Below are 57671 nucleotides of genomic sequence, written 5' to 3'. Positions count from 1 at the left end.
TTTCACGCACAACAGGCTGAAGCGCTTGAGCGTGCCCAAGGGATCGGTGCCGCACCCCGCGAGAAACGCATCGAAGTGCTCCGGCGGCATCGCGCTGGGCCAGGCGTCACGCGACACAAAACAGGTGTTGCTGGCAAACGTCAGCAAACCACAGCAACGATCACCGCGGCGCGCAGCCAGTTCCGCTGCCAGCATGCCACCGAGCGACCAGCCGCCGAGCCAGGCGTTATCCGGCAGCGTGGCGTCCAGCTCATCGAGCAGCTCACTCAGCTCGATGTTTCCGAAAGCCGACACGTCGAACTCGGGCAACGGCTCTACTTCAACCCGCAAATGTTCGTCCAGACCGCGTAAAGCAGCCGCCAACGGTTCCAGCGGCGAGATCCCGAGACCCCAGCCCGATAGCAAAACAAGACGATCACGCATGGCCTGCTTCCACCGATTCGCATGTGTCGAGCAGCGGGTAACACTGCGCCAATGCACTTAACAATAGCTGCACTTGCGCTTGGCTGTGGGCGGCGGACAAGGTCACGCGCAAACGCGCACTGCCGGCGGGCACGGTAGGCGGGCGAATCGCGGTCACCAACAGGCCGCGCTCACGCAGCATCTGCGACAGGCGCAAGGCGCGGCCACTGTCGCCAATCAGGATCGGCTGAATCGGGGTGAAGCTGTCCATCAGTTGCAGGCCGATCTGCTCGGCACCGCTACGGAACTGCTGAATCAAACGCGCCAGATGCTCCCGACGCCAATGTTCGGTGCGCAACAGCTCAAGGCTTTTCAGCGTGGCGCAGGCCAGCGCAGGCGGTTGGCTGGTGGTGTAAATGTAGGGCCGGGCGAACTGGATCAGGGTTTCGATCAAATCGTCACTGCCCGCGACAAATGCCCCGGCCGTGCCGAACGCTTTGCCGAGCGTGCCGACCAATACCGGCACGTCCTCCAGGCTCAAGCCGAAGTGTTCGACGATCCCCGCCCCGGTGGCGCCCAACGGGCCAAACCCATGGGCGTCGTCCACCATCAACCAGGCGCCTTTGGCCTTCGCCGCTTGCGCCAGCGCTGGCAAGTCGGCCAGGTCGCCGTCCATGCTGAACACACCATCGGTGACCACCAGCGTATTGCCGCTGGCTTTCTCCAGGCGCGCGGCAAGGCTGCTCGCGTCGTTGTGCAGGTAACGTGAGAATCGCGCACCGCTGAGTAAACCGGCATCGAGCAAGGAAGCGTGATTAAGGCGATCTTCCAACACCGTATCGCCCTGCCCGATCAGCGCTGTCACGGCACCCAGATTGGCCATGTAGCCATTGGAAAACAGCAAGGCCCGAGGACGACCGGTCAGGTCGGCAAGGGCTTCTTCGAGTTCGTGATGCGGGCTGCTGTGGCCAATCACCAAATGCGAAGCACCACCGCCCACGCCCCAGCGTTCAGCACCTGCTCGCCAGGCGGCGACCACTTCAGGGTGATTGGCCAGGCCCAGATAATCGTTGCTGCAAAAGGCCAACAAAGGCTGACCGTCGACCACCACTTCAGGGCCTTGCGGGCTTTGTAACAGCGGGCGATGGCGATACAGCTGTTCAGCGCGACGAGCAGCCAGACGCGTGCGGAGATCGAAAGACATGCAGGCTCCGACGTTTAATGAGGAGAGTCAGGCCGAGCCAGTGAAACCGGCTCGGCGACGTTGATCAGACCGACGCGGCGTCGTAGAACAGCTCGCTGCTCTTTTGCTCGACCAGCGCTTGCTCGATGGCCGCCTGATGCACTTCGTCCGCGTGCCCTTCGCGCGCTTCAGGAAGGATGCCCAGACGCGAGAACAGCTGCATGTCCTTGTCCGCCTGAGGGTTGGCGGTGGTCAGCAATTTGTCGCCGTAGAAAATCGAGTTGGCCCCCGCGAAGAAGGCCAGGGCCTGCATCTGCTCGTTCATCGCTTCGCGGCCAGCGGACAGGCGCACGTGGGACTGAGGCATGAGGATGCGCGCCACGGCCAGCATCCGGATGAAATCGAACGGGTCGATGTCATCGGCGTTTTCCAGCGGCGTGCCAGCCACTTTGACCAGCATGTTGATGGGCACCGATTCTGGATGCTCAGGCAGGTTAGCCAGCTGAATCAGCAGCCCGGCACGGTCGTCCAGGGTCTCGCCCATGCCGAGAATGCCACCGGAGCAGATTTTCATCCCGGACTCACGCACATAGGCCAGCGTCTCCAGACGCTCGCCGTAGGTACGGGTGGTGATGATGCTGCCGTAGAACTCCGGCGAGGTGTCCAGGTTGTGGTTGTAGTAATCCAGACCTGCGGTGGCCAGCGCTTGGGTTTGATCCTGATCGAGACGCCCCAGGGTCATGCAGGTTTCCAGGCCCATGGCTTTCACGCCTTTGACCATCTCCAGCACGTACGGCATGTCTTTAGCCGATGGATGCTTCCAGGCCGCGCCCATGCAGAAGCGCGTCGAGCCGATGGCTTTGGCGCGTGCGGCCTCTTCCAGGACTTTCTGCACTTCCATCAATTTTTCTTTTTCCAGCCCGGTGTTGTAGTGGCCGGACTGCGGACAGTATTTGCAATCTTCCGGGCAGGCGCCCGTCTTGATCGAGAGCAGGGTCGAGACCTGCACGCGGTTGGCATCGAAATGAGCGCGGTGCACGGTCTGCGCCTGAAACAACAGGTCATTGAAAGGCTGTACGAACAGCGCTTTGACCTCGGCTAAAGTCCAGTCGTGACGCAGAGTGGCGGTGATGCTGGCGCTCATTGGGCGGCTCCTCGTTTGTTCTTTGGCTATTGCCTGTGCGGCGGGTCAAAACCGAAAGCCCACAGGCGCAACACGGATGTTCGGCATATTTAAGGAAGAGCCATGCGCTGTCAACCACCGAGCACGTTTCAGGTTTACATCTGGTTAAAAAGTAAACAATCGTGTTTGCTGTGCGACGAAACCACGGACGCAACTTTTCCCATCTGCACCGGCTGTGAAACCGATTTACCCTGGCTCGGCGATCAATGCGAGCGCTGCGCCCTGCCCATGCCAATGGCTGGCCTGACCTGCGGCCAATGCCTGAGACACCCGCCAGCCTTCAGTGAAGTGGTGGTGCCCTGGCGTTACGACTTCCCCATCGACAGTCTGGTTACACGGTTCAAGCATCAGGGTAAATGGCCCATGGGCCGCTTGCTCGCTGAATTGCTTGGGCAATCGCTGCACTATCGCTTCGCTGAAGGCCTGCCACGCCCGGATTGCCTGCTGCCAGTGCCATTGGCCCGCAAGCGCCTGCGCCAGCGTGGCTACAATCAGGCTGCCATGCTGGCCCGCTGGCTCGGCACGCACGTAAACATTCCGACGGACGAGCGCCTGTTGCTCCGGGTACTGGAGACGCCGGCTCAGCAAGGACTCGACGCCAAAGCGCGCAAACAAAATTTGCGCAAGGCGTTTACATTGGCTGACGGCGCCCAGACAAAGGACCGTCATTTCGCGGTGGTCGATGACGTACTGACCACCGGCGCTACCGCCCATGCGCTTGCCCGGCTATTGATGGATGCCGGTGCGTGCAGGGTCGATGTCTATTGCCTGGCGCGTACGCCCAAGCCTGAGGATTGAGTGGACCGCGCGCCTATCAAACGCTCTATAGGCGATTGAAAAAAAGAATAAATTTAATTAAATTTTCAGCCAAACGTTGATCCCTGTAGGAGCTGACTTGTCTGCGATCGACCGGGAACCGGTCGCTTTCTTGAGACCGCTGAAGGTCGTGCCGGTCGCCCGCGACCCCGGCCTTATCGCAGCCTTCGGCAGCGCCTACAGGACCCAGTTTGCTCAGCGATAGCGCAGCGTCGAAAACAGGGCGGTGTCTCCTACGTGGGACGACGCCATGAATTGCCTTACACTCCAAACCTCACACTAAAGTCCGCCACCATGTCCCTACCCCTCCTCCTGACCCAGCACATGGTCCGCCGCCCGCAGCGTATTGCCCTGCTGCAGCACATCGCCGAACAAGGTTCGATCACTCGCGCTGCGAAAAGCGCCGGCATGAGTTACAAGGCCGCGTGGGATGCCATTGACGAGCTGAACAACCTGGCGAAAGAGCCCTTGGTTGTGCGCAGCGTTGGCGGGCGTGGCGGTGGAGGCGCGCAGTTGTCGGCAGAGGGCCAGCGCGTGCTGCGGCTTTATCAGCGCTTGCAGGCGTTGCAAGCGCAAGTACTCGACACCACCGAACATAACGGTGATCTGGACCTGCTCAGCCGTTTGATGCTGCGCACCAGCGCCCGCAATCAGTTGCATGGCCGTGTCGAAACCATAACCCGCCAAGGGCACAACGATCTCATCCGCCTGCAACTGGCTGGCGGCTTGTTCATCGATGCACAAATCACCCATGACAGCAGCCTCCGTCTGGAGCTGGAAATCGGCACTGACGTAGTGGCGCTGATCAAGGCCGGCTGGTTGGAGCTGCTGGGTGACGGACAGCCCGTAACATCAGGGCACAATCGCCTGCGCGGTCAGATAGAGGCCATTCTCGACGCAAAAGACAGCCCCAGCGAAGTACGCATTACCCTGGCCAGCGGCCAGACACTTTGTGCTCAGGCAGAACCCGCGCAGCTATTGGCGTTGCAACTGCAAACCGGAAGTCCGGTACAGGTGCAATTCGCACCCTCCTACGTGTTGCTGGGCACACCTTTGTAGTCAGGGGTTGAGGTGGTAGGGCTGACCGTGACGCAATGTGCATCAGCGTGTATTGAGCATTGCTCATGACTACATGTTTGGACATACATTCAAAAATAGAATAACAACCTGTTATTTATGACAGTAGACACTCATGTTATTCCCAGCCAATCTAGAACACAGGAACGCCGAGAAATAAATCGTGCATTTCCGACAGCTTTCAGTATTTAAAAAATTCCAAATTTTTTGTGCGATACGTTATAAAAAGCCCATGCATCGATTTGAATGGGTGCGCTCATGGCTTGCTAACTGCACGTTATTACTTCTGGAAGTGTCAACGTGACTGCTGAAATAAAGGAGCTTTCTTTTCTCGCAGAGCTCGACGTGATCGGCGAAATTAAAGATCACAAGCTGTCTTTTTCATCCGAAAAAAAGTGGCTAACCAGGACCGTCTTGGTCGCGACTTTAATAATTCGTTTTTGTATGAGGCCGAGCCACTCGTTTACTTGTGCGTCAATACTTTCGAGGAGCGTTCGCTGCATGCATTTCGTGAAAATCAACTCATGCTAATTTCGTTGAGTGTTGAAATCAAGCCCGCTATATTTGATAGGAGCGCACACATGAACGATCAAAAGAAAACTTCTCAGCAGCCCACCAAGTTGCTAATGGATATTGGGCATTCCGATTGGCAATGCGGTACACAAGTGGAGCCTATAAGCGACGACCGCCAACCCTTGAACATCGTTGCTGACGTCAGAATTGATTCCGTCTCAAATCAATCCATCGCAGCGGCTCCCGTAATCGAGAGTCTCTCGTTGAGGATGGACAATAGCATTATTGAAGTCAGAGGCAGTACTTCAGCAAAAATGGGAAATGTTGAAGCATTTTCGATGGGAACCTGGAAAGGAATTGCCGAAGTAAAGTCTGACGGTACTTTTTCCAACCCTAACGTACCTGCCGATTACCTGCTAACCGGGGACTCCATCAAGGTACGCGTGACAAACTCCGATACTACTTCATACCCCGTCGTAGCAACCGATTACTTCGTACATCCCCGTTCGATTTGGATCCTCCCCACAAAAACCAAGGCAGCAGACCAAACATACTATCAATGGTGGATCCAGTGGGCAGACTATCAACCCACCGGGTACATGCTACCCGCTGGCGAAACCGCTTCTATTTGGCTGGATGGCAATGATGAGGAGGTCTGGGCTCTCGTCGGTATTCAGGGGATTGCGAAAAAATCGGATCGCACATCGCAGACCGAAAATATGCGCGAAACCCGGTTGAAAATTGGGGAAAATATACTGCCTATAGACCCTTTGGGAGGGGTAATCCATATTCGCAATAACGGCAATAGTGGATGCCGCGTAATTCTCGATTCTAAAATTAGACCGATCCCATACTACGTACTTATGCAAACGCCCCCACTTGACTTTCGTCGGATGCTCGAAAAAAGTGATAGGTTGTCAGAAGTCCAACTCGTCGGGGATCGGGTCGTTATATCCGCCTATGCTGACACCTATGAAATTTTTGCACATGTAGACGTAGGGGAAATTGTCAGGTCTCATGAAGAAGTTTTGAGAATCGAAGCACAAGCCGCTGACCTAGATGGTTCTACGGAGCTGCATACCCGAAGCAACATGTGGATTCACGCGGTAGAGTCTACTTCGAGCTTTTACCCCCACGCAAGCACTGGCTATATCGGACTACCCCATTCTAAAGACGTAAATAGCGAATACATGAACGCGCTATTAGGTGGCCTCGCCCATAAGCTCTGGGTGACACTGCATGAGTACGGCCATCATTTTCAAAACCGGGCTAATAGCAATACTGTGTTCGGTGAAAACTCGGTCAATATCTACGCCTTAGCCGTTAGTCGTGTGCACGAGAATAATTACGCTGATGAGTTCCCCAAAAGGTGGCCACCATTAAGAGCTTGGCTCTCCAAGCCGGCCGCAGAAAAAAACTATATGGAATCTCCTGATACACAAGCCATCTTCGAACAGCTTAGGAAAGGATTTGGCGAGAACTACCTCCCTCGCTGGGATCGTTATGTCCGGGAAAATCCATCTCCGAACAATGACCTCATTAACTTCACTGCCTCCCTGTCCAGAGTCGCGAATGCCAACTTGGCGGTTTTTTTTGCTGAGTGGGGTGTCATCAAAACTAACGATCAAACCTGGAACGCATTACATGCTTTGAATCTCCCTAGTCCTCCGGAAGGCCTGACGAATCAAATTCCCTACACGTGAGACTTTCCAGGATAACGACACAAAAAAAATACCCAAAGGGGAGCTCCGATCAACTTGCCGTCACCGAGCGGCACGTTGAAAAAACCGCTGAATTCAAGGCCTGAATTCAACACATAAGTGCAACGTTCACCCTTGCATAGACTTCGTACGGTGTCTTCCAGCCCAAGCGTTTGCAAGGACGTAAATTGATCGGTCGCGGTAGGAATGGCAGTCACCTGCCCCCCCCCCCCCCGCCCAGATCCGTACGTGCAGAATTACCGCATACGGCTTCTGCCTTGGGTTTTGACGCCGAAGCGGGTTATGGGATAAGAATGCAAGTTAGGCTCTAGTGGATAGGGTATGAATAGCCGTACAAGCGCAGTCATGCGCTCCCAATTCAGGCGGTGTCGCTGACTCCGCCGTTTAAAGGCATGCCTCCACGCTCCGATAATTTCCCGACGAAAAGCATCCAGTCGCCGTGTATTACCAGGCACGTGGTAGTAATTGCAATAGCCTCTGAACAACCGGCTCAACCACTGCCCGATCACTGGGACTGGCTCGTGCCTGCACTTATGTATTGCGCCCGAACCTCCTTGAGCGTTGCTCTCATACGCTTGCCGATGGTCACGCGCCCAACCACGAACATACCGTTCTTGGTTTGATCACAGAAATGCGTGAACCCGAGAAAGTCCAACGTTTCGGGCTTTCCTTATCCACGCTTATCGCGATTTTCGACCGCGAACCAGCCAAACCGCAGCAAACGTGTTTTCTCTGGGTGTAGAGTCAGGTTGAACTGAGCCGGTCGAACTTCCAACGCATGGTGAAAACTTCGTGCATCTTCATCTTTTTCAAACCCTAGCACGCTATCGTCTGCGTACCACACGGCAATCATCTCACCTTGTGCCGTACGCCCACGCCATTCCCAGCCCCAAAGATCCATCACCTAGTGCAGGTAGATATTCGGTGAAATGGGCGCACCTTGTGCTGTGCCCTGCTTCGCAGGAGTTCGCTTTCCGTTTTCAAGAACAGGTTATTCGCTGCATCCAAACCCGTTTACGTTAGTTTGGCAGTAATCCGGCCGCTATGACGTTCGCCTGGGACCTGTTCCTGATCGCCGGCAACCCGAGCGTCCACGCCAGTACACCGAAAGGCGGCTCAAGTAACATCACCCCGGCAAACATGTTCAACAGCCCGGATGGGCTGGGGTTCGATGACGCCGGGCGGTTGTGGATTCTGACCGATGGCGATGTGAGCAACACCGGCGACTTTGCCGGCATGGGCAACAACCAGATGCTGTGCGCCGACCCGGACAGCGGTGAGGTCCGCCGTTTCATGGTCGGCCCGGTGGGCTGCGAAGTCACCGGCATCAGCTTCGCCCCGGACCAGCGAGCCTTGTTCGTCGGCATCCAGCACCCCGGTGAAAACGGCGGCTCGACCTTCCCGGAACACCTGCCCAACGGCAAACCGCGCTCTTCGGTGATGGTCATTACACGGGACGACGGCGGGATCGTCGGTGCCTGAATCGCGGACAAGCCCGCGCCTGCGCAATCGCGACCGCCGCAAACCATCCGCGTTGCGCTACCATGACTGGCCCGACGCGGCAGCCTGCTGCGCGCAGGAGTAAGCATGGCCCACCCGTTCGCAACACTCACGCCTGATCTGGTACTCGATGCTGTCGAAAGCATTGGTTTTCTCAGCGACGCCCGCATTCTGGCGCTGAACAGTTATGAGAACCGCGTCTATCAAGTCGGCATCGAAGACGGCCAGCCGCTGATCGCCAAGTTCTATCGACCACACCGCTGGACCAACGAAGCCATCCTCGAAGAACACAGCTTTACCTTCGAACTGGCTGCGGTGGATATCCCCGTAGTGGCGCCGATGGTGCACAACGGCGAAACCCTGCACGAACATGCCGGCTTCCGCTTCACCCTGTTTCCGCGCCGTGGCGGACGGGCGCCGGAGCCGGGCAACCTGGATCAACTGTATCGCCTGGGCCAACTGCTCGGTCGTATCCATGCCGTGGGTGCAACCAAACCCTTCGAGCACCGCGAAGCCTTGGGCGTGAAGAATTTCGGCCACGATTCACTGACGTACCTGCTCGAAAACAACTGCGTCCCGCGCAGCCTGCTGCCGGCTTATGAGTCCGTCGCTCGCGACCTGCTCAAGCGCGTCGAAGACGTGTACGCCGCCACGCCGCACACCAACATCCGCATGCACGGCGATTGCCACCCCGGCAACATGATGTGCCGCGACGAGATGTTCCACATCGTCGACCTCGATGACTGCCGCATGGGTCCGGCGGCGCAGGACATCTGGATGATGCTGGCCGGTGATCGCCAGGAGCGCCTGAGCCAACTCTCGGAGCTGATGGACGGCTACGGCGAGTTCCATGATTTCAACCCCCGCGAACTGGCGTTGATCGAGCCGTTGCGTGCGCTGCGTCTGATGCACTACAGCGCATGGCTGGCGCGGCGCTGGGACGACCCTGCCTTCCCGCACAGCTTCCCGTGGTTTGGCACCGAACGTTATTGGGGTGATCAGATCCTTGCTCTGCGCGAACAAATGTCGGCGCTGAATGAAGAGCCGTTGAAGTTGTTCTGACTCGCAGGACCTTTAACCTGAAGAGCCGGCGCCGCACCCTCCGAACGGCGCCCGGTGCCGGCAGACACCCTGATAATTAGCTGCCTAAGGAATATGCATGCAAGCTGCCAACCCGCGTCGCGGGTATATCCTGGGCCTTATCGCCTACATCACCTGGGGACTGTTCCCGCTTTATTTCAAAGCCATCGCGGCCGTCCCTTCTATTGAAATCATTGTCCATCGCGTGCTCTGGTCCGCGCTGTGCGGCTCGCTGTTGCTGCTGGTATGGAAGCACCCGGGGTGGTGGCGTGAGTTGCGCGACAACCCTCGCCGCCTGGCGATCCTGGCGCTCAGCGGCTCCCTGATTGCGGCCAACTGGCTGACGTATGTGTGGGCGGTGAATAACGGGCGCATGGTTGAAGCCAGCCTCGGTTATTACATCAATCCGCTGGTGAACGTGTTGCTGGGCATGTTGCTGTTGGGCGAGCGTCTGCGGCCCCTGCAATGGCTGGCCGTCGGCCTGGCCGCCGTCGGGGTCGCGCAGCAGGTCTGGCAGGTCGGCAGTCTGCCGTGGGTATCGTTGGTGCTGGCATTGACCTTCGGTTTCTACGGACTGATCCGCAAAAAGGCGCCCGTAGCGGCATTGCCGGGCCTGGTGGTGGAAACCTGGTTATTGGTCCCTCTGGCGATTGGCTGGTTGTTGCTCAATCCAATGGCGGTCAGCGCTCAGGCCAGTTTCTGGACGACCTCTCAGGCGTGGTGGCTCGCGGCCGCAGGCCCGATCACGGTCATGCCACTGATCTGCTTCAACGCAGCGGCGCGCCATTTGCCGTACACCACGCTGGGCTTTCTGCAATACATCGCGCCCACCCTGGTCCTGTCGCTGGCGGTTCTGGTGTATGGCGAGCACTTGCCGGCCAGTACGCTGCTGGCGTTTGCGTTTATCTGGGCTGGACTGGCGGTGTACAGCGTTGATATATGGCTGCGCTCACGTCGCTAAAACTGATCGAAAAACGTACAAAGCCCTGCAAGCCACGGCACCTGTGGCTTGCAGCGATCTCTCCAGAGGTTATCCACAGCCTCATTCAACTTATTTGTGCACAAGCCATTGAAACTGTTGGTTTTTTGATCAACTCCAGCAAAGCCTTAATGGCTATGGGCCGCAGCGCTGTCTCCCCAGGTTATCCACAGGCAGGTGCACGTATAACTTGGATAACCTTTTTTACCCTATGCGCGTCAAACCTCTGTTCGAAGCACCAACTCGACCATCAAATCATCCGCCAGATTCTCCAGACGTTTCTGCAGCACATCCAGGGACAAGGTCAGCGGCACAGCCAGAATTGCCTCGGCGTGAAACAGCGGCTCGCTGCTCATCGGTGCCGGCCTGACATCGGTTATTAACCGTTCAAGGTTAACGCCCTGTTCAGCGAGCAAGCGTGTGATGTCACGCACGATGCCCGGCCGATCATTGCCAACCAGCTCCATCGCAATCGGCTTCCAGGTGCAGGACTGCTCTATTCCACCTTGTGCAATCAATACCTGAATGCCGTGCGCCGACAGGCCCTGTAAGGCACCCACCAGTTCATCGAAGCCTTCTGCAGACACAGCCACTCTTAATATTCCGGCAAATTGCCCGGCCATCCGAGACATACGGCTTTCCAGCCAGTTGCCGCCATGCTCGGCGATACATTGGGCGATCCGCTCGACCTGACCTGGCTGATCAGGTGCAAAAACAGTGAGTACGAGATGATCCACGGTCGATTCCTCTTATTCTGCATGGGCCCAGGCCCCGATAAATCAGGGTTTTCCGGGCTGTCGGACAAGTATAGGCAACGCCTGCGGATGCGCTTTGGTCATCAAGGGATCATCGGCTCAAAGGGCAGATCGTGTACCGGTTCTAGAATTACCTGGAACAATTCTTGTGCATTTTGAGAACATTCTGTCCCTCGGAGTGACCCGCACAAGACTACGGGTCGTTCAATGACGTATTTAGTCTGATTTTCACAACCGCAACTCATCATGTAGTATGCCGCAGCGAGCACTACATAACATTGGATTGATGTCTGCCAAGGCGCGTTTTCAAACCCGTAGTTCCTTGCTGCACACGGTTGTGCGAGCAGCATGGGTCAAGCCCGGCCGCCAGCGATGGCAGGTTCCGGCACACGGGGTTTGATGAGCACGCCAAGGACTTTATTAGAAAGCTGAATAGCTGAGCAGAGTGAGGCAAGCAATGACTGAACACGTTCAAGTCGGTGGCCTGCAGGTCGCCCAAGTCCTGTTCGACTTCGTGAATAACGAAGCCATCCCTGGAACCGGCCTCGACGCCGCGAAGTTCTGGGTCGGTGCAGAGAAAATCATCAATGAACTCGCGCCGAAGAATAAAGCCCTACTCGCCAAGCGTGATGACTTCCAGGCGCAGATCGATGCCTGGCACCAGTCCCGCAAGGGCGTTGCGCACGACGCTGCGGCTTATAAAGCCTTCCTGCAAGAAATAGGTTATCTGCTGCCAGAAGCGGCGGACTTCCAGTTGACGACGCAAAACGTCGACGATGAAATTGCCCGCATGGCCGGCCCGCAACTCGTTGTGCCGGTCATGAACGCACGCTTTGCCCTCAACGCCTCGAATGCGCGTTGGGGTTCGCTGTACGACGCTTTGTACGGCACCGATGCCATCAGCGAAGCGGACGGCGCGGAAAAAGGCAAAGGCTACAACAAGGTCCGTGGCGACAAGGTCATTGCCTTCGCCCGCGCCTTCCTCGACGAAGCCGCGCCCCTGGCTGCTGGCTCGCACGTCGATTCCACCGGCTATAAAATCGTTGACGGCAAACTGGTCATCGCGCTCAAAGGCGGCAGCAACAGCGGCCTCAAAGACGACGCGCAACTGATCGGCTATCGCGGTCAGGCTGCGGCACCGACCGCCATCTTGCTCAAACAGAACGGTCTGCATTTCGAAATCCAGATCGACGCCACCAGCCCCGTCGGCCAAACCGACGCAGCCGGTGTCAAAGACGTACTGATGGAAGCCGCGCTGACCACCATCATGGACTGCGAAGACTCGATCGCCGCCGTCGATGCTGATGACAAAGTGGTGGTGTACCGCAACTGGCTGGGCCTGATGAAAGGTGATCTGGCCGAACAGGTGTCCAAGGGCGGCGAGACATTCACCCGTACCATGAACCCCGACCGCACCTACACCGCACCTAATGGCGGCGAAGTGAGCCTGCACGGTCGTTCGCTGTTGTTCGTGCGGAACGTCGGTCACCTGATGACCATCGACGCCATTCTTGATAAAGACGGCAACGAAGTCCCGGAAGGTATTCTCGACGGCCTGATGACCAGCCTTGCTGCGATCCACAGCCTCAACGGCAAAAGCACGCTGAAAAACAGCCGCACCGGTTCGGTCTATATCGTCAAACCGAAAATGCACGGCCCCGAAGAAGCAGCGTTCACCAACGAGCTGTTCGGTCGCATCGAAGACGTCCTGAACCTGCCACGCAACACGCTCAAAGTCGGGATCATGGACGAAGAGCGTCGGACCACGGTCAACCTCAAGGCCTGTATCAAGGCTGCCAGTGAGCGCGTGGTGTTCATCAACACCGGCTTCCTCGACCGCACCGGCGACGAAATCCACACCTCCATGGAAGCGGGCCCCGTCGTGCGTAAAGCACAGATGAAAGCCGAGAAGTGGATTGGCGCCTACGAAAACTGGAACGTCGATATCGGTTTGAGCTGCGGCCTGCAAGGTCGTGCGCAAATCGGTAAAGGCATGTGGGCCATGCCCGACCTGATGGCGGCGATGCTCGAACAGAAAATCGCTCACCCTCTGGCCGGCGCCAACACCGCTTGGGTACCTTCACCGACCGCTGCTGCGCTGCACGCGCTGCATTACCACAAGGTTGACGTGTTCGCCCGTCAGGCTGAGCTGGCCAAACGCGGTCGCGCCTCGATCGATGACATCCTGACCATCCCGCTGGCGCCAAACACCCACTGGACAGCCGATGAGATCCAGAACGAACTGGACAACAACGCCCAAGGCATCCTTGGTTACGTCGTGCGCTGGATCGATCAGGGCGTCGGTTGCTCGAAAGTGCCGGATATCAATGATATTGGCCTGATGGAAGACCGCGCCACGCTGCGTATCTCCAGCCAACACATCGCCAACTGGTTGCGCCATGGCGTCGTCAGCGAAGCGCAGGTACTGGAAACCCTCAAGCGTATGGCACCTGTGGTCGACCGGCAGAATGCCAACGACCCGCTGTATCGCCCGCTGGCCCCGGATTTCGATAGCAATATCGCGTTCCAGGCCGCGGTAGAACTGGTGATCGAAGGGACTAAACAACCCAACGGTTACACCGAGCCTGTGTTGCATCGCCGTCGTCGTGAGTTCAAGGCTAAAAACGGGCTGTAAGCTGCAAAATGCGGTGTGTCTGACACACCGCGTTCGCCCCCACAGGGAATCGCGATTTTCTGTGGGAGCGAATTCATACGCGAATAGCTGGACTCGGTGTACCTGACACCCCCCTCATCCCATCCCCAACTCACGCTTGACCAACGCCAACAACTGCTTGGTATTGATCGGCTTGAGCAAAAAATCCACCACACTCAAGTGCATTGCCGCGATGGCGTCTTTCACGTTGGCGTCGCCGGAAACAATGATGATCGGCAGCGCCGCACGCTCGGATTCACGCACCTGACGAATCAAGTCCAGCCCACTGCAGGGCGCCATCTTCAGGTCGGTGATCAACAAACCGATGGATTCATGGGTGTTCAGCAGGTTTAACGCGGTACTGCCACTGGCCGCCGTGAGACACCTGATGCCATTGAGGCTGAGAATTTCGGCCAATACCTCGCGCGCGTCTTTATTATCATCGACGATCAGCACCCGCTGTTGCACAGGCTCATCAGGCGCTTGCATCACCTGATTGAGGGCCTCGCGCTCTTCATCGCTCAAAATATCGAGGTCCGGCATACACTCTCATCCTTTACCAAGCCCTACTCAGACAGCGGATTGCCCTGATTTAGCAGTACGTCTCGTCGGCTTTGCGCGTCCATGTTCACCTACGAAATCCACGATAGCCACTGCACCAATTTATGCGAACCCCGCTGAGTTGAGTTAAGCATTTTTCAGCGATCCTAGACTTACGTCCAATGGGCACTGCCTTGCAAGCGGCCGACCATGAACGTCTAAAACCCATTCGATAAAAATCGACAAAAAAGTGCGGTAGTGGTCATGAGCAAAGCGGATGCTTTCACCCAGGCAGGCAAAACGGCGGTGTTGCAGAACATTCAGGGCACGATTCAGTTCTTGCAAAAATTCCCCCCGTTCAATCAGATGGAAAACGCCCACCTCGCGTATCTGGTCGAACAGTGCCAACTGCGTTTTTACGCGACGGGCGAAAGCATCATCAAGCCCAGTGAGGGACCGGTAGAACATTTTTACATCGTCAAGCAAGGCCGTGTGGTCGGCGAACGCCCTCATACCGTCAAGAGTGGCACCGAAACCACGTTCGAGATCACCACCGGGGAATGCTTCCCCCTGGCGGCGTTGCTGGGCGAGCGGGCTACCCGCACCGAGCATCTGGCGGCCGAAGACACCTTCTGCCTGCAACTGAACAAGCTCGCCTTCATCAAGCTGTTTGCCCTTTCCAACACTTTCCGTGATTTCGCCTTGCGCGGGGTCAGCAGCCTGCTCGACCAGGTCAATCAACAGGTTCAGCAGCGCGCCGTGGAGACCCTCGGCATGCAGTATTCGTTGAACACGCGGCTCGGCGAACTGGCCATGCGTCATCCCGTGACGTGCACCCGCGACACGCCTTTGCGGGCGGCAGTCAAGCTGATGCACGATCAGCAAGTGGGCAGCATCGTGATTGTCGACGAGCGCAAAACACCGCTGGGCATCTTCACCCTGCGTGATTTGCGCCAAGTGGTGGCCGACGGCGTTGAGGACCTGGGCCTGCCCATCGAGCAGCGAATGACTCAGGCGCCGTTTTCTCTCAGCCCCGATGCCACCGCCTTCGATGCCGCCATCGCGATGACCGAACGGCATATCGCCCACGTGTGCCTGGTCAAGGACAAGCGCTTGTGCGGCGTGGTGTCCGAGCGCGACCTGTTCTCTTTGCAGCGCGTGGACCTGGTGCATTTGGCACGGACCATCCGTACCGCCCCGCGCATTGAAAGCCTGGCCAACCTGCGCGGGGAAATCGTGCAATTGGTCGACCGCATGCTCGCCCATGGTGCCTCGTCGACCCAGATTACTCAGATCATCACCCTGCTCAACGATCACACGGTGTCCAGGGTCATCGAGCTGACCCTGGCAGAGAAAGGCGACCCCGGCATTGCGTTCACCTGGTTGTGCTTCGGCAGTGAAGGCCGTCGTGAACAAACGCTACTCACCGACCAGGACAACGGCATTCTGTTCGAAGCCCGCGATGCGGCACACGCGGCTGAAATCCGTGGGAAGTTATTGCCCCTGGCGCAACAGATCAACCAAAGCCTGGCGCAGTGCGGATTTACCCTGTGCAAGGGCAATATCATGGCCGGCAACCCGGACCTGTGCCTGTCCCGCGCGGAATGGTCACGGCGTTTCAGCGCGTTCATTCGTGAGGCAACACCTGAAAACCTGCTGGCCTCGACGATTTATTTCGACTTGCGGGTGGTGTGGGGCGATGAGCAAGGCGCCGATCAACTGCGGCACGAGATTCTTGATCAAATCGCCGACAATCGCCTGTTCCAGCGCATGATGGCCGAAAATGCACTTCGTCATCAGCCGCCCGTGGGGCGCTTCCGTGAGTTCGTGCTCGCGCGCAAAGGCGGCGAAAAAGCCACGCTGGACCTTAAAGTCCAAGGCCTGACCCCCTTTGTCGACGGCGCCCGCCTACTGGCCTTGTCCAACGGCATTGAAGCCAGCAATACCTTGGAACGCTTTCGTCAATTGGTCGCCAAAGAAGTGATCGAACCGCTCGACGGTGCCGCCTATGAAGAGGCCTACCACTTCATTCAGCAAACCCGCATGCAGCAACATCAAATGCAAAGCCGGCAAAATCAGCCGTACTCCAACCGGGTCGACCCGGACATTCTCAACCACCTGGACCGACGAATTCTGCGTGAGTCGCTGCGCCAGGCCCAACGCCTGCAAAGCAGCCTGACGCTGCGTTATCAGCTATGAATCTGAATATATTCGGTTGGCTACGCCCGCAAGCCCCTCACTTGAACGCACACCAACAGCAACGGCTGGAGCAGCTATTGCCCTGCGCCGCGCTCAACAAGAACCCACTGCGCCAACAACGTTGGGTGGTCCTGGACCTGGAAACCACCGGGTTGAACCTCAACCGTGATCAAGTGCTGTCGATTGGCGCAGTGGTGATCGAGGACGGCGCCATCGACCTTTCTCAGCAGTTCGAGCGGACCTTGCTGCGCTCGGATCACAAGGTCAGCCCCAGCGTGTTGATTCACGGTCTGGGCCCCAGCGCCATTGCGGCTGGCTGTGACCCGGCGGATGCCCTTCTGGACCTGATGGAGTTCGTCGGCAGTAGCCCGATGATGGCGTTTCATGCGGCGTTTGACCGGCACATGCTCGGCCGCGCCTTGAAAGACAGCCTCGGTTATCGCTTGCAGCACAGCTTTTTCGATGTCGCCGAGATGGCGCCGATGCTTTGCCCGCAGGCGCACATTCGCAAGGGTGGGCTGGATGCCTGGACTGCGTTTTTCGGCCTGCAAGCCGGCGAACGCCATCACGCCAGCGCCGACGCACTGGTCACCGCAGAGCTGGCGCTGATTCTGTTCAGCTACGCCCGCCGCCAACAAATCGACAGCCCGGCAAGCCTCGATCAACAACTCAGCCATTGGCGCAGACGCCAGGAAACTCATTCGTTTTAAGTCTGGCTAATGCAGCAAACCTAGCATTTCTGCTAGTACCCAACCGACCTGATTGAGTACTAAATAACCTCAATGCCCGGAACCCCGAAGGATTGAACCCTCGGCAACCGGACGGCGTTTTTGAAGGTTAGCCATTTTCGCGGCAACGACTACGTTGCCCGGAGGCATGTGATGCTGAATGCACCAAGGACGGTAATGCTGGTGGCTTTGATGACATTGACAGACGTTGCGGCGGCACAGCCCACATCAGAGACTGACAACAACACGCCACAGACACCTCATACGACGATGACCCCACCGGCTATGGGGCATGCGGGCGAACAGCTACATGCAGGCACCATAGGCGATCCAAAGGGCAAGGACGAGCCAACTTGGCCGGGCCAGATTCACGTTTCAACGTCCGGCAGCCAACGTCTTTATTTTACCCTGCTGCAGGGTGATGGCATCCCCTCTGAGCATGATTGGCCGTTCCCGGAGACCGCCACCAGTAATGAGCGCTGGGGATATGTGGGTGAGAGCAAGCACGAGGGCAACGTTGCGGACCCAAAAGGTCAGGACGAGATCACGTGGATCGGTGCTGTACACGTGTCACAAGACGCCGAGCAGTCTCGTTATTACGTTTCGCAAGTAGAGGGCGACGCGTCCACTCATGACTGGCCGCTCCCCCTGGAGTCAGGTGGCAATCAATATTGGACATGGGCAGGAAGTGCGAAAAACCCTGGCACGTTTAAACAACCAAAAACTCAGGATGACATGACATGGATGGGAGCCATTCACTCCACCGAAAGTGAAGGCCATCGCACGTACTTTCAATCACGGGTAGAAGGCACTCCATCCCAGCATGACTGGCCTTATCCGCCCGCGCCGTCATCAAATGCGTACTGGGCTTATTTGGGGACGGATCAACATGCCGGCACCTCTACCGATCCCAAGGGCGCGGACGACTTGACGTGGCCTGAAGCCATTCACGCACTAACGAAAGATAACCAGACGTTGTACTTCCAATCGAATGGCTACGGCACGCCTCCTGAGGCGGGTTGGAACTACCCTGATGCGTCAAGCAGCAATAACGCGTGGATGTTCGTCGGCTCCAGCAATAACGGTGAGGCCAACAGGGAGAGTCGCGCACATGCGGGTACGTTTACGGACCCAAAAAGGTGGGACGAACCCACATGGCCCGGGCAGATACACGACTATCTTTACAATGGCAAACATATGTACTTTTCTTCTCTCGTCGAAGGCACCCCTTCAGAGAGAGGCTGGTATTACCCCACCACCGAAACCAGCAACAACCAATGGACGTACAGAGGAACCAGTCAGCACGCAGGAACGTACGAAGACTCAAAAGAGTGGGATGAAATAACCTGGCCAACAGCGATTCACTATTATGAGATTGACGGACAACGCACCTACTTCAGTGCGTTAAACGAAGGCAATGCATCCGCCAGTTTTTGGTATTACCCCACGACGTTCAGCAGCAATAGTGATTGGACCTTCCTTGGTAAACACAAGGGCTCGTTTACAGAGCCCAAAGACTGGGACGAACCCACTTGGTCTAACGCGATTCATTGGTACGACTATGGCGGCAAACACTTCTTCTTTGCTGCTAAAAAACAAGGCGTACCCTCGGCAAATAATTGGCTTTACCCCACAACGGCTACCAGTGATAACAATTGGACCTATCAGGGCCAGCATCTCGGAACGCTGGCGGACCCCAAACAGTGGGACGAACCTACTCTGCCAGGCGAAATCCATCGCTATGACTACCACGGAAACGTATTCTACTTCGCGGCGAAACAGGAGGGAGATCCCTCAAAAAACAACTGGTACTATCCCACGACGGAAACAAGTAATAATAACTGGACCTACCTCGGCAAACACGTGGGAACGTATGCGGACCCTAAAGAGTGGGACGAGCCTACATGGGTCGGAGCGGTGCATGACTACCTCTACAGCAATAGACATTTGTACTTCATCTCTCGTTTTGAAGGTAACGCCAGCGCCAGTAACTATAATTACCCCACCACAGCCACCAGCAATGCGTATTGGACCTACCTCAAGTCACTGGAGGAAACCGCGCCGGGCATTAATGATTTCTCAAAACCCTTTGGTCAATACACGTGGGTGTCGGCACACAATGCGTACCTTAATAATATGAACGAGCAACTTACGAGAGGCGTGAGGGGGTTCATGCTGGACTTGCATTATGATGCCGGAACTCGAGGCAGCGTAAAATTGTGTCACGACATACCGGTGATTGGTTGTGCAGGAGGGTCGCTGACCGACGCATTTAACAACACCTTCTTGCCTTTTTTAAAAAACAACCCCAGCGCCGTCCTTACGCTTCACTTTGAAGCCTACGTCACCCGCGATCAACTCCAGGCAGCCTTTAACCAAACCAACCCGGAGCTGGGCGCTTATGTATTCAACCCGGCCGACTTTAAAACCCAAGACTGGCCGACACTGCAAGAGATGATAACCCGCAATAAGCGACTGGTTATTCTGACCAGTTCAGGCGAAACAACAGGCAGTTTCAACAGCGGAAGCACCCACTTCCCTATACTGAGAGACAACGTTTATACCATTGAGAACACCTACAATATTGGTACCACCGTTTTTAACCACCACTGGGCTTGCGAAACCCGATACGGCTTCCCACTGAGCACTAAACTCACGAATACAGCACACCCTTGGCCTCGTTTATTTGTGATGAATCAATTCCACGAGTGGGGTGGATCTCAAGCAGACGCAGGCAATGTCGACAATAACCTGACCCGACTAATGAGACGAGCTGAGGAGTATTGTACCGGGCCGACCGCCAATAAAAATCCTAACTTCATAGCGCTTGACTTTAACCAGGTGGGCGACGGTTTCCCTTACGCCGCAGCGCTGAGTCAAGGTGGACTTTACTTCTACGAAAAAAACAATGCTTCTACGGCGGGCGACACTGTGTGTGTTTTACCGGCCAATCATAATTATGATTTAAGGCTACCCACAAAAGGCTGTGAGAACGACGAGGCAAGGTCGCTACAACTCAGAGGGGTCAGAGCCGGTACTCGGATCACGCTTTACGACTCTCCTGACGCCAACAGGCAAGACGATTTCGTCATCATTGATATCAAATCTACAATCCCTTTAAAATCATCAATTACGATTAATTCGTTCGAAACATCCCAATCAAGTGCCTGGGTAAACGTGATGGCGTTTCACAACAACGGCCTCGACGGTAAAGTCTCACGAATCCGGGTAGGCAGAACGCCTGCTGTCAATGACTTCTCCGACACCGCCATTGTTTTTTATGAGGGGAATAACGGCACGCAGAACATCGTGTGCACCGTGCCTTTTGTGAAGCATTCCAACTTCCAGATGGGGTACGGCAATAATGCCTACGGATGTGACAACGATGAAATTCGATCCGGCAGGATTATCAGCGCCAAGAAAAATTCGTCGTTTGCTTTTGCCGGCCATCCCGGTGGTAGCTTCAGCCAGGGTCGTGCCACGGTCACCATCAAGCAGGACATCCTGATGCCCGTTCTGATCCCCAGTTTCAATAAGTCATACGAGGACAGCAACGTGAGAGTGGTGGTCGATTACGGAGGCAACCTCGACGGTAAAATTTCCTATGGCTGGTTCGGGCCTACACAGTAAACGGAAGGCAAGCGATGGCAAGGGCTTGATCATCCTGCGCCATCGCATCACAGCCCTCACTCGCCACCCTATATAACCAACAAGGCTAATCGCCACCCGACCCCACGACACGGTGAGCGCCAATTGCGCGCGCTCATCTACCCTGACATAATCGCGAATAATTCTCATTAATCAAAGATTATTATCCGGGGCCGTGCGTGTCGTCAGTCCAAAGCACCCAAAGCGAGCTCGTTGGCGCGTTATACCGTGACCATCGGGGCTGGCTGCTGTCTTGGTTGCGGCGCAACGTTGCCTGCCCACACCGCGCAGAAGATTTGAGCCAGGACACCTTTATCCGCTTGCTCAGCCGTAAAGAGTTGAAAGCACCCCATGAGCCCAGGGCTTTTCTGGTGGCGATTGCCAAAGGGCTGCTGTTCGATTATTTCCGGCGTGCGGCGCTGGAGCAGGCTTACCTGACCGAACTGATGCTGATTCCAGAGGCCGAACACCCGTCGCTGGAAGAGCAACAACTGATCCTCGAAGACCTCAAAGCCATCGACCGGCTGCTGGCCAAGTTGTCGAGCAAAGCACGGGCGGCCTTCCTCTATAACCGCCTCGATGGCATGACCCACGGCGAAATCGCTGAGCGTCTTGGCGTGTCGGTGCCCCGTGTGCGGCAATACCTGACGCAGGGCATTCGTCAGTGTTACGTCGCGCTGTATGGCGAACCGGTATGAGCGGTTTCAGCCCCGTGTCGTCGAGGGTTCTGGACGCGGCGATTGCCTGGCAGCTATGCCTGGATTCGGCCAGTGAAGCAGAACGCGCCGAGTTCGCCACATGGTATGCCTCGGATGAAGAACACGCCCGCGCCTGGACGCAACTGGGCATGCTCGATCAGCGCTTTGCCATCGCCTCGGGTCCGGCGCGCACAGCGTTGCTGCAATCGCGTGCCGGTATTCGTCAGCGAGTACGCACGCTGGGGGGTGGTCTGGCCAGCGTGGCGTTGGCCTGTGGACTGGCGCTGTTTGTGGGCAATCGTTACCTGCCGCTCGATTACTGGCTGGCCGATCAACGCACCGCCACGGGTGAGCAACGGACCTTGCGCCTGTCGGACAACACCTTGATTCGCCTTAATACCCATAGCGCCGTGGACGTGCGATTCGACGCCAACCAACGTCGGATCATTCTTCAGGAAGGCGAAATTCTGGTCGAGACCGGCAGCCACGATGATCCACGTCCTTTTATCGTAGAGACCGGTGAAGGTCGCATGCGCGCGCTGGGCACACGCTTTCTGGTCAAGCGCGAAGACGACGGCACCCGGCTGAGCGTGCTGCAATCGGCGGTCGCCGCTCACCCGCAGGCTAGCGAGAGCGAGCACGTCCTGCAGGAGGGCCAGCAAGTATTGATGCGTCGCGACAGCTTCGGGCCGATGCTCACCCTGCGCCCCGGCACGGACGCCTGGACCCGCGGCATGCTGGTGGTGGACAACGTTCGGCTGGGGGATCTGATTGTCGAACTGGGACGTTATCGCCAAGGCCATCTGGGCGTAGCCCCGGAAATCGCCGACCTGCGAATAACCGGAAGTTTTCCGCTGACCAATACCGATCTGGCGCTCAAAGCCCTGCTGCCAACCCTGCCGGTGCAGATCGAGCAGCACACCCAATGGTGGGTGACGGTGGTCGCTCATGACCCAAAAAATAACGGTCCAGTGTCCGCAAAATCACAAACCTCAAACTAAATCTAAATAATTTTCAATTAGCTCTATCACTTTTTGCTTCTCGTTCGGCACATAGGCATTGAGAACAGTTTCCATTCAGGAGCCGCCTAATGTCCCGCACGCTTAATACCCTTATGCGCCCCAGCCTTCTGGCCTTGGCCATCGCGCTGGCCGTTCCACTGACCAGCACACCCTTGATGGCCGCCGAGCAGGCTTCCAGCGTGCGCACCTACGACCTGCCGGCCGGGTCCCTGGCGACGACGCTGAACCAGATCGCCAGCCAGGCAGGCCTCGCCCTGGCGCTTGATCCTTCGCTGGCTGCTGGCCGCACGTCGGCACCGGTCAAGGGCCAGTTCGATGCGACCGGCGCCCTGCGCCAGGCCCTGCGCGGCACGGGTGTGCAACTGGTGCAGAGCAGCGTCGGTACCTACAGCCTGATGGCGGCACCGGATGGCGTCGTCGCCTTGCCCGAGACCACCATTCAAGGTCAGAGCAGCTATGAAACGGCGTGGGGCCCGGTGGAGGGTTACACAGCAACCCGCAGTGCCGCTGGCACCAAGACGGATACGCCGATCGTTGAAGCGCCGCGCTCGATCTCGGTTGTCACTCGCCAACAAATGGATGATCGTTCGGTGTTGAGCCTCAACGACGCCCTGCGCTACACCGCCGGCGTCATGAGCAGTGGTTATGGCGCGGACTCGCGTTCCGACTGGTTGCGGATTCGGGGCTTCGACCCAACCCAGTTCCTCGATGGTCTGCCGCTGCCAAAGGGCTCTTTCGCCAACCCTAAAGTAGAGCCATGGAACCTAGAACGCATCGCCGTCCTGCGCGGGCCGTCGTCCTCGGTCTACGGTCAGACTCCGCCCGGCGGCATGCTGGACATGGTCAGCCGTCGTCCACAAGCAGTCAGCAGCCATGAAGTGGAACTGCAAGCTGGGAGCAACGAACACAAACAGATCAATTTCGACAGCACAGGCAAGGTCGATGACGAGGGGCGTTTCCTCTACCGTGTCAGCGGCACTGTGCGCGACAGCAACGCGCCGGTGGACCATGTTCCGGACAAGCGCTACAACATCGCGCCGAGCCTGACCTGGAACATCGACGACGATACTCACCTGACCTTTATCTCCCAGTACACCCGAGATGACACCGGCATCACTGGACAGTTTCTGCCCCTGCAAGGCACCAAGCTACCGTCGGCGGCGGGCACGATTTCCCACCACAAAAACCTCGGCGATCCAGACTGGGAATTCTACGACCGCACCTACTACTCGCTCGGCTACGCCTTCGATCATCGCCTGAACGATGTTTGGCAGTTCAAACAAAACCTGCGTTATACCAAGAGCGACCTGGCCTTCCAGGGCGTGACCGCTTCACTGGGAAGCAGTACCGTCAGCCCCGATGGCACGCTCTTGCGCGACGCCAGCAAAATCGATGAAGACATCAGCCAGTTCGCCGTGGACAACAACTTCCAGGCCGACTTCCAGACCGGCGCCTTGAGCCACACCCTCTTGCTGGGCCTGGATCATCAGCGCTCGAACACCCACTACACGTGGCTTTACGCTTATGGAAGCGCGCCCACGTCGAATGTGAACACACCGGTCTACGGCCAGGACTTCTCCAACGCCGACTTTTACCCCTATAACAACTATGACCAAAAAACCCGGCAAACAGGTCTTTACGTCCAGGATCAGATCGCCCTGGATAAATGGCGCCTGACCCTGGGTGGCCGCGAAGACTGGATACATACCGGTACGACCTTCTACAACAATAACGGTGCCACCAATACTCAGCGCGACAAGGCGTTCAGCGGCAACGCAGGCCTGAGTTATGTGTTCGATAGCGGCTTCACGCCTTATGTCTCTTATTCCGAGTCTTTCCAGCCAGCCATGGGCGCCAGCGTCAACGCAACAGAGTCGTTCAAACCGACCGAGGGCCGACAATACGAGGCGGGGCTGAAATATCAACCGCCTGGCAGCAAGACGCTCCTGACCGCGGCCGTATTCGACCTGCGCCAGAAAAATGTGCTCGCCGCTGAAGGCAACGTCACTAGCCAGATCGGCGAAGTCAGCGTTCGTGGCCTCGAGTTGGAAGCGACGTCTGATGTCACCGAGAACCTCAAACTGATCGGTTCCTACACCTATAACGACACCGAAATCCTCAAGGGGAATGACAAAGGCAATCGTGTCCCTCAGATTCCGCGCCACCAGGCCACGTTGTGGAGCGATTACACCTGGCACAACGGCGCGCTCGACGGCTTCGGTGTGGGTGCAGGCGTGCGCTATGTCGGCGACACCTATGGCAACCAGAGCAATACCGATTTGGGTCATGTCGGTTCTTACACCGTATACGACGCGTCGGTGCACTACGATCTTGGGCGGTTGGGCAACAGCCTCAAAGGCGCATCGGTCGCAGTCGAGGCAAAGAACATTTTCAACAAGGACTATCTGTCCACCTGTGACGGCTCGTGGTGCTACTACGGTGACCAACGCAACGTCATGGCCAGCGTCAACTACAAGTGGTAACTCACCCCGATTGATAAAACAGACTGTATGAAACAGGGCCACTGACACGTGGCCCTTCGCTTTTGGATAAACCATGAAAAGCCAAACCATCCGCCGCTGGTCCTTTGTCCACACCTGGAGCAGCCTGATCTGCACCCTGTTTCTGCTGATGCTGGCGGTCACCGGGCTGCCACTGATTTTTCATCATGAAATCGATCACCTGCTGGGCAACTCACCTGAACTCAAACAGATGCCCGCCGACACACCGCACCTGGACCTGCAGCAGCTTGTCACCTTCGCCGAGGCCCATCGCCCGGGCGACGTGATGCAATATTTTGGCTGGGACGATGACGATCCCAACGGCGTGATGGCGATCATGGCGCCCACGGCCGGGACCGAACCGAATGCCTCCCACACCTTCATGCTCGATGCCCGCACCGGCGAAGCCTTTGAGAGCCCGTCGGCCAACGGTGGTTTCATGATGGTCATGCTGCGCCTGCATGTGGACATGTACGCCGGGCTGACCGGCAAACTGCTGCTGGCGTTCATGGGTCTGCTGTTTGTCGTGGCGATCATTTCCGGGACCGTGCTGTACGCGCCGTTCATGCGTCGGCTCGCATTCGCCACCGTGCGCTCAGACAAATCAACGCGGGTGCGCTGGCTGGACCTGCATAACCTGATCGGCGTAGTCACGCTGACCTGGGCGCTGGTGGTCGGCGTGACCGGGGTGATCAATGCTTGCGCTGATCTGGTGATCGCCGCTTGGCGCAACGACAGCCTGGCAACGATGATCGCGCCCTACCGCGACGCGCCACCCTTGGAGCAACGGGCGCCCGCGAGCCGCTTGCTGGACATCGCCGAAGCGGCCGCGCCGGGCATGAAGGCAGACTTCATTGCCTTTCCCGGTACGCGCTTTTCCAGCGAGCATCACTACGCCGTCTTCATGAAAGGCGCCACCCACCTCACCGCACATCTGCTGACCCCGGTGCTGATCGACGCCAGCAACCTGCTCGTCACCGCCGTTGGCAAACGCCCGTGGTACATGAGTGCGTTGGGGATGTCGCAACCGCTGCACTTCGGCGATTACGGCGGCATGCCGATGAAAGTGTTGTGGGGGCTGCTCGATGGGCTGACCATCGTCGTACTCGGCAGCGGCCTGTACTTGTGGTGGGTCCGACGCCGTGCCGCCGCCCCGGCGAACATGACACGAGCAGAGGTCCCGCGATGAAGGCCAGGCATTCGAGCGCCTGGCGCGTGTTCGCTCAACCGATGTGGATCGGCGTGCTGACGGCGGCAGGACTGTTCGCTGCGTTATTGGGCGACGGTGGCTGGGACACACTGTCCTGGATCGGCATGGGTATACCGGCAGTCCTCAGTGCGCGGGGGTTGTTGGCGCGTTGACGGATCGTCATTGCGGACAATCCACCCGCTGATTAGTCTAGGCTCCTGTCTCATCCGAGGAATTCCCATGTCCGTTCCCAGCATGACCTTGTTCTACAACCCGGCATCGCCCTTTGCGCGCAAAGTGTTGATCCTGCTGCACGAGACCGGGCAACTTGATCGAGTGGCGTTGCTGCCGACGCAGGTCAGCCCTGTCAGTCCGGACGCGGCGCTCAATCAGGACAATCCGGCGGGCAAGTTGCCGGCGCTGCGTTTGGCTGACGGCAATGTGATTCATGACAGCCGGGTGATTCTCGAATACCTCGACACCCAGCATGTCGGCAATCCACTGATCCCGCGCGAAGGCTCGGCGCGCTGGAGACGTTTGACCCTGGCATCTCTGGCTGACGCGCTGCTCGATGCGGCGCTGCTGATTCGGTATGAAACCGCCCTGCGGCCGCCGGAGAAACACTGGGACCTGTGGCTGGACAACCAGGCCGAAAAAATCCAGCGCTCCCTGGCGTATTTCGAGCAGAACGCAATCGCCGAACTCAGCTCGCATTTCGACATCGCCGCCATCAGCGTTGCTGCCGCCCTGGGCTATCTGGATTTCCGTCAACCTGATCTGGACTGGCGCAACAGCTGTCCACACCTGGCCAACTGGTTTGCTGAAGTCAGCCAGCGGCCATCGATGCAGAGCACGCAGCCGCCAGCATAAGGTTTGATCTGCAGAGACGGGCGGCGTCTTCGCGAAAGGGTATCAGCCGCAGATCAGCAATCTGGTTTATCCGCGGTATAACGACGCGCCGGATTGACTGCGGCACCGAATTCACGAAGGGCCTTGGCACCGATCAGCAGCGGATAATTGAAGCTGCTGCGGTCGGTCAGATTGACCTCGACCGTGCGTTTGACCTTGCCCAGGCACAGTTCCAGATCGACGACCGGGCGTTTGCTCGGGTCGGCAACGTCTTCGTCATCTTCCTCGGAGCGGGTCTTGATCTTGCTGATCCGCGCGACCTTGTGCTCGTAGACCTTGTCGCTGGCGCCTTTGGTCGCCAGACGGAAGCGCACCCAGTTTTCGCCATCCCGTTTGAACATCTCGATGTCCTTGGCCGACAGCGACGCCGTCAGAGCGCCCGTGTCCATTTTCGCCTGAAGGGTTTCACCGATTTCCGGCACCCCGATGTATTCGTAGCGACCGTACAACGTTGGCTCAGCGGCCATCACAGGGAGGGCCAGCAGAGACAACAGGGCCAGGATTGATTTCACGTAGGGATTCCTCTAAATGGATGAAGCCTGTTCGCAACGATAACGTGCCGCCAGCATAGGCACCCGCGCGTGAAACATTCGTAAACACAGACAACGCACGCACCGTCGCCTTGCGCGACGATGCGTCAAACCGGTGAATCAGCTACCGACATTCCACAGGCTGCCCAGGCTTTGCAGCGCTGAACCGCTGGCGCCCTGCTGCCCCAGGTATTGCAGGATCAGCGGGGCGAACTGGCCCACCAGGCCGCTGTCCATGCCCAACGCTGTAAAGGCCGAATTGACGTCCGCCATGCTCTTCACGTTGCCCAACGCGTTGGTTGCGGCCGAATTACCCGAGCCACCCAACAAACCGCCCAGACCGCCCAAAGCGCCTGCGCCGGACAATAGATCCAGGCCAGGAACAGCCTGGGTCATCTGCGAATAATCGGCGCTTCTCAACTTGTTTTTAGCCAGCCCCAACAACGCCCCGGTACCGCCGATGGCTTGTTCGGGGGTGACATTGAGCTGAGTGCCCACCGTATTGAGCAAACCCGCCGCCTCAGGCGCAGCCGTGGTTTTCTGATTGCCCCCGGTGGCAGCGGAAACCGCATTCGCGGCATCGTTCAGGTTGAAAGCGAAGACCGGGCTCGCCGCCAAAGTCATTAGCGTAGCCAGTGCAAAACCGCGTGAAATCTTCATCTAAACAACCTCGTCAGCCATGGAGTCCGGCGAATTGCCGGCATAAAACTGAACGGTTTGACCACGACATCAGCCTGATTGTTCCCCTTCACAGGCCGGCAAGAAAAAACCTCTGTGCGCCCGCAAATATTATTTTTTCACGTAAAAAAGGCGGCATTGCGCCGCCCTTCTTATTTACGGTGACCTCTTACGCCGCACTGAACAACTTGTGCGGATCAATCACAAACTTCTTCGGTACGCCGGCATCGAATTCGCCGTAACCGCGCGGAGCTTCGTCGAGGCTGATGACTTCGACGCCGACGATGTCTGCGATTTTGATGCGGTCCCACATGATGGCTTGCATCAGTTGGCGGTTGTATTTCATGACCGGGGTTTGGCCGGTGTGGAAGCTGTGAGATTTAGCCCAGCCAAGGCCAAGACGAATGCTCAGGCTGCCCATTTTCGCGGCAGCATCGACTGCGCCTGGATCTTCGGTGACGTACAGGCCAGGAATACCGATTTTGCCTGCAACGCGGACCACGCCCATCAGTGAGTTCAGAACCGTGGCCGGTGCTTCGTGTTTCACACCATCATGACCGTGACCACGGGCTTCGAAGCCTACGGCGTCGATGGCGCAGTCCACTTCCGGCTCGCCCAGCAGCGCAGCGATTTGCTCGTGCAGTGGTGTGTCCAGCGACAGGTCGGCGACTTCGAAGCCTTGAGCCTTGGCGTGAATCAAGCGAACCGGGTTGACGTCGCCGATGATCACCACCGCAGCGCCAAGCAAGCGCGCCGATGCAGCCGCGGCCAGACCCACAGGGCCAGCGCCCGCGACATACACGGTGCTGCCTGGACCCACACCCGCCGTCACTGCGCCGTGATAACCGGTCGGCAGGATGTCGGAGAGGCAGGTCAGGTCGCGGATTTTTTCCATCGCCGCATCGCGGTCCGGGAGTTTCAGCAGGTTGAAGTCGGCATACGGTACCAACACGTATTCAGCCTGGCCGCCGACCCAGTCACCCATGTCGACATAACCGTAAGCACCACCCGGACGCGCCGGGTTGACGGTCAGGCACACGCCGGTGTTCTGCTCTTTACAGCTGCGGCAACGACCGCACGCCACGTTGAACGGCACGGAAACCAGATCGCCAACCTTGAGGTTTTCCACATCGCGACCGGCTTCGATCACTTCGCCGGTGATTTCATGGCCCAGCACCAGACCGGTCTGCGCCGTGGTACGGCCGCGCACCATGTGTTGGTCCGAGCCGCAGATGTTGGTCGATACCACACGCAGGATCACGCCGTGATCAATGCGTTTGCCTTGTGGGTTCTGCATTTTCGGGAAAGGAATTGTTTGTACTTCGACCTTACCGCCGCCGAGATACACCACACCACGATTACCAGACATGCTTTCACCTCTCTATTATTGTTTTATGGCATGTAGGAGCTGGCTTGCCTGCGATAAGGGCCGCAGGACCTTCAGCCATTTCAACATCACGACCGCTTCGCGGCCGATCGTGGCGGGACGCGCAGTTGCAAGCCCGCACCTACATGTAATGCGTCAACCCTATAAAACCACCGTGCGATTCGCGTTCAGGAACACGCGCCGCTCGATGTGATAACCCACTGCCCTCGCCAACGTCTGCCCCTCGATATCCCGGCCTTTGGCGATCAGGTCTTCGGGGTAGTGGCTGTGATCGACCGCTTCCACGCCCTGGGCAATGATCGGGCCTTCGTCGAGGTCGTTGTTGATGTAATGCGCCGTTGCACCGACCAGTTTCACGCCCTTGTTGTAGGCCTGATGGTAGGGTTTTGCGCCCTTGAAGCCGGGCAGCAACGAGTGGTGAATGTTGATCGCCCAACCGTCGAGACGGCGGCACAGCTCGGGCGACAGCACCTGCATGTAGCGGGCAAGAATCACCAGCTCGGCACCGGACTCCTGAATCACTTGCCAGACCTGACGCTCTTGCGCTGACTTGTCATTGGGGTCGAGGGCGAAGTGGTAATAAGGAACCTCGTGCCAGCGTGCCAGCGGTTCCAGATCCGGATGGTTGGAGATCACCGCCACCACGTCCATGGACAACTGGCCGATGCGTTGGCGATAAAGCAGATCGTTCAGGCAGTGATCGGCCTTGGAGACCATGATCACCACTTTGGGCCGATAGTTGGGTGCGGTCAGCTCGAAGACCATACCGAAGGCTGCACCGCGTGCGGCCAGGCCCACACGGAAAGCCTGCTCATCGAAGCCCTCCGGCTGACGAAACTCGACGCGGATGAAGAACCGGCTCGACAGTCGATCATCGAAGGAATGGTGCTCGGTAACGTAGCAGCCCTGTTCGAACAAATAGCGAGTCACCGCGTCCACCGTGCCTAAAACGCTCGGACAGTCGGCAGTCAGAATCCATGTATCGGGTACGCGGCTCATCTAGCGGTGACTCCTTTTTGATGCTGTCGAATCTTCTTTGCCTGGACTGACGCTTTCGCGGACAAGTCCACTCCTACAGGGGATTGCGTCAGGCCTTGATGCTCAATCCATACTCAGCGCTGGCGTCTTGCAACCACAGCCACCAGTAGTCGGAGAACGAGCGGCGGATCAGCAGTTCCCAGGTCTCTTCACCCGTGCGGCGAATCACCAATTGCGACTTGGCGAACACCGTGCCGATGGCTTTACCCACCGGGAAGTTGTTCGGGTGCACGTCGTAGCTGGTGGATTTCATCAGCAGTTCGCGAACCTTGGGCCCGGTCAGTTCCAGCAGGGTTTGCCCGCCGCTGACGTTGACCACGGCGATGTGCAGCCCGTCCAGCGCTGCACGCAAACGCTGTTCGGTAGCCAGCTCTTCGCCACTCGGGACAATCAGCAGCCATTCATCCGGACCCAGCCATTGCAGCGAGCTGTCGCCGTTGGCAACGACGGTCAGCGCAACCGGCAATTCCATGCCCAGCGCCTTGGCGACACCGGCCGCGAACGCCGGGTCTTTGCCGTCGCCGCGCAGGGTCAGATGGCCCAGCAGTTTCTTCTCGCGCAGGGTCACGCCGGGGTTGTTGCGGCCTTTGCCAACCAGGCTATTGAGGTCGGCGTGGAACAGCGGCGACTCGGCCTTTTCGCCGGTCGTTGGCCGCTGTTGGTAAACGTTGGCTGTGGTCATAGAGCACCTGTCCTGAATTCTGTTGTGTTGCCGAAACGCCAATGTGTAGAAGCGGTGAGACGCTATACGTTCTGCTGCTCACCCTTCGGATCGAAGAACACTGAAGACACGATTTCGGCTTCGATCACAGTGCCATCGACCAACGGTGCGAACACACGTTCGCCCATGCGTTTCAGGCCGCCTTTGACCACACCCAGCGCGAACGAATAACCCAGCGAGCCGTTGGTGTAGCTGGAGGTCACGTGACCCACCATGCTCATCGGAATCGACTGTTTGGTGTCGAATACCAACTGCGCACCTTCAGGCAGCCATTTGGTCGGATCGATCGGCTTCAGACCGACCAGTTGCTTACGCTGATCACGCACGCAGTCTTCGCGGTTCATGCCACGCCAGCCGAGCCACGAGAACGGTTTGGTCCGGCCAACACACCAGCCCATGTTCAGGTCGTCAGGGGTCATCGAACCGTCCGTGTCCTGACCGACGATGATGAAGCCCTTCTCGGCCCGCAGGACGTGCATGGTTTCAGTGCCGTACGGCGTCAGGTTGTACTTCTTGCCCGCTGCGACGATTTTTTCCAGCACACCCATGGCGTAGTCAGCCTGGATGTTGACCTCGTACGACAGCTCACCGGTAAAGGAGATACGGAACACCCGCGCCGGCACACCGCCCACCAGGCCTTCTTTCCAGGTCATGAACGGGAACGCGTCCTTGTCCAGGTCGATGGCCGTGACTTCGCTGAGCAGCTTGCGGCTGTTAGGGCCGGACAAGGTCAGGGTTGCCCAATGGTCAGTGACAGACGTGAAGTACACCTTCAGGTCTGGCCATTCGGTCTGTTGATAGATTTCCAGCCATTGCAGCACGCGTGCAGCGCCGCCGGTGGTGGTGGTCATCAGGAAGTGGTTATCGGCGATACAGGCGGTCACGCCGTCGTCGAAGACCATCCCGTCTTCTTTACACATCAGGCCATAACGCGCCTTGCCCACATCGAGCTTGGTCCAGGCGTTGCTGTAGATACGGTTGAGAAACTCACGTGCATCCGGGCCTTGAATGTCGATTTTGCCCAGTGTGGAGGCGTCGAGCAGGCCAACGCTGGCGCGCACGGCTTTGCATTCACGGCTGACAGCCGCGTGCAGGTCTTCGCCGTTTTTCGGGAAGTACCAAGGGCGCTTCCACTGGCCGACATCTTCAAACTCGGCGCCGTTCTTGACGTGCCAGGCGTGCAGCGCGGTGAAGCGTACAGGTTCGAAAATGTGCCCAGCGTGACGACCGGCTATCGCGCCGAAAGTCACCGGCGTGTAGTTCGGGCGGAACATGGTGGTGCCCATGTCGGTGATCGACATCTTCAGCGAACGGGCGGCAATGGCCAGACCGTTGACGTTGCCGAGCTTGCCTTGATCGGTACCGAAGCCCAGCGCGGTGTAGCGTTTGACGTGCTCGACCGACTCGAAGCCCTCGCGGGTCGCCAGTTCGATGGCCGCAGCCGTGACGTCGTTCTGCAAGTCGACGAATTGCTTCGGCGCCCGTGCGGTGGCTTTTTCATGGGGCACCTGGAACAGGGCCAGGGTCGGTTCTTCATGGCGGGTCAGGGCTTTTGGCAAGACGCCTTCGACCACCTTGAAGCCCGCTTCGTTGGCTGCGCGAGCGCCGCCCTCGAAACCATCGGCCAAGGCATCAGCCAGTCCGTACACACCGTTTATGCCACCGACGCAGACGCGTTTTTGCGGTGCTTCACCCGGTACGAAACCGAGGATGTCTTCACGCCAGATCGGCTTGCCGCCCAAGTGGGACGCCAAATGCACGATAGGGCTGTAACCGCCAGAGCTACCGACCAGATCGCAATCGAGCCATTCGCCCGGGCTGGTGACGCGATGGCCTTTGACGTCGATGGCCGCAATGCGGGCAGCGGTCACGTGCTTGCTGCCACGCGCTTCGACAACGGCGCTGGAGGTCAGGATGCGAATCCCTTTGGCCCGTGCTTCTTCAACCAGTGCGCCGCGCGGATTGCTCCGGGCATCGGCGATTGCTACCACTTGCAGGCTGGCATCGAGCCAGTCCAGCGCTACGCGGTAGGCATGATCGTTGTTGGTCGACAGCACCAGCTTTTTGCCCGGCGCCACGCCATAACGGCGGACGTAGGTGGAAATGGCTCCCGCGAGCATGTTGCCCGGCACATCGTTGTTGCCGTACACCAGCGGACGTTCGTGAGTACCGGTCGCCAACACCACGCGCTTGGCGCGAACCCGGTGCATACGCTGACGTACTTGACCCATCGGCGCGCGGTCACCGAGGTGATCGGCCAGACGCTCGTGAATGGTCAGGAAGTTATGGTCGTGGTAGCCGTTCACCGTCGCCCGTGACAACAAGGTCACTTCCGGCATTTTTTTCAGTTCGGCCAGCACGGTGGCAACCCACTCGGCGGCCGGTTTGCCATCCAGGCTTTCACGGCTGTCCAGCAGACTGCCGCCGAACTCTTCCTGCTCATCCGCCAGAATCACTCGCGCACCGCTGCGACCGGCAGCCAGGGCTGCGGCCAGGCCAGCAGGGCCGGCGCCGACAATCAGCACGTCGCAGTGCTGGTTCATCGCGTCATAGCTGTCCGGGTCGCTCTCGGTAGGCGAGCGACCAAGGCCCGCCGCCTTACGGATGTACTTCTCGTAGGTCATCCAGAACGATTGCGGGTACATGAAGGTTTTGTAGTAGAAGCCCGGCGGCATCAGCTTGCCGCCGACCTTGCCGAGAATCCCCATCACGTCGGTGTTCACGCTCGGCCAGCCGTTGGTGCTGGTGGCGACCAGACCTTGATACAGCGCTTGTTGCGTGGCACGTACGTTAGGGATCTGGGTCGCTTCGGTGGCACCGATCTGCAACACCGCGTTCGGCTCTTCGGAACCTGCCGCGAAAATCCCGCGAGGACGTGAATACTTGAAGCTGCGGCCAATGATGTCGACGCCATTGGCCAGCAATGCTGCGGCCAGGCTGTCGCCTTCAAACCCTTGATACTGCTGACCGTTGAACGTGAAGTTAAGCACCTTGCTACGGTCGATACGGCCGCCGTTGGGCAGTCGATTGTTCTGGCTCATACCTTGTCTCCCGCACGCGTACTGGCGGCTTTAGCCGTGAATTGCGGCTTGGCGCCAATCGGGTAGGTTTCGAGAATCTCGTACGTCACGGTGTCACGCGTGGCGTTGAAGTACTGACGGCAACCGGCAGCGTGATTCCACAGTTCGTGGTGCAGACCGCGCGGGTTGTCGCGGAAGAACATGTAATCGCCCCACTGCTCATCGGTGCAGGCGTTCGGGTCCAGCGGACGCGGAATATGAGCCTGGCCCGAAGCGTGGAACTCCTCTTCGGAGCGTAGTTCGCCACAGTGAGGACAGAAGATGTGCAACATAGGTATTTCTCCTGTTAGTGGGCGACAGCGGCGGCGCCGTGTTCGTCGATCAGTGCACCGTTGTGGAAACGGTCGATGGAGAATGGCTTGGCCAAGGGGTGCATCTCACCTTTGGCGAGGCTGGCGGCAAATACGTTGCCCGAGCCCGGCGTGGCCTTGAAGCCACCGGTGCCCCAACCGCAGTTGAAAAACATGTTCGGCACGGGTGTCTTGGAAATGATCGGGCAAGCGTCCGGCGTGGTGTCAACGATGCCGCCCCACTGACGGTTCATGCGCACCCGGGACAGGACTGGAAACATCTCGACGATGGCTTGAATGGTGTGTTCGATCACCGGGTACGAGCCACGCTGGCCGTAGCCGTTGTAACCGTCGATACCAGCACCGATCACCAGGTCGCCTTTGTCGGACTGGCTGATGTAGCCGTGAACCGCGTTGGACATGATCACGCTGTCGATAATCGGTTTGATCGGCTCGGACACCAGCGCTTGAAGCGGATGGGATTCGATCGGCAAGCGGAAGCCGGCCAGTTTCGCCATGTGCCCGGAGTTACCGGCCGTCACCACGCCGACGCGCTTGGCGCCGATGAAGCCTTTGTTGGTCTCGACGCCGATGCACACGCCGTTTTCCTTACGGAAGCCGATCACTTCGGTCTGTTGAATCAGGTCGACGCCCAAGGCGTCAGCGGCACGGGCAAAGCCCCAGGCCACGGCATCGTGACGGGCAACGCCGCCACGGCGCTGAACGGTTGCGCCGATGATCGGGTAACGGGTGTTTTTCGAGCAATCCAGGTACGGGATTTCTTCCGCGACCTGCTTGGCATTGAGCAACTCGCCATCCACGCCATTGAGGCGGTTGGCGCTGACCCGGCGTTCCGAGTCACGGATGTCTTGCAGGGTGTGGCACAGGTTGTACACGCCGCGCTGAGAGAACATCACGTTGTAGTTGATGTCCTGCGACAGGCCTTCCCACAGTTTCATTGCGTGTTCGTACAGGTGCGCCGACTCATCCCAGAGGTAGTTGGAACGCACGATGGTGGTGTTGCGCGCGGTATTACCGCCGCCCAGCCAGCCCTTCTCGACCACGGCCACGTTAGTGATGCCGTGCTCCTTGGCCAGGTAATACGCAGTCGCCAAACCATGGCCGCCGCCGCCGACGATAACCACGTCGTAGACTTTTTTCGGGGTCGGCGTGCGCCACATGCGCTGCCAGTTTTCGTGGTGGCTGAGAGAGTGCTTGAAGAGGCCGAAGCCTGAGTAATGCTGCATGGGGCTACTCCTGACTCAGCGATAAACCGGGAAATCGGCGCACAGTGCCGCAACCTGGCTGGCGACATTGGCCTCGACATCTGCATCGCCGAGGTTGTCGAGAATGTCACAGACCCAGCCGGCCAGCTCGACACACTGTGGAACTTTGAAACCACGCGTGGTGACGGCCGGGGTGCCGATACGCAGGCCCGAGGTCACGAACGGCGATTGTGGATCGTTCGGTACGGAGTTCTTGTTCACGGTGATGTGCGCACGGCCCAAGGCAGCGTCGGCGTCTTTACCGGTGAGGCCCTGACGGATCAGGCTGACCAGGAACAGGTGGCAGTCGGTACCGCCGGACACCACGTCGTAGCCACGGTCGATGAACACCTTCGCCATCGCCTGAGCGTTATCGATCACTTGTTGCTGATAGACCTTGAAGCCCGGTTCCAGCGCTTCCTTGAAGCACACGGCCTTGGCCGCGATAACGTGCATCAACGGGCCGCCCTGACCGCCGGGGAATACGGCGGAGTTGAGTTTTTTCTCGATCTCTTCGTTGGCCTTGGCCAGGATCAGGCCGCCACGTGGACCGCGCAGGGTTTTGTGGGTGGTGGTGGTCACCACGTCGGCGTACGGCAGCGGGTTCGGGTACAGGCCAGCAGCGACCAGACCGGCCACGTGGGCCATATCCACAAACAGGTACGCACCTACTTTGTCGGCGATGGCGCGAAAGCGTGGGAAATCCAGGGTTTTCGAGTAGGCCGAGAAACCGGCGATGATCATTTTTGGCTTGCACTCAACGGCGATGCGCTCGACTTCGTCGTAATCGATCAAGCCGGTGGCGGTGTCGATGCCATATTGCACAGCGTTGTACAGTTTGCCGGAGAAGCTGACTTTGGCGCCGTGGGTCAGGTGACCGCCGTGGGCCAGGCTCATGCCCAGCACGGTGTCGCCCGCTTGCAGCAGGGCCAGATAGACCGCTGCGTTGGCCTGGCTCCCGGAGTGCGGCTGAACGTTGGCGTAATCAGCACCGAACAGCTGTTTGGCGCGATCAATGGCCAACTGCTCGACCTTGTCCACATGCTCGCAACCACCGTAGTAGCGCTTGCCCGGATAGCCTTCTGCGTATTTGTTGGTCAGGCCGCTGCCCTGGGCTTCCATCACGCGCTTGCTGGTGTAGTTTTCCGAAGCGATCAGCTCGATGTGGTCTTCCTGGCGTTGCTCTTCAGCATTCATCGCCGCCAACAGTACATCGTCATAGCCTTGGATTTTGTCTTGCTTGCTGAACATCGCGGTTCTCCCAGCGGCGGCGCTGCGCCTGACTTATCGATAGGGCGTGTAGAGTGCCCTTTGGATGCGATGTTAGGTCCGACGCAGAGAGGCCAAATGCCTATGGGCGCCACGCAAAGGTGCGTTTACGACATGGCTTGGCGCGCAGATATAATTGGTAGCTGGGAAAGGTGCAGTGCTGGGCCCCTGTAGGAGCTGCCGAAGGCTGCGATCGACCGGGAACCGGTCGGCGGCGAATCACCGCAGAAGGTCGTACCGACCTTATCGCAGCCTTCGGCAGCTCCTACAGGGATCTATGCCAACACCACCCTCACCCCGACCAACAGCAAAAAATGCACGGGGTAAATCGCATACGCCCAGCGCCGCATTGGCCAGACCGCGACAGTCAACCGGGTCCGCAGCAGCGCCAATCCGACCAGCGGTGCGACCAGGCACACCGTTATCGCGAGGATCGACACACTGTCGCCCCACCGCGCGGCCGCGAACATCTCTGGCCAGGCGTTGCTCGCCAGACACACCAGCCCCGGCAGCAGCGCCCCGTACCATGGCCCGCGCAGCACCCACAAAAATGCCAGCGGCAGCGCGACGCCAAAAAAGCCGAACATCAGCTGCGCCTGAAAAACCGCCGCCACCAGCAACGCCACGCCCGCCAAACACAACGCCCAAGGCGTACGGTCGCGCCAACCCTGCGCCACCAACAACCCCAACCCCAGCGTCGGCAACACGTTCAAGGTGTCTGCGTGCGGCATGAACAACCGGTAAGGCAGCTCCGCCAGCCCGGCGAACACCAGCAGCCAGGCCAGATAGCGCCATTGAATGCCCTCAACCTGACCCGCCCCGCCACGCGCCAGATTGGCGGCGATTGCCAGGCAAAACCAAGGAAACGCAAAGCGCCCCGGCACATACAGAAAGTCCACCGGCCAGCCGACGTAACGCAGGTGATCGAGCACCATGCTGAGCATCGCCAGCCACTTGAGCAGGTCCAGCGCAGCGTCTCGCCCGGTGGTTATCGGATGCTTCTGCAACGACCTCATAAGGCTCCATGCACGTGATGAAAAAAGCGGGAAACAGAACAACGCATGACCCGCGCCAACAATCATGGTTAAAGTGCGAGCTTATTCGATCACAGGGAGTCGGCCATGACAGATAAAAGCCAGCAGTTTGCCAGCGACAACTATTCCGGGATCTGCCCCGAAGCCTGGGCCGCCATGGAACAGGCAAACCACGGCCATCAGCGCGCCTACGGTGACGATGAATGGACCGCTCGCGCCTCTGATCATTTCCGCAAATTGTTCGAAACTGACTGCGAAGTCTTTTTCGCCTTCAACGGTACCGCAGCCAACTCTCTGGCGCTGTCGTCGTTGTGCCAGAGCTACCACAGCGTTATCTGCTCGGAAACCGCCCACGTCGAAACCGATGAATGCGGCGCACCGGAGTTTTTCTCCAACGGCTCCAAGCTGCTGACCGCCCGCAGCGAAAACGGCAAGCTGACGCCTGAGTCGATTCGTGAAGTTGCGCTAAAACGTCAGGACATTCACTACCCAAAACCTCGGGTCGTGACCCTGACTCAGGCGACGGAAGTCGGCAGTGTCTATCAGCCCGAAGAGCTCAAGGCTATCAGCGCCACGTGCAAGGAGCTGGGCCTCAATCTGCACATGGACGGCGCGCGTTTCGCCAATGCCTGCGCCTACCTCAGTTGCTCCCCGGCAGAGCTGACCTGGAAAGCCGGGGTTGACGTGCTGTGCTTCGGCGGCACTAAAAACGGCATGGCCGTTGGCGAGGCGATTTTGTTCTTCAACCATAAACTGGCTGAAGACTTCGACTACCGCTGTAAACAGGCCGGGCAACTGGCCTCGAAGATGCGCTTTCTCTCTGCGCCGTGGGTCGGGCTGCTGGAGAACGATGCCTGGCTCAAACACGCACGCCACGCCAACCACTGCGCGCAATTGCTCAGCGAACTGGTAAAGGACATTCCCGGCGTAGAGCTGATGTTCCCGGTGCAGGCCAACGGCGTGTTCCTGCAACTGTCGGAACTGGCGATCAAGGCGTTGACCCATAAAGGCTGGCGCTTCTATACCTTTATCGGCAACGGCGGCGCGCGATTCATGTGCTCGTGGGACACCGAAGAAGACCGCGTGCGCGAGTTGGCAGCGGATATCCGGAGTGTGATGCTGGCGGGATAAAGCCGGTCTTCTGGATGGGATACTGCGCTGTCGCGTAGCAAATACGGCAATTGAAGGAGCGCGCTTGCCCGCGACCGCTTCGGAGTCGCGCTCGACCACAGCAGTCGCAAAGTTTGGGACCGCTTCGCGGTCCATCGCGGGCAAGCGCGCTCCTACAAAATAATCGTCTTTGTAGTTGTCAGCTCAATTCAACCCTGAGCCAGGGTCTTGGAGATCACTTCAACCGTGGCGCTGACCTGCTCTTGATAACGGTTGAGGTCCATCTTGTGCTGGCGTTTGAGTTCTACCTGCTGCGAACAGAGGTTCAACGCCGCCAATACCAGCAATTTGTCGCCGATCAGGCTTGGGTATTTCTTTTTGGTGTCAGCCAGGGCGGCCTTGAGCATGACCGCCGCGTCCAGCAAGGCCTGCTCTTCCCCTAGGGGTGCCTTGATTGAATAGTCGTTACCCAGAATCGAGACGACTTTCACCGCATGACTATCGCTACTCATGCGCTGACAGGGTTGACGCTAGTGGCACGCTGAACCAGTGCCTGAATACGGGCAGCAGTAGCGCCCTGTTTTTCTTCCTGCTCCAGCAGACTCAATTGCAGGCTGTCGTTGTCATCCTTGACCTGGACCAGCTCGGCACTCAATTGCGCGTTTGCGGCGTGAAGGGTCTGATTCTGCTGCACAAGATCACCGACCAGTTGTTCCAATTGACTCAGGGATGCTTCCAACATTTTGATTTCTCAAGCAAATTTCAAAGGGCGCACACGATAAAGAAAAGTCACTGCACACGCTAGGCTTATCAAGGCGTTCACGCCTTAGATTCCTCGCCTATCCGCTTCTTTTCAAGAGTTGCCGATGTAAACGCATAGGAATGTTACTGACTGCATTTTCCTTGTGGGGTTCCTGCTGCTCGTCGGACCGACCCGTCTGCGATAAATACGGGCAAGTTCGCCAGCAATGCTCAAGACTTTAGCCCTATGTCCGATAGGTGATGCAAGCCACACTTTTTGCATCACCCCGCATGGAACGCGCCCTCTTCGGAATCCCCTATGTCCCTTCGCAATATGAACATCGCTCCCCGCGCATTTCTCGGGTTTGCCCTGATTGGCAGCCTGATGCTAATCCTCGGCATCTTCGCGCTGACGCAGATGAGCAAGATCCGTGCGGCTGGCATGGAGATCGAGCAGAACAGCTTGCCCAGCATCAAGACCGTGGATGAGTTCACCCAACTGACACTGCGTCTGCGCGTCCTCTCTTACCGCTTGCTGATCAATCGCGAGCCTGACGTCCAACAGAAAACCATCGAGTTGTTTCAGCTAAGAAACGAGCAGATTCGCGCTGCACAAAATATCTACGAGAAGCTGATCGCTGGCTCGGAGGAGCGTTCAGCGTATGACCAATACGTGCAGAAGCTCGCCGAATACCGCCAGCTTGAAGAGAAAATCAAGACGCTGTCGCGCAACAACCAGATTGATGAGCTGCGTTCAATACTCAACGCAGACCTGCTGGCCAACTCGGAACAAATGAATGTCGTGCTGAGCAAGCTGGTCGATATCAATACCCGTCAGCTAAGCGAAAGCAATAAAGAGGCGAGCGACCAGTACAGCATGGCATTCGATCTTCTGATCGGGATCCTGATTGTCTCCACCCTACTCACCATCCTCTTCGCCTGGCTCCTGACCAGCAGCATCACCCTGCCTATCGCCCAAGCTCTGGCTGCCGCCGAAGACATCGCCGAGGGTAACCTGACACGCCCGATCAAGGTCGATGGCAGTGACGAAGCCGGCCGCTTGCTGGCGGCCATGAAAAAAATGCAGGAAAAACTGCGCGACACCCTGCAACGAATTTCCGGCTCGGCCACTCAGCTCGCATCGGCGGCCGAAGAGCTGAACACCGTCACCGACGAAAGCGCGCGCGGGCTCTCGCAACAGAACAAGGAAATCGAGCAGGCCGCGACGGCCGTCAATCAAATGACCAGCGCCGTGGAAGAAGTCGCGCGCAATGCCGTGAGCACGTCCGATGCCTCGAAAAACGCGACCACCTCAGCGGGCGATGGCCGGGAACTGGTGATGGAAACGGTCGGCGCTATCGAGCGGATGAGCGGTGACGTGCAAAGCACCGCCGAACTGATTGGCAATCTGGCCAACGAGTCGCGGGATATCGGCAAGGTGCTGGACGTGATTCGCGGTCTGGCGGATCAGACCAACTTGCTGGCCCTCAACGCGGCCATTGAAGCGGCACGTGCCGGTGAAGCAGGTCGCGGGTTCGCGGTGGTTGCCGACGAAGTTCGCGCTCTAGCGCATCGCACCCAACAGTCGACCAGCGAAATCGAGCGGATGGTCGGCAGCATTCAGGGTGGCACCGAACAGGCAGTCAACTCGATGCGCAACAGCACCGAGCGGGCTGAATCGACGCTGAACATCGCCAAAGGCGCGGGCATGGCGCTGGACACCATCAATCAGGCCATCGTGCAGATCAACGAGCGCAATCTGGTGATCGCCAGCGCCGCAGAGGAGCAGGCCCAAGTCGCCCGCGAAGTGGACCGTAACCTGGTGAACATCCGCGAGCTGTCGGTGCAATCGGCGACGGGTGCCAATCAGACCAGCGCCGCCAGCAACGAATTGTCTCGGCTGGCGGTCGACCTCAACAGCATGGTTGCGCGGTTTAGTCTGTAACCGCTACTCCATCCTCTGCAGGCGTCAGCTTGTTGGCGAATGGACTGATGCGGTGTGCCTGACACACCGCATCAGTAATCGATCCGCACATCACCTTTAGGCACGCTGCAGCACGACAGGATGTAACCCTCGGCCACGTCTTCATCGGTGATGCCGCCGTTGTGCTCCATCTCCACTTCCCCGCCCAGCTTCAACACCTTGCAGGTCCCGCAGATGCCCATGCCGCAGGCTTTGGGGATCATCAGGCCAAGCTTGGCGGCGGCGGCGTGTACGGTTTCGCCCGGGCCGACGCGGATGCTCTTGCCGGTCGAAATAAACTCCACTTGATGCAGGTCCGCCAGATCGATCTCTGGGGCGTCGGCCGCTTGCTCGGCTTGTTCCACCGCATCGGCGCGGGCTTCAGGCGGCGTCGCGCCGAACGACTCTTCATGGTACTGATCCATGTTGAAACCATTCGCTTCGAGCAGACGCTTGATGGCGTTCATGTACGGCGTCGGTCCGCAGCAGAACACTTCTCGTTCAAGGAAATCCGGCACCATCAATTCGAGCATTTTCTGGTTCAAGTAACCGCGATAACCGGCCCATGGTTCGCCGAGGCCATGCTTTTCGCACACCAGGTGCAGGCTGAAGTTGTCGATCCGCGACGCCATGTGCTCCAGCTCGCGGTGGTAAATGATGTCTTTGGGCGAGCGGGCGCTGTGGACAAAAACCATGTCGACATTGGCGTTGGTGTCGTAGAACCAGCGCGCCATGGACATGACTGGCGTGATCCCGACACCGCCGCTGAGGTAGAGAATTTTCGGGTTGGGGAAATCGATGGCGTTGAACAAACCCACCGGCCCGTGCACCGCCAGCTCCTGGCCTTCATGCAGAGTGTCGTGCAGCCAGTTCGAGACCTTGCCGCCGGGCACACGTTTGATGGTGATGGAGAAGCTGTACGGCACGGAGGGCGAGCTGGAGATGGTGTACGAGCGCATCACTGGCACGCCGTCGATTTCCAGCTCCAGGGTGACGAACTGACCCGGTTTGAAAAAGAACAGAATCGGCTGGTCGGCCATGAAACAGAAGGTGCGCACGTCCCAGGTTTCCTGGATCACCTTGACGACACGCACCAGGTGGCGGCCATTGGCCCAGGTCTGGGTATTTACCGGGCTGAGGAAACTGTTAGACATGCTCATCTCCACGGCCGACTGTCGGCCTTATGTTGAGGATTCTGCGTAAGGCGCAGGTTGCCCACTTACCTATCTGCGACATTGACGTACTTATCGCGACCAGGCCCTAACGACCGGGGTTCACGCGTCGGAAACGGATTCGGCCATGTCGCCCATGGATAAGGTTCGGTCAGCGCCGGACCCCACACTCGGCTCCAAGTATCCATGCCCGCCTTGCAATGAAAAACGCAACCATGAGCATGGACGGGAAAAGAACCGTCGCCTTGCGTGCAACTGACCTAAAGAACCGTATTAGCCACATTCGCCGACCGTTGAAACCGGTCATGAGGACTTGAAAGATGGACGTCACCGCAACCTTGAGCTTGGGCGATCCGCTGGAACCTGCACGTAAGGCCACCGCCGAAATGCTGCAGAACCGCGAACGCACGTTTTCGCTGCCGCAGCCTTTCTACAGTGACGAGCGGCTGTTTGAAATCGACATGCAGGAAATCTTTCAAAAAGAGTGGCTGATCGCGGGCATGACCTGCGAGATCCCGACCAAGGGCAATTACCTGACCCTGCAAATCGGCAAGAACCCAATCATCGTCCTTCGGGGTCCTGACGGTCAGATCAACGCGTTCCACAACGTCTGCCGTCATCGTGGCTCGCGTCTGTGCACCGGGGAAAAAGGCAAGGTCGCCAAGCTGGTGTGCCCGTACCACCAGTGGACCTACGAACTGGACGGTCGCCTGTTATTCGCAGGCAGCGAGATGGGCGCCGACTTCGATATGAAGCAATACGGCCTCAAGCCTGTGAACGTTAAAACAGCAGGGGGCTACATCTTCATCAGCCTGGCGGAAAACCCACCGGCCATTGATGAGTTCCTGGCGACGCTCACTCACTACATGGAACCGTACGACATGGAGAACACCAAGGTGGCGGTGCAAACCACCTTGATGGAAAAAGCCAACTGGAAACTGGTGCTGGAAAACAACCGCGAGTGCTACCACTGCAACGCATCGCACCCGGAACTGCTGAAAACCCTGCTGGAGTGGGACGACGTCACCGACCCGCGTGCCGACCAGGCCTTCAAGGATCACGTGGCCGCGTCTGCCGCTGCCTGGGAAGCAGAGAAGATTCCTTACGCCCACGCCAGCTTTGGCCTGCGTAACCGCATCGTGCGCATGCCGCTGCTCAAAGGCACGGTGTCGATGACCATGGATGGCAAGCAAGGCAGCAAGAAACTCATGGGGCGGATCAAAAACCCGGACCTGGGTTCGATGCGCATCCTGCACTTGCCGCACTCGTGGAACCACTGCATGGGCGATCACATCATCGTCTTCACCGTGTGGCCGATCAGCGCACAGGAAACCATGGTCACCACCAAGTGGCTGGTGCACAAGGATGCGGTTGAAGGTGTCGATTACGACCCGGCGAACATGCGCAAGGTGTGGGACGCTACCAACGATCAGGACCGTCGTCTGGCAGAAGAAAACCAGCGCGGGATCAACTCCACGGCTTATCAGCCAGGCCCGTACTCCAAGACGTACGAGTTCGGCGTGGTCAACTTCATCGACTGGTACAGCGAACGCCTGCTGAGCAACCTCGGCGCAGAGCCGGCAGCGTACCTGAAGGGTGTGCCGGTCAGTCACGAGTAAAGAGATGGCGCGGTGTGTCCGTCACACTGCGCCGTCAATCAGTCCGCACCTACAAATGATTAATTTTTAACCAGTACCCGCCAACACCAACCCCGCCGCCCCTCCCAGCCTTCCACAAACAACTTATCCACAGACCCACCCACAGCAATTGTGGGCAAGTCGAATTTTGCCTGTGGAAAACCCCAAGAAAAACCGTGACTTATCGGGAAGTACAGTTGCACGACGTTATTGGTTGTTTTTTGATCATGTCGCGAAAAGCCACGTCGATCGTGGCCTAGAGAGGACTGTAAACATGTTATCCACAAGTGGGTTAACAGAGACCGTGGATAAATCGCTTAACAGTCGATCAACAGCGGATTAACTCACTATCCCTTGCGAATACTATTGGCGCTAACCTCCGCTGGATTTCCACTCGTGACCGGGGGAGTACTAACTCTATTATTGCTGAGGTTTTTGCCCCGATCCACTATCACTTCACGCAGACTCTCAGTTGTCGGTGCCCTTCTTATTCTTACTATCCGCTGGACAAACCTTCTCACGAGAGAGCTATGCCTCACAAAGGTGAAAGCACTGTGCATCGCTCTAACACCATTACCCGCACTCACCAGCGTAGCGCCCGCACTCGAGACAACAGCTCCGACTGAATAACCCGCAGCTTGCATCGTTGCACCCGCAGCGAGACCCGCATACCCGGCATTAGACGAGAATGCTGCGTAACCCAGAACCCCGGTCGGGCGCGAACGAAAAAGAGCCCCAGCGATGGTGTTTAAACGCCCCGCCATGGTTTCAAACGCCCTGATCAAACGGCTAATTTCCGTAAAGTATTGTCCTGTCGGGTCTTCGAAGTTAATCGGGTCCCCCGCGCAATAGGCATAAGCATTCAATCCGCCCTTACCAAACGGACTCAACCGATCCGCACTGTGAAACCGCATCAGCACCGGGTTATAAACCCGATGACCATTGCCCAGGTGATACCACCCGAATGGGTGCTCTCTGAGTTGGCCATTAAAGCCCAGATGCGTGCCCGCTGTACTCGGGTTGCTTTGCGAGCCATAGGCGGTCCAGGCAAGAGAATTCAGACCGCTACCGTCCAGCTCGGCGAGGATGGTCCGCTGCAGATCGGTAGCCAGTAACAGGGTTCGCGGAAGCGAGATACCTGCCGCTCGCGAGCGGACAGGAAGAGGGGGGTTACCGGCGGCGCGCATAAATAAGGTGTCCTCACACTGATCCGAGGGCCCCGTAATACATTGCCACTGAGGGGCTCAATCCATGTTCGCCAGCCTAACAAGCTGGCCCTTAAAACAACACTAGCAGTTCTGCTAGGGTCGCCTCAGGCCTGGCGAACACCTTATCCACAGGAGCGCTGACAGGGATTGTGGGCAAGTTATCCCGGAAAAATGGCGTTTAGAAACAGCGTTAACAATCCTTCACTGCCGTCGCTGTCAAGGCCAAAACCCTAGTAGAACTGCTAGTTACGGGGGGTGTTGAAGGTTTGTTAGGGTGTCTGAACGAACGAATCAGCACGTCATTTTGCTGTTCGCGTCAGAGCCGATGCACAGGAGTTGTTCACTACGCCAGGGAGCACCGCAATCATGCCCTTACCTCCGCTAGTTCGTCTGTTGCCTTATATAGTTTTCGTGATACTCATTGCGACGCTGTATTACATTTTCCCGTCTTTTGCTTATGCAAACAGCCCTGCGCCCGGCACGACCTACTCCCGTACCGTTAACACCCCAGTCCGAGGAAAAGCGGTCTGTACTTCACCTCAGTACGCAGCAAGTACGCCTTATACCGCAGACTTCATCGTGCAAAACAAGGGGTGGGAGTACAAGTGCAAAAACGACGCCGAGGGCGGTGTAGGCAGTTGGCAGTGGTGCTCACAGGCACCGTATGAACCAGGCTTATCCACACACACATGGAAAGATGCCTGGGTCGAATTGAGTGAGTGCGGCGCCACCGCGCCACACGGTAATAGCTTAAAACTGACCTTCGACACCCTTACGAAAATTTTGCCCTCCCGACAACTCACCAAAGGCGTCGGGAATTCCGACCAGAAAGTTGTAACCGGCACCTTGCGCTGTAAAGACGAATCGCTGCCGATCAGTGGCAACTCGGGGGTCGCCCTTGAGATCACCGGCCTTAAACGGTGTGACTATCAATTAGTCATGGACACTTCCGAAGGTTATGCCCCTCTGAACACACCGAAGATCATCAAGTTTTCAGAAGAGGACGGGCAGCACCAGAACATCAACGTCGTCTACCGTCGGCCTGTTGACGTGGGTCAGTTAAGCACCCTGCCGGGTTACAACGTTGAGTTGTTTGCCCAAGGCATGATTCAGCCCAGACAGATGGCAATGGGCAAAAACGTACTGTATGTCGGGTCCAGCGCCATTCCTTCCTATATTTATGACGGAGGCACCGCCGATTTCATTTATGCCCTACCCCTGGATGCCGCAGGCAAGCCCACAGGTCTTTATGTGGTCGCCTCGGGGCTTGAAGAACCGCATGGTGTCGCTTACCGCGATGGCGACCTGTTTTACTCGACAACCGGCGGGCTTTATCGCATCAGAAACGTCGACACGACCTTTAAGGACGCCAAGCCCGAGCTGGTCTTGAATTTCCCTGCCGATGACATTGCTTTCCCGCTACCGTCGACAGCAACCGGGTCCAGGACACGCTTCTGGCACCAAAAACACCCCCTGCACTTCAACCCTGTTACGCCCACCGACAGAGGCCTCTACACGGCTGTCGGTATCCCCTGCAACGTGTGCATGATTCCTGCGGAAAAGCGCTATGGCACCGTGTTGCGGTATGACATCGACACCGGTGAGTCGACCATCATGGCCAGCGGTGTACGCAACTCAGTGGGCTTCGACTGGAACCCCGTCTCTAAAGAAATCTGGTTCAGTGATAACAATCGGCAAAACATCGTTAATTCTGACGAACTCAATCGCGTGTCCGCCCCCAACGAACGCTTCGGCGTGCCGTACATCTTTGGCAAAAACACCTTGGGGTTTACTCAGCAGGAATTTGATAACCCGAGCGAGCATTTCAATCCGCCCCTGATCGCCGGCGCAATAGTATCTGACCTCGCCCCGGCACAAATCGACTCGAAGAACTACCAAGCTGCCGCGTTCGAATTCGGCATGAGCATGGCGCCTCTTGGCGTCAAGTACTGGGACCCGGTCCCACCTAAAGACGGCACGCAACAACTGCTGATCGCTACTCACGGCACCGGCACGGTGGCTGTTCCAGGCATGGACGTGCGGCGGATGGGGATCAAGGCCGGAAAAGTCGTTTACCAAATCCCCTTGATCAACGGCTGGGTCAAGACCCCTGAAAAATTCGATGTGTACTGTTTGACTGACGACTGCATTGGGCGGCCGACGGACTTTCTATTATTACCTGATAACAGCCTGTTGATTTCGGACGACGTGGCGGGCGTCATTTATCGCGTCACTTACGACGCCAGCAGCCTGAAAAAAACCAACCTGGTCTTTCACTCTGGCACCCCACCTCCAGCGGCGCTGGCAGACGAGATGATCAGTGGCTACCTGATTGACGCCAGCGGTAACTCCCGATTGTTTAATGTCGGCTGGGGCTCAGCGCTCATGACACTTGAGGGCCTGGACTATGGCAGCTATGAAGTTCATCTGAACGATGTCAAACACTGGGTACCTTCCCACCGAAACGCCACTTATGTGCTCTCTGAGAAGGCACCGAATCAAGTGGTCGACATGAGTTATAAAGAACGGGATGAAAGCGTGACGGCCCACGTCACCTTCATCGCCCCGGCAAAACCGGTCTCTGTCAGCGCCGCAAATTGGGCTGTCGAGTTAGTTGACGCAAGCACCACCGCTTCTCGGGTCATTCAAGTTCCGTGGGGTGACCGCGTCACCGAAACGCTGAAGTATGGTCAGTATCAGGCCCGATACCCTTACTTCACTCAGGTGCTACCAGAGCCCACCCTCGGTGCCATCGACATCAACGAGAGCAGCACCGACTTCGACATGGCCCCCGTGACCTATCGGTCAGTAGAGAATCTGGGCAGTACCGTCATCGCGGAAAAATGCAGCAAGTGCCATAGCACTGACTATTTTCAGAATGCGAGCATGGCCCATAGCTGGAGCAATGCCACCCACGACAATTTTGTTCAGTGGATCAGAGGCATGAAAATCACCGGGCATTGCGATCAGCGTTGTGGCGAACAGGTGGCCGATCATTTGCTCAATACCGTTTGGGCTCCGTATCTCAACCCGGCTGAGTCGGTCGGCACCCGGCAACTGCGATTGCTGACGCGTTCGGAATACGTCAACACGATCAAAGACATCTTCACGCTGGACATCAACCCAGGAAAGTTACCTGCGGATAAATCCGACAGCACATTCAAATACCCAGGTGAAGCCGACCTCGGGATTGTCGAAGCCGAAGACGCCAAGCTTTTCTACGACATGGCCATTTCTATCGCCAACCAGGCGCCTCCTCAACGGCTGGAACCCTTCAAGAAAGCCAACGCGAAAACTGCAGTCATGACGCTGGGCCACCAACTGTTCCGTCGTCCGCTGACGGTGCCTGAAACCGAGCGTTATACCCAACTGCTGAATGACCAAGGTACGCAGGGACTCATCACCGGCATGCTGCTCTCGCCCTACTACCTCTACCGCTCGGAACTGGGCATTGAAGTGGAGGGCGAACCTGGTGTTTACCGACTGACAGCCAACGAACTCGCCACAGCGCTTTCCTATGCATTTCTAGGCACGACGCCCAGTGATGCGCTAATGACCAAAGCCGAGGCAGGACGACTGAATACGCCAGAACAGATCGGCGCTGAAGTCGACGCCATGATGCTGACGTCTCGAGGGCTTGAGCAATTCAATCGTTTCATCGAGTACTACACCAAAACTGCTCGCGAGCTGCAGGAGAAACCGGGGCTGACCCTGGCCCTCATTGAGGACATGAGGAAAGAGCAGCGCTTGTTTGTCGAGTACGTGATCAAGGAAGGGAACGGCACGCTGGACCAGTTGTTCAACCCGGGGTTCACGTTTCTCAATCAGCCACTCGCCGAGCATTACGGCATTACCGGGGTTAGCGGCGCGGACATGATCAAAGTGTCGGTCGATGCCAAACGCGGCGGCCTATTGCATCAAGGCGTGACCCAGGTTGCCACCTCTGACTATGCCGCGACGTCACTGGTCAAGCGCGGAATAATGGTTCGCGAGCAGATGTTCTGTAAGGAGTTCGGCGCACCGGTCGAGGCTGATCCGAGCGAGCCTGCCTTTCCTGACAGGGCCATTACCACCCGCGAACGTTGGGACCTGGTCAACGGCGAACATGCCTCCAACGGCAACTGCTGGAAATGTCACCAGTACATGAACGACACCGGTGGCTCCATGGAAAACTACGACGCTTCCGGCCGTTATCGCCAACAGGAGAATGCCTACAACTACACCGTGTTCCCGCAGGTGCTGCCGATCTATGCAGGTGGTCCGTTCATCGATAACACCGGCTCACACACACTGGCGGACGTGAATGACGTGCGGGATATCGCTGCATTGATTCCGCATAACCCGGACGCCCAGCGGTGTATGGCCGACAGTTATTTCCGCTTTACCTTTGGCAGCCAGGCCCAGGCACACACCGCCGGCATCATCAATGCGCTGAGCAAAGGGCTCGCGGCGACAGGCTCCCTGCGCGACATGATGCGCACCGTCGCGACATCGCACGCCTTCCTCTACAAGCAGTCCCCGGACGCAAGGAAACAGCCATGAACGTACTCACAAGTCGTCGCCGTTTTTTGATGGGGTTGGCCGCCGCAGGTGTCGTGCTGCCCCTGAGCAGCAGCGGCCTGGTGCGCATGGCACTGGCGGGCGAAAAGCAGCAAGCGAAATTGAAAGTCGTATTCTTCGTGGTCCCCGACGGCCTGGCGGTCGACTCCATTAACGGTTATGGCTTCGGAGACGGAAAAGGCCTTTGGCACCCGACGGTGACGGGCAGCGTCACTGACACCCCCGACTTTCAACTGGGGGACGTCAGTCAGCAACTGGCGGCCTATCGCGACCAGTCTCTGTACATTCGGGGGACGATGAGTGGGGTGGGAAACGCAGGCCACAACGGGTGGATGAATATCCTGCGTGACAAGGGTCAGAGCATGAGCTCTATCGATGTCTTGCTGGGGGATCATATGACGGGCACGTCACAGCGAGCGGTGTTTGCTGGTCCTCATGCAGGAACCGATGGCACCCCGTGGTACGTCTCCTGGAAAGACGCCAGTATCAGAACACCCCAACAAGACCCGGTGCTGCTTTATGAATCGTTGTTTGGTGTTACCAGCAGCGCGGTGCGCGAGCAACAAGTACGCAGCAAGCATGCCTTCGACCCGATCCTGACCGATATTCAGGAAGTCAAAGGGCTATTGGCGGGCGCCCAACGACAAAAACTCGACACGCACCTGGACTCAGTCGAACAGGTCATCGCCGATCTGGATGACTCATTGCCTCCCATTTCTGAATGCCAGACGCTGAGCCTGGAAAACCACCCCATCACGTCGGCGACGTTTCGCAATGAAGTGCAACACGCGCACAGCCAGGTGGTTGCAACGGCCCTGAGCTGCGGCATCACGCGCGTTGCAACCATTCAGGTGGGGAGATCCGCTGAATCCCTGAATATCCTGGACGTCAGCAGCACGAAAAACCCACACGATTGTGCGCACCGGTATGCAGGTGAGGAAGCATGGCGTGGGTCACGCCAGTGGTACGCGAAAAAGGCCAAGGAGTTCATGGACGAACTGGCTAAATTTTCCGACCCCGACGTGCCCACTGACAGCCTGCTGAAACACACGCTGGTCGTGGTGACCAGCGAGATGGCCGACGGTGCTCCCGAGCACACGATTGACATGCCATTGCTGCTGATGGGCGGAGCCAGTGGTTTGTTGAACACCGGCACAACCGGAAAGGGCCGTTATTTGAACGTCACCTCCCAGTTCGATGAAAGCCACCACTCAGGAAACCCGGTCATCGGCCAAAAGCTCGTGGGCATGCAGCGCATCTGGGCAACCATCGCCGCTGCCGCCGGAACCACCGTGCCCTACGGCGGCAACGTCAGCCCGGTCACCGGAATATTCACCAACGTCTGAGGGGGGTCTGCGCGTTACCGGACCTACCTCAGCACCCGTTTGGACAATCCTTACCTGTTGGGGTCCTTGGCTGTTTTTGTGCTGTTCTTCCTGACTCGGCGTATGTTGTTATCGAGTTTCATCGGGGTGCTGGTGTTTTTTGCAGCCCAATGGTTCTGTGCTGGCGTGTGAATGGTCTTGAAGGAGAAGAAAGATGACAGTCAGGGTTTTGATCTTGCCGGGCCTGTTCAATTCGGGTGAAGCACATTGGCAGTCACAGTGGGAGCGGCAGTTTTCAGGCCTGCACAGGGTCGAGCAGCAAGACTGGGAAACACCCAACGCGACGGATTGGGTTGAGCGCTTGAATCAGGAAATTGCTGCTGCCGACGGGGAGGTCGTGCTGGTAGCCCACAGCCTGGCTTGTACCTTGATCACCCGCTGGGCGCAGCAGTATCCCGAGGCGCGCAAGGTCCGTGGCGCATTGCTGGTGGCTCCGAGTGATACCGAGGCAGATAGCTATCCGTCGGGCACCTCGGGTTTTGTACCGATGTCGACGCAACACCTGCCTTTTCCAACGATCATGGTGGCGAGTACGGATGATCCGTATGTCACCCAGGAGCGGGCCAAGACTTTCAGCCAGGCTTGGGGCAGTGAACTGGTCTGGGTGGAAAATGCCGGCCATATCAACGGCCAAACCGGGTACGGGCCCTGGCCAGAGGGCGCTGAGTTGCTGTTGAAACTCACGGGAGATCCGCAGTTCCAGCTTAAGTAGCTCGGGTCATGCAGGCCAGACATTCGTCCCCCGGCTGGAACGCCGGGGCGTGATATCCGGCGTAATCATCCAGAAGTCGCAGTGGTACTTCCTGCGCACCTAACGCACCACGCCCTCCTCAATCAACAGCTTCAAAATCGCCTCGGCGCCTTCTTTGGCGTCGAGGCCCTTTAGTACTTGTCCACCGCCTCCGCTGGCCTTGGCCGTTGCAGCTTTCATACGGTCGGCGCCGCTTTTGCCTTTGATCACTTTCAAACGCTTGGGCCGGGGCTTGGCCGGTTGCAGCGCGGAACGTGCCAACAGCTCATCCACCACCACTTCGACCTCCTCCACCGCGAGCATCCCGCGCTGGGCCGGACCATAGGCACTCTGCCGGGACTTGGGCGCGGCATTATCCACCGTGGCGAGAAAAGGCAGGCGGACCTTCAGCCGACGACGTTGACCGCGTGGCAATGCTTGCAACACATGGGCCACGCCGTTATCCAGCGATTCGACCTGCGCCAGCCCGACCACCAGCGGCCAACCCAGCTTTTCCGCCAACAGAAACGGCAACATGCCCGAGCCTTCGCCGGTTTCCGCCTGGCTACCGGTGAGCACTACTTGCACGTTTGCGTCACGCAGATAATCAACCAGAGCGGGCAATGCATCGGCGCCTTCCGGCTGTTCAAGAACATGCAGCTCATCCAGACCCATGCCGAGATAAGCCCGCAGCGCAGGCTCTTCGACATTACCGGCGTGCAGCACATGCAAGTTATCCCCAACCAGCTGCAGGCCCAGTTCGACAGCGCGCGCATCTTGCTCGGCGCGGCGTGCACGACCGGAAGTCGGGTGCGCACCGATGGACACCAGGCTGATCACATGGATGGCGTTGTTATCCACAGGGGCCTTCGAATTAAGCGGCATCGCGTTTCCCCTCGTTGCGGTAAGCCTCAATCGCAGCAATCAGTGCCTTGAGTATGTCCGCGCTTTCACCGATCACCGACAGGTCAGCACGTTTGATCATGTCGCACCCTGGATCGAGGTTGATCGCCACCACCTTGTCGCAGGCACCAATGCCTTGCAGATGCTGGATCGCGCCGGAGATACCGACCGCCACATAGACCCGGGCCGTGACCCAGGTACCACTGGCGCCGACCTGGCGATCACGCGCCATGTAGCCATCGTCCACCGCCACACGGGATGCGCCTTCGGTGGCGCCCAATGCCGCAGCAGTACGGTGAAACAAATCCCAATCTTTCACGCCATTGCCACCCGAGAAGATGAACTCCGCTTCGGCCATGGGAATGGCGGCCGGGTCCACCGCCACCGCGCCGAGGTCTTCGATACGCGACAGACTGCGAGCGACGGCTGTGGATAACTCCACGGGCAACGCTTCGTGACGGGTGTCGCTGACCGGCTCGGCACATTCGACGGCGGCCAGAATCAAGCGCGCCAAAGGACGCGCCAGGTCTTCACGCCCCGCACCCGCACGGCCGATGCACTGCTCGTCGGTTACCTGCCAGACCCGCGTTGCCGGACGTTCGCCCAGGCTTGCAGCAAAGCGCCGACCCAGCTCACCGCCACCATTGCGGCTGTCAGGCAGCAGCCAATGACGCGGATTGAACTGGTTATCCACAGCCCGCAGCCCTTGAACGCGCTGCTCCGGTGAATAACCGTTGAACTCACTGCCGTCGAGCAGCAACAGACGGTCGACGCCGGCGGTGGCGAATGCAGTTTCCTTATGCTCGCCGAACACCACGGCCAGCACCGCGCCGTCTTTGCCGGCCAGTTGATGAGCCAGGCCCAACACGTCGCGGTCGTGGCTGCTCAAGCGACCGCCGACCATGTCCGGTGCGACGCAAATGTAGAACGCCGGTTGCGCGATGACATGCAGCGGCAACTGCACCTCGGCCGCGGCAGAACGTTTGACCGCCCCACCCTGCTGAGCGCCACTGCGGTCGATCCGCTTGATACCGTTGGGGCCAATGAAGCCTACGTTGTGCACATCTTTGCGCACGATGCCGTTGGGGCCCATCCAGCTGGTTTGCGCAGGCTGCATGGCCGCGTGCAGCGGGTGCAGGCGGTTACGGGCGATCCATTCGGCGCGGGGGTCGCGGCGGATAATGTCGCTCATCAATGCACCTCCGCAGGTTGACGCTTGACGTGTGTCGGTTTGCTGGCGACGACGTCTTCCAGCAACGCATCGGCGACCAGTTCGGCAATGTCTTTGATCAGTGGCCGAGGCTCGACCACCCCTTCAAGCATCGCCGTGCATTGCGGGCAACCCACAGCCACCAGCTCGGCGCCGGTTTCGCGGATGTCTTCCATGCGCATGTCGGGAATCCGCTGCTTGCCAGGAATGTCGGTGATCGGTGCACCGCCACCGCCGCCGCAGCAACGGGAGCGGAAACCGGAGCGTTGCATTTCCTTGATCTCGATACCCAGTGCGCGCAATACCTCACGCGGCGCCTCGTATTCGCCGTTGTAACGGCCGAGGTAGCACGGGTCGTGATAGGTCACGCTGGTGCCTTTGTGCTGGCCAAGGTTCAACGCGCCTGCCTGAATCAGCTCGGCCATGTAGGTGCTGTGGTGCTGCACTTGATAGTTGCCGTCAAAAGCACCGTACTCGTTTTTCAGCACATGGAAGCTGTGTGGATCGCAGGTGACGATACGCTTGAAGGCGTACTTGGACAGGGTCTGGATGTTGCGTTTGGCAAGCAACTGAAATGTCGCTTCATCACCCAAACGGCGAGCCACGTCGCCACTGTCGCGCTCTTCGAGGCCCAACACCGCGAAGTCGACATTAGCGGCTTTCAGGACTTTGACGAAAGCACGCAAGGTCCGCTGGTTACGCATGTCGAACGCGCCATCACCGACCCAGAACAGCACGTCGGCGGTCTTATTCTCGCTTAGCAGAGTGAGGTTCAGGTCGGCCGCCCAGTTCATCCGGCCACCCGGTGCAAAACCGCCGGGGTTGTCGGTGGCGATCAGGTTGTCCAACACTTCGGCGCCCTTGTTCGGCGTCGCACCTTTTTCCAGAGTGAGGAAACGGCGCATGTCGACGATGGCATCAACGTGCTCAATCATCATCGGGCATTCTTCGACACAGGCACGGCAGGTGGTGCAAGACCACAGGGTTTCGGCGTCCACCAGACCGTTGACGATCGGCTGATGAGCGTTGCCGCCGTGTTCGCCGATCGGTTTGCCCCTGCCATCAAGGGATGGATAAGGGCTGCCCGCGAACTTGGCATCGGTACCGCCAGCCAGGCCGACCACCATGTCTTGAATCAGTTTTTTAGGGTTCAGCGGCTGGCCGGCAGCGAAGGCCGGGCAGGCGACTTCGCACTTGCCGCACTGCACACAGGCGTCGAAGCCCAGCAGTTGGTTCCAGGTGAAATCCTTGGGCTTTTCCACGCCCAAAGGTGCGCTGCGGTCACTCAAGTCCAGCGGTTTCAAACCGGTGGAACGGCCGCCACCAAAGCGCTCGGCGCGACGGTGCCAGGCCAGGTGCAAAGCACCGGCAAAGGCGTGCTTCATCGGCCCGCCCCACGTCATGCCGAAGAACATTTCCGTCAAGCTCAAGGCCACGCCCACGCCCAGCAGCACGACGACAACCCAACCGCCAAAGTGCTCCGGCAGGATGCCCGCCACTGGCAGTGTCACCAGAAAGAAGCTGACGGAAAAGGCCATCAGGCTTTTCGGCAGGCGCATCCATGGGCCTTTCGACAGCCGCGCAGGCGGATTAAGCCGGCGCAGTGCCATGAAAATCGCGCCGACAAACATGATCGCCGACGCCAACAGCAAGGCGTAGCTGAGGATCCGGTTGTGCAGGCCGAAGCCGTGTACCAGGATCGCCAGCACGGCCGCCAAGACAAAACCGCCCGCCGTCGCAACGTGGGTGTTGGCGATGTATTTGTCCCGTGCCACGACGTGGTGCAGATCGACCATATAACGCTTGGGCATGGCCAGCAGGCCGCCGAGCAAGTCGACCTTGGCCGCCCGGCCCTGGCGCCACAGCATCATCCGCCGCACTGCGCCCAACACGGCCAGGGCCAGGGCGACGAACAACAGGATGGGAAGAAGGGTGTTCAACATGTGGAGCTCCCATCAAAACCGGGTGGGTCTGAATTCTTGTCGCGTTTACAAAACCGGACTCGGTCATCTGTAGGAGCGCGCTTGCCCGCGATTGGCCCGGGGTCGCGCTCGACCGAAGCGGCCACAAAAATCGTTTACCCGATAACATTTGAAGGCCGTTCCGGCCTTATCGCGGGCAAGCGCGCTCCTACAGGGTTCCCTTAAAAGTCTTTACACAACCGCAATGCGTCGTAGATCGCCGCATGGATGTTGCGCTGGGCCACGCAGTCGCCGATGCGGAACAGCAAGTAACCCTCGCCCGGCTGACTCAACGAAGGTTGCGGCTGGATAGCGAACAACGCTTCGATGTCGATCTGGCCCTTGTTGCGCGAGGCCTCTTTCAGCGCGTAGTAGATTTCTTCGTCTGGACGCACGCCGTTCTCGATCACCACTTGGTCGATCACCCGCTCCTCTTTGGCGCCGGTGTACTCGTTCTCCAGCACCGCGACCAGCTTGTCGCCCTCGCGATAGACCTTCTCCAG

Annotated in this window: 45 protein-coding genes and 2 pseudogenes (2 of these 47 running past the window's edge); 24 read left to right on the top strand and 23 right to left on the bottom strand. The window is 58.2% G+C overall.

From position 1 onward, the window contains the following. From AC1MEA_RS09305 to bioB, 3 genes are all read right to left on the bottom strand, one after another. Positions 1–423, bottom strand: partial view of an alpha/beta fold hydrolase gene (locus tag AC1MEA_RS09305; protein ID WP_480917519.1) — the 5' portion only. 324 nt of this gene lie to the left of the window's left edge; only the first 423 of its 747 coding nucleotides appear in the window; it begins with the start codon at positions 421–423; its stop codon lies off the left edge, out of view. After that, the gene (gene bioF, locus AC1MEA_RS09300) at positions 416–1606 is read right to left on the bottom strand and encodes an 8-amino-7-oxononanoate synthase (protein ID WP_480917518.1); all 1191 of its coding nucleotides are present in this window, start codon (positions 1604–1606) and stop codon (positions 416–418) included. Before bioF ends, AC1MEA_RS09305 begins: the two co-directional genes overlap by 8 nt. Before the next feature lie 64 nt (positions 1607–1670). Further along, positions 1671–2729, bottom strand: coding sequence for a biotin synthase BioB (gene bioB, locus AC1MEA_RS09295; protein WP_219064559.1), 1059 nt, complete (start codon positions 2727–2729; stop codon positions 1671–1673). A 102-nt stretch (positions 2730–2831) separates the two neighbouring features. Here bioB and AC1MEA_RS09290 point away from each other — a divergent pair, with 102 nt between their 5' ends. The 6 genes and pseudogenes from AC1MEA_RS09290 (at position 2832) to rarD (ending at position 10436) form a co-directional block, all read left to right on the top strand. After that, positions 2832–3566: a double zinc ribbon domain-containing protein gene (locus tag AC1MEA_RS09290; RefSeq protein ID WP_480917516.1), complete on the top strand. Its 735-nt coding sequence runs from the start codon at positions 2832–2834 to the stop codon at positions 3564–3566. A 312-nt stretch (positions 3567–3878) separates the two neighbouring features. After that, positions 3879–4643: a TOBE domain-containing protein gene (locus tag AC1MEA_RS09285; RefSeq protein ID WP_480917515.1), complete on the top strand. Its 765-nt coding sequence runs from the start codon at positions 3879–3881 to the stop codon at positions 4641–4643. A gap of 599 nt (positions 4644–5242) precedes the next feature. After that, complete coding sequence (locus tag AC1MEA_RS09280; RefSeq protein ID WP_480917513.1) at positions 5243–6877, top strand: M60 family metallopeptidase; 1635 nt, start codon at positions 5243–5245, stop codon at positions 6875–6877. Positions 6878–7936: 1059 nt separating this feature from the next. Next, positions 7937–8377, top strand: a pseudogene (locus tag AC1MEA_RS09275) (alkaline phosphatase PhoX); the annotation flags it as partial. A 105-nt stretch (positions 8378–8482) separates the two neighbouring features. Then, the gene (locus AC1MEA_RS09270) at positions 8483–9457 is read left to right on the top strand and encodes a serine/threonine protein kinase (protein ID WP_219064555.1); all 975 of its coding nucleotides are present in this window, start codon (positions 8483–8485) and stop codon (positions 9455–9457) included. 97 nt (positions 9458–9554) lie between these two features. Then, positions 9555–10436, top strand: a complete 882-nt coding sequence (rarD, locus tag AC1MEA_RS09265; RefSeq protein ID WP_480917511.1) for an EamA family transporter RarD — start codon at positions 9555–9557, stop codon at positions 10434–10436. A gap of 236 nt (positions 10437–10672) precedes the next feature. On the opposite strand, the gene AC1MEA_RS09260 is transcribed toward rarD, so the two are convergent. After that, the gene (locus AC1MEA_RS09260; protein WP_219064553.1) at positions 10673–11191 is read right to left on the bottom strand and encodes a glycine cleavage system transcriptional repressor; all 519 of its coding nucleotides are present in this window, start codon (positions 11189–11191) and stop codon (positions 10673–10675) included. Positions 11192–11666: 475 nt separating this feature from the next. Here AC1MEA_RS09260 and AC1MEA_RS09255 point away from each other — a divergent pair, with 475 nt between their 5' ends. Next, positions 11667–13844, top strand: coding sequence for a malate synthase G (locus AC1MEA_RS09255; protein WP_219064552.1), 2178 nt, complete (start codon positions 11667–11669; stop codon positions 13842–13844). Between the two features lie 114 nt (positions 13845–13958). On the opposite strand, the gene AC1MEA_RS09250 is transcribed toward AC1MEA_RS09255, so the two are convergent. After that, positions 13959–14405: a response regulator gene (locus tag AC1MEA_RS09250; RefSeq protein ID WP_219064551.1), complete on the bottom strand. Its 447-nt coding sequence runs from the start codon at positions 14403–14405 to the stop codon at positions 13959–13961. Between the two features lie 261 nt (positions 14406–14666). Between AC1MEA_RS09250 and AC1MEA_RS09245 the strand changes: the two genes are divergently transcribed. The 9 genes from AC1MEA_RS09245 to AC1MEA_RS09205 all read left to right on the top strand — a co-directional run bounded on the left by AC1MEA_RS09245 (position 14667) and on the right by AC1MEA_RS09205 (position 27257). Next, positions 14667–16601 (top strand): putative nucleotidyltransferase substrate binding domain-containing protein, encoded by a 1935-nt coding sequence (locus tag AC1MEA_RS09245; RefSeq protein ID WP_480917509.1) that lies wholly within the window; start codon positions 14667–14669, stop codon positions 16599–16601. A gap of 2 nt (positions 16602–16603) precedes the next feature. Continuing rightward, the gene (locus AC1MEA_RS09240) at positions 16604–17311 is read left to right on the top strand and encodes a 3'-5' exonuclease (RefSeq protein ID WP_449633938.1); all 708 of its coding nucleotides are present in this window, start codon (positions 16604–16606) and stop codon (positions 17309–17311) included. 171 nt (positions 17312–17482) lie between these two features. Continuing rightward, the gene (locus tag AC1MEA_RS09235; RefSeq protein WP_480917507.1) at positions 17483–20959 is read left to right on the top strand and encodes a phosphoinositide-specific phospholipase C-related protein; all 3477 of its coding nucleotides are present in this window, start codon (positions 17483–17485) and stop codon (positions 20957–20959) included. A gap of 197 nt (positions 20960–21156) precedes the next feature. Further along, entirely contained in the window at positions 21157–21675 is a 519-nt protein-coding gene (locus AC1MEA_RS09230) for an RNA polymerase sigma factor (RefSeq protein WP_480917505.1), read from the top strand. After that, complete coding sequence (locus AC1MEA_RS09225) at positions 21672–22676, top strand: FecR domain-containing protein (protein ID WP_480917503.1); 1005 nt, start codon at positions 21672–21674, stop codon at positions 22674–22676. Before AC1MEA_RS09230 ends, AC1MEA_RS09225 begins: the two co-directional genes overlap by 4 nt. A gap of 89 nt (positions 22677–22765) precedes the next feature. Next, the gene (locus AC1MEA_RS09220; protein ID WP_480917501.1) at positions 22766–25180 is read left to right on the top strand and encodes a TonB-dependent siderophore receptor; all 2415 of its coding nucleotides are present in this window, start codon (positions 22766–22768) and stop codon (positions 25178–25180) included. A 73-nt stretch (positions 25181–25253) separates the two neighbouring features. Continuing rightward, complete coding sequence (locus tag AC1MEA_RS09215; RefSeq protein ID WP_480917499.1) at positions 25254–26387, top strand: PepSY-associated TM helix domain-containing protein; 1134 nt, start codon at positions 25254–25256, stop codon at positions 26385–26387. Further along, positions 26384–26560 carry a hypothetical protein gene (locus AC1MEA_RS09210; protein ID WP_449633872.1) on the top strand — a complete coding sequence of 59 codons (177 nt, stop codon included), beginning with the start codon at positions 26384–26386 and terminating at the stop codon, positions 26558–26560. The genes AC1MEA_RS09215 and AC1MEA_RS09210 overlap by 4 nt, the downstream gene beginning before the upstream one ends. Before the next feature lie 67 nt (positions 26561–26627). Continuing rightward, positions 26628–27257, top strand: coding sequence for a glutathione S-transferase (locus AC1MEA_RS09205; protein WP_480917497.1), 630 nt, complete (start codon positions 26628–26630; stop codon positions 27255–27257). 53 nt (positions 27258–27310) lie between these two features. Here AC1MEA_RS09205 and rloA2 read toward each other — a convergent pair whose 3' ends face one another. From rloA2 to AC1MEA_RS09155, 10 genes are all read right to left on the bottom strand, one after another. Beyond that, positions 27311–27808 (bottom strand): retropepsin-like aspartic peptidase RloA2, encoded by a 498-nt coding sequence (rloA2, locus tag AC1MEA_RS09200; protein ID WP_449633870.1) that lies wholly within the window; start codon positions 27806–27808, stop codon positions 27311–27313. Positions 27809–27946: 138 nt separating this feature from the next. After that, positions 27947–28486, bottom strand: coding sequence for a DUF2780 domain-containing protein (locus tag AC1MEA_RS09195; RefSeq protein ID WP_480917495.1), 540 nt, complete (start codon positions 28484–28486; stop codon positions 27947–27949). A 187-nt stretch (positions 28487–28673) separates the two neighbouring features. Then, positions 28674–29873 (bottom strand): formaldehyde dehydrogenase, glutathione-independent, encoded by a 1200-nt coding sequence (gene fdhA, locus AC1MEA_RS09190; protein ID WP_219064051.1) that lies wholly within the window; start codon positions 29871–29873, stop codon positions 28674–28676. A 159-nt stretch (positions 29874–30032) separates the two neighbouring features. Continuing rightward, positions 30033–30890, bottom strand: a complete 858-nt coding sequence (gene purU / locus AC1MEA_RS09185) for a formyltetrahydrofolate deformylase (protein ID WP_480917493.1) — start codon at positions 30888–30890, stop codon at positions 30033–30035. Positions 30891–30978: 88 nt separating this feature from the next. Continuing rightward, positions 30979–31611, bottom strand: coding sequence for a sarcosine oxidase subunit gamma (locus AC1MEA_RS09180; protein ID WP_219064049.1), 633 nt, complete (start codon positions 31609–31611; stop codon positions 30979–30981). Between the two features lie 62 nt (positions 31612–31673). Beyond that, positions 31674–34691 (bottom strand): sarcosine oxidase subunit alpha, encoded by a 3018-nt coding sequence (locus AC1MEA_RS09175; RefSeq protein WP_480917491.1) that lies wholly within the window; start codon positions 34689–34691, stop codon positions 31674–31676. Continuing rightward, positions 34688–35002, bottom strand: a complete 315-nt coding sequence (locus AC1MEA_RS09170) for a sarcosine oxidase subunit delta (protein WP_219064047.1) — start codon at positions 35000–35002, stop codon at positions 34688–34690. The genes AC1MEA_RS09175 and AC1MEA_RS09170 overlap by 4 nt, the downstream gene beginning before the upstream one ends. Positions 35003–35016: 14 nt before the next feature. Beyond that, the gene (locus AC1MEA_RS09165) at positions 35017–36267 is read right to left on the bottom strand and encodes a sarcosine oxidase subunit beta family protein (RefSeq protein WP_219064046.1); all 1251 of its coding nucleotides are present in this window, start codon (positions 36265–36267) and stop codon (positions 35017–35019) included. Between the two features lie 15 nt (positions 36268–36282). Then, positions 36283–37536 carry a serine hydroxymethyltransferase gene (glyA, locus tag AC1MEA_RS09160; protein WP_219064045.1) on the bottom strand — a complete coding sequence of 418 codons (1254 nt, stop codon included), beginning with the start codon at positions 37534–37536 and terminating at the stop codon, positions 36283–36285. 293 nt (positions 37537–37829) lie between these two features. Continuing rightward, complete coding sequence (locus tag AC1MEA_RS09155) at positions 37830–38570, bottom strand: TraX family protein (RefSeq protein WP_480917489.1); 741 nt, start codon at positions 38568–38570, stop codon at positions 37830–37832. A gap of 105 nt (positions 38571–38675) precedes the next feature. Here AC1MEA_RS09155 and AC1MEA_RS09150 point away from each other — a divergent pair, with 105 nt between their 5' ends. Further along, positions 38676–39719: a threonine aldolase family protein gene (locus AC1MEA_RS09150; RefSeq protein ID WP_480917487.1), complete on the top strand. Its 1044-nt coding sequence runs from the start codon at positions 38676–38678 to the stop codon at positions 39717–39719. Positions 39720–39907: 188 nt separating this feature from the next. On the opposite strand, the gene AC1MEA_RS09145 is transcribed toward AC1MEA_RS09150, so the two are convergent. Both AC1MEA_RS09145 and AC1MEA_RS09140 read right to left on the bottom strand, forming a co-directional pair. Continuing rightward, complete coding sequence (locus AC1MEA_RS09145) at positions 39908–40210, bottom strand: cell division protein ZapA (protein ID WP_219064042.1); 303 nt, start codon at positions 40208–40210, stop codon at positions 39908–39910. Beyond that, positions 40207–40440: a hypothetical protein gene (locus tag AC1MEA_RS09140; protein ID WP_219064041.1), complete on the bottom strand. Its 234-nt coding sequence runs from the start codon at positions 40438–40440 to the stop codon at positions 40207–40209. The genes AC1MEA_RS09145 and AC1MEA_RS09140 overlap by 4 nt, the downstream gene beginning before the upstream one ends. Before the next feature lie 318 nt (positions 40441–40758). On the opposite strand from AC1MEA_RS09140, the pseudogene AC1MEA_RS09135 reads away from it, so the two are divergent. Together AC1MEA_RS09135 and AC1MEA_RS09130 are read left to right on the top strand one after the other, a co-directional pair. Next, positions 40759–41481, top strand: a pseudogene (locus AC1MEA_RS09135) (MCP four helix bundle domain-containing protein); the annotation flags it as partial. A 30-nt stretch (positions 41482–41511) separates the two neighbouring features. Then, complete coding sequence (locus AC1MEA_RS09130) at positions 41512–42384, top strand: methyl-accepting chemotaxis protein (protein WP_480918119.1); 873 nt, start codon at positions 41512–41514, stop codon at positions 42382–42384. Between the two features lie 71 nt (positions 42385–42455). Here AC1MEA_RS09130 and gbcB read toward each other — a convergent pair whose 3' ends face one another. Beyond that, positions 42456–43556, bottom strand: a complete 1101-nt coding sequence (gene gbcB, locus AC1MEA_RS09125) for a glycine-betaine demethylase subunit GbcB (RefSeq protein ID WP_219064040.1) — start codon at positions 43554–43556, stop codon at positions 42456–42458. Positions 43557–43894: 338 nt separating this feature from the next. Between gbcB and gbcA the strand changes: the two genes are divergently transcribed. Beyond that, a complete protein-coding gene (gene gbcA / locus AC1MEA_RS09120; RefSeq protein ID WP_219064039.1) occupies positions 43895–45193 on the top strand; it encodes a glycine-betaine demethylase subunit GbcA in 1299 nt (432 codons plus the stop codon). A gap of 365 nt (positions 45194–45558) precedes the next feature. On the opposite strand, the gene AC1MEA_RS09115 is transcribed toward gbcA, so the two are convergent. Then, positions 45559–46398, bottom strand: coding sequence for an RHS repeat-associated core domain-containing protein (locus AC1MEA_RS09115; RefSeq protein WP_480917486.1), 840 nt, complete (start codon positions 46396–46398; stop codon positions 45559–45561). A 960-nt stretch (positions 46399–47358) separates the two neighbouring features. Between AC1MEA_RS09115 and AC1MEA_RS09110 the strand changes: the two genes are divergently transcribed. The 4 genes from AC1MEA_RS09110 (at position 47359) to AC1MEA_RS09095 (ending at position 53076) form a co-directional block, all read left to right on the top strand. Continuing rightward, entirely contained in the window at positions 47359–50961 is a 3603-nt protein-coding gene (locus tag AC1MEA_RS09110; RefSeq protein ID WP_480917484.1) for a DUF1592 domain-containing protein, read from the top strand. After that, positions 50958–52325 carry a DUF1552 domain-containing protein gene (locus AC1MEA_RS09105; RefSeq protein ID WP_480917482.1) on the top strand — a complete coding sequence of 456 codons (1368 nt, stop codon included), beginning with the start codon at positions 50958–50960 and terminating at the stop codon, positions 52323–52325. Before AC1MEA_RS09110 ends, AC1MEA_RS09105 begins: the two co-directional genes overlap by 4 nt. A gap of 78 nt (positions 52326–52403) precedes the next feature. Then, positions 52404–52496 carry a hypothetical protein gene (locus AC1MEA_RS09100; protein ID WP_480918118.1) on the top strand — a complete coding sequence of 31 codons (93 nt, stop codon included), beginning with the start codon at positions 52404–52406 and terminating at the stop codon, positions 52494–52496. Positions 52497–52518: 22 nt separating this feature from the next. Beyond that, the gene (locus AC1MEA_RS09095; protein WP_480917481.1) at positions 52519–53076 is read left to right on the top strand and encodes an RBBP9/YdeN family alpha/beta hydrolase; all 558 of its coding nucleotides are present in this window, start codon (positions 52519–52521) and stop codon (positions 53074–53076) included. A 99-nt stretch (positions 53077–53175) separates the two neighbouring features. Here AC1MEA_RS09095 and etfB read toward each other — a convergent pair whose 3' ends face one another. From etfB to dgcA, 4 genes are all read right to left on the bottom strand, one after another. Further along, the gene (gene etfB, locus AC1MEA_RS09090) at positions 53176–53979 is read right to left on the bottom strand and encodes an electron transfer flavoprotein subunit beta (RefSeq protein WP_480917480.1); all 804 of its coding nucleotides are present in this window, start codon (positions 53977–53979) and stop codon (positions 53176–53178) included. After that, positions 53969–55189, bottom strand: coding sequence for an electron transfer flavoprotein subunit alpha (gene etfA / locus AC1MEA_RS09085; protein WP_449633859.1), 1221 nt, complete (start codon positions 55187–55189; stop codon positions 53969–53971). Before etfA ends, etfB begins: the two co-directional genes overlap by 11 nt. Further along, entirely contained in the window at positions 55189–57150 is a 1962-nt protein-coding gene (dgcB, locus tag AC1MEA_RS09080; RefSeq protein ID WP_480917479.1) for a dimethylglycine demethylation protein DgcB, read from the bottom strand. Before dgcB ends, etfA begins: the two co-directional genes overlap by 1 nt. Positions 57151–57350: 200 nt before the next feature. Further along, a protein-coding gene (gene dgcA / locus AC1MEA_RS09075) for a dimethylglycine demethylation protein DgcA (protein ID WP_219064031.1) crosses the window boundary here: on the bottom strand, positions 57351–57671 show its final stretch. Its footprint extends 1740 nt past the window's final position; only the last 321 of its 2061 coding nucleotides appear in the window; the start codon falls outside the window, past its right edge; its stop codon occupies positions 57351–57353.

The sequence above is a fragment of the Pseudomonas sp. ASL8 genome, from assembly GCF_056680355.1.
This window is presented reverse-complemented; position numbering and strand designations above follow the sequence as displayed.

Excerpts from the sequence above, each read along its gene's own strand:
- bioF (WP_480917518.1), bottom strand. The coding sequence starts at position 1,606 with ATGTCTTTCGATCTCCGCACGCGTCTGGCTGCTCGTCGCGCTGAACAG.
- bioB (WP_219064559.1), bottom strand. The coding sequence starts at position 2,729 with ATGAGCGCCAGCATCACCGCCACTCTGCGTCACGACTGGACTTTAGCC.
- AC1MEA_RS09290 (WP_480917516.1), top strand. The coding sequence starts at position 2,832 with ATGCGCTGTCAACCACCGAGCACGTTTCAGGTTTACATCTGGTTAAAA.
- AC1MEA_RS09285 (WP_480917515.1), top strand. The coding sequence starts at position 3,879 with ATGTCCCTACCCCTCCTCCTGACCCAGCACATGGTCCGCCGCCCGCAG.
- AC1MEA_RS09280 (WP_480917513.1), top strand. The coding sequence starts at position 5,243 with ATGAACGATCAAAAGAAAACTTCTCAGCAGCCCACCAAGTTGCTAATG.
- AC1MEA_RS09270 (WP_219064555.1), top strand. The coding sequence starts at position 8,483 with ATGGCCCACCCGTTCGCAACACTCACGCCTGATCTGGTACTCGATGCT.
- rarD (WP_480917511.1), top strand. The coding sequence starts at position 9,555 with ATGCAAGCTGCCAACCCGCGTCGCGGGTATATCCTGGGCCTTATCGCC.
- AC1MEA_RS09255 (WP_219064552.1), top strand. The coding sequence starts at position 11,667 with ATGACTGAACACGTTCAAGTCGGTGGCCTGCAGGTCGCCCAAGTCCTG.
- AC1MEA_RS09250 (WP_219064551.1), bottom strand. The coding sequence starts at position 14,405 with ATGCCGGACCTCGATATTTTGAGCGATGAAGAGCGCGAGGCCCTCAAT.
- AC1MEA_RS09245 (WP_480917509.1), top strand. The coding sequence starts at position 14,667 with ATGAGCAAAGCGGATGCTTTCACCCAGGCAGGCAAAACGGCGGTGTTG.
- AC1MEA_RS09235 (WP_480917507.1), top strand. The coding sequence starts at position 17,483 with ATGCTGAATGCACCAAGGACGGTAATGCTGGTGGCTTTGATGACATTG.
- AC1MEA_RS09225 (WP_480917503.1), top strand. The coding sequence starts at position 21,672 with ATGAGCGGTTTCAGCCCCGTGTCGTCGAGGGTTCTGGACGCGGCGATT.
- AC1MEA_RS09220 (WP_480917501.1), top strand. The coding sequence starts at position 22,766 with ATGTCCCGCACGCTTAATACCCTTATGCGCCCCAGCCTTCTGGCCTTG.
- AC1MEA_RS09215 (WP_480917499.1), top strand. The coding sequence starts at position 25,254 with ATGAAAAGCCAAACCATCCGCCGCTGGTCCTTTGTCCACACCTGGAGC.
- AC1MEA_RS09210 (WP_449633872.1), top strand. The coding sequence starts at position 26,384 with ATGAAGGCCAGGCATTCGAGCGCCTGGCGCGTGTTCGCTCAACCGATG.
- AC1MEA_RS09205 (WP_480917497.1), top strand. The coding sequence starts at position 26,628 with ATGTCCGTTCCCAGCATGACCTTGTTCTACAACCCGGCATCGCCCTTT.
- AC1MEA_RS09195 (WP_480917495.1), bottom strand. The coding sequence starts at position 28,486 with ATGAAGATTTCACGCGGTTTTGCACTGGCTACGCTAATGACTTTGGCG.
- fdhA (WP_219064051.1), bottom strand. The coding sequence starts at position 29,873 with ATGTCTGGTAATCGTGGTGTGGTGTATCTCGGCGGCGGTAAGGTCGAA.
- purU (WP_480917493.1), bottom strand. The coding sequence starts at position 30,890 with ATGAGCCGCGTACCCGATACATGGATTCTGACTGCCGACTGTCCGAGC.
- AC1MEA_RS09180 (WP_219064049.1), bottom strand. The coding sequence starts at position 31,611 with ATGACCACAGCCAACGTTTACCAACAGCGGCCAACGACCGGCGAAAAG.
- AC1MEA_RS09175 (WP_480917491.1), bottom strand. The coding sequence starts at position 34,691 with ATGAGCCAGAACAATCGACTGCCCAACGGCGGCCGTATCGACCGTAGC.
- AC1MEA_RS09170 (WP_219064047.1), bottom strand. The coding sequence starts at position 35,002 with ATGTTGCACATCTTCTGTCCTCACTGTGGCGAACTACGCTCCGAAGAG.
- AC1MEA_RS09165 (WP_219064046.1), bottom strand. The coding sequence starts at position 36,267 with ATGCAGCATTACTCAGGCTTCGGCCTCTTCAAGCACTCTCTCAGCCAC.
- glyA (WP_219064045.1), bottom strand. The coding sequence starts at position 37,536 with ATGTTCAGCAAGCAAGACAAAATCCAAGGCTATGACGATGTACTGTTG.
- AC1MEA_RS09155 (WP_480917489.1), bottom strand. The coding sequence starts at position 38,570 with ATGAGGTCGTTGCAGAAGCATCCGATAACCACCGGGCGAGACGCTGCG.
- AC1MEA_RS09150 (WP_480917487.1), top strand. The coding sequence starts at position 38,676 with ATGACAGATAAAAGCCAGCAGTTTGCCAGCGACAACTATTCCGGGATC.
- AC1MEA_RS09145 (WP_219064042.1), bottom strand. The coding sequence starts at position 40,210 with ATGAGTAGCGATAGTCATGCGGTGAAAGTCGTCTCGATTCTGGGTAAC.
- AC1MEA_RS09140 (WP_219064041.1), bottom strand. The coding sequence starts at position 40,440 with ATGTTGGAAGCATCCCTGAGTCAATTGGAACAACTGGTCGGTGATCTT.
- AC1MEA_RS09130 (WP_480918119.1), top strand. The coding sequence starts at position 41,512 with ATGAAAAAAATGCAGGAAAAACTGCGCGACACCCTGCAACGAATTTCC.
- gbcB (WP_219064040.1), bottom strand. The coding sequence starts at position 43,556 with ATGTCTAACAGTTTCCTCAGCCCGGTAAATACCCAGACCTGGGCCAAT.
- gbcA (WP_219064039.1), top strand. The coding sequence starts at position 43,895 with ATGGACGTCACCGCAACCTTGAGCTTGGGCGATCCGCTGGAACCTGCA.
- AC1MEA_RS09115 (WP_480917486.1), bottom strand. The coding sequence starts at position 46,398 with ATGCGCGCCGCCGGTAACCCCCCTCTTCCTGTCCGCTCGCGAGCGGCA.
- AC1MEA_RS09110 (WP_480917484.1), top strand. The coding sequence starts at position 47,359 with ATGGACACTTCCGAAGGTTATGCCCCTCTGAACACACCGAAGATCATC.
- AC1MEA_RS09105 (WP_480917482.1), top strand. The coding sequence starts at position 50,958 with ATGAACGTACTCACAAGTCGTCGCCGTTTTTTGATGGGGTTGGCCGCC.
- AC1MEA_RS09095 (WP_480917481.1), top strand. The coding sequence starts at position 52,519 with ATGACAGTCAGGGTTTTGATCTTGCCGGGCCTGTTCAATTCGGGTGAA.
- etfB (WP_480917480.1), bottom strand. The coding sequence starts at position 53,979 with ATGCCGCTTAATTCGAAGGCCCCTGTGGATAACAACGCCATCCATGTG.
- etfA (WP_449633859.1), bottom strand. The coding sequence starts at position 55,189 with ATGAGCGACATTATCCGCCGCGACCCCCGCGCCGAATGGATCGCCCGT.
- dgcB (WP_480917479.1), bottom strand. The coding sequence starts at position 57,150 with ATGTTGAACACCCTTCTTCCCATCCTGTTGTTCGTCGCCCTGGCCCTG.